Origin of the sequence: Streptococcus orisratti DSM 15617 (genome assembly GCF_000380105.1) — a bacterium.
Lineage (GTDB): Bacteria > Bacillota > Bacilli > Lactobacillales > Streptococcaceae > Streptococcus > Streptococcus orisratti.
Genome location: NZ_KB904460.1, coordinates 43909 through 101579, shown reverse-complemented (window position 1 = coordinate 101579; position 57671 = coordinate 43909). Strand labels below are relative to the sequence as shown.

51 protein-coding genes, 1 pseudogene and 1 riboswitch (1 of these 53 running past the window's edge) are annotated in these 57671 nt (G+C 38.6%); of the genes and pseudogenes, 38 read left to right on the top strand and 14 right to left on the bottom strand.

Annotation, left to right across the window (positions count from 1 at the left end; translation table 11 throughout):
- The 3 genes from A3I7_RS0104470 to A3I7_RS0104460 form a co-directional block, all read left to right on the top strand.
- A protein-coding gene (locus tag A3I7_RS0104470) for an RluA family pseudouridine synthase (protein WP_018375583.1) crosses the window boundary here: on the top strand, positions 1-259 show its 3' end. The gene continues 635 nt to the left of window position 1, outside the view; the window shows 259 of its 894 coding nt (coding positions 636-894); its start codon lies off the left edge, out of view; it ends in the stop codon at positions 257-259.
- Positions 260-269: 10 nt separating this feature from the next.
- The gene (pta, locus tag A3I7_RS0104465; protein WP_018375582.1) at positions 270-1253 is read left to right on the top strand and encodes a phosphate acetyltransferase; all 984 of its coding nucleotides are present in this window, start codon (positions 270-272) and stop codon (positions 1251-1253) included.
- A 64-nt stretch (positions 1254-1317) separates the two neighbouring features.
- The gene (locus tag A3I7_RS0104460; RefSeq protein WP_018375581.1) at positions 1318-2070 is read left to right on the top strand and encodes an SDR family oxidoreductase; all 753 of its coding nucleotides are present in this window, start codon (positions 1318-1320) and stop codon (positions 2068-2070) included.
- A 6-nt stretch (positions 2071-2076) separates the two neighbouring features.
- Here A3I7_RS0104460 and A3I7_RS0104455 read toward each other — a convergent pair whose 3' ends face one another.
- The gene (locus tag A3I7_RS0104455; protein ID WP_018375580.1) at positions 2077-2481 is read right to left on the bottom strand and encodes a hypothetical protein; all 405 of its coding nucleotides are present in this window, start codon (positions 2479-2481) and stop codon (positions 2077-2079) included.
- Positions 2482-2562: 81 nt separating this feature from the next.
- Here A3I7_RS0104455 and A3I7_RS0104450 point away from each other — a divergent pair, with 81 nt between their 5' ends.
- Together A3I7_RS0104450 and A3I7_RS0104445 are read left to right on the top strand one after the other, a co-directional pair.
- The gene (locus tag A3I7_RS0104450; protein WP_018375579.1) at positions 2563-3177 is read left to right on the top strand and encodes a DUF5052 family protein; all 615 of its coding nucleotides are present in this window, start codon (positions 2563-2565) and stop codon (positions 3175-3177) included.
- A 143-nt stretch (positions 3178-3320) separates the two neighbouring features.
- Positions 3321-4586 carry an NRAMP family divalent metal transporter gene (locus tag A3I7_RS0104445; protein WP_018375578.1) on the top strand — a complete coding sequence of 422 codons (1266 nt, stop codon included), beginning with the start codon at positions 3321-3323 and terminating at the stop codon, positions 4584-4586.
- A gap of 53 nt (positions 4587-4639) precedes the next feature.
- Here A3I7_RS0104445 and A3I7_RS0104440 read toward each other — a convergent pair whose 3' ends face one another.
- The 3 genes from A3I7_RS0104440 to A3I7_RS0104430 form a co-directional block, all read right to left on the bottom strand.
- Complete coding sequence (locus tag A3I7_RS0104440) at positions 4640-6082, bottom strand: alpha-amylase (protein WP_018375577.1); 1443 nt, start codon at positions 6080-6082, stop codon at positions 4640-4642.
- Positions 6083-6210: 128 nt separating this feature from the next.
- Entirely contained in the window at positions 6211-6867 is a 657-nt protein-coding gene (locus A3I7_RS0104435; RefSeq protein WP_018375576.1) for an ABC transporter ATP-binding protein, read from the bottom strand.
- Positions 6868-6880: 13 nt separating this feature from the next.
- The gene (locus A3I7_RS0104430) at positions 6881-8398 is read right to left on the bottom strand and encodes an ABC transporter permease (protein WP_018375575.1); all 1518 of its coding nucleotides are present in this window, start codon (positions 8396-8398) and stop codon (positions 6881-6883) included.
- A 365-nt stretch (positions 8399-8763) separates the two neighbouring features.
- On the opposite strand from A3I7_RS0104430, the gene guaC reads away from it, so the two are divergent.
- From guaC to A3I7_RS0104415, 3 genes are all read left to right on the top strand, one after another.
- The gene (gene guaC / locus A3I7_RS0104425; RefSeq protein WP_018375574.1) at positions 8764-9747 is read left to right on the top strand and encodes a GMP reductase; all 984 of its coding nucleotides are present in this window, start codon (positions 8764-8766) and stop codon (positions 9745-9747) included.
- A 33-nt stretch (positions 9748-9780) separates the two neighbouring features.
- Positions 9781-9876: riboswitch (purine riboswitch) on the top strand.
- A gap of 86 nt (positions 9877-9962) precedes the next feature.
- A complete protein-coding gene (locus A3I7_RS0104420) occupies positions 9963-10544 on the top strand; it encodes a xanthine phosphoribosyltransferase (protein ID WP_018375573.1) in 582 nt (193 codons plus the stop codon).
- Complete coding sequence (locus tag A3I7_RS0104415) at positions 10537-11826, top strand: nucleobase:cation symporter-2 family protein (RefSeq protein ID WP_018375572.1); 1290 nt, start codon at positions 10537-10539, stop codon at positions 11824-11826. The genes A3I7_RS0104420 and A3I7_RS0104415 overlap by 8 nt, the downstream gene beginning before the upstream one ends.
- A gap of 41 nt (positions 11827-11867) precedes the next feature.
- On the opposite strand, the gene A3I7_RS0104410 is transcribed toward A3I7_RS0104415, so the two are convergent.
- From A3I7_RS0104410 to A3I7_RS0104395, 4 genes are all read right to left on the bottom strand, one after another.
- Positions 11868-13106 (bottom strand): NAD(P)H-dependent oxidoreductase, encoded by a 1239-nt coding sequence (locus tag A3I7_RS0104410; RefSeq protein WP_018375571.1) that lies wholly within the window; start codon positions 13104-13106, stop codon positions 11868-11870.
- Between the two features lie 15 nt (positions 13107-13121).
- A complete protein-coding gene (locus A3I7_RS0104405) occupies positions 13122-13727 on the bottom strand; it encodes an NADPH-dependent FMN reductase (protein WP_018375570.1) in 606 nt (201 codons plus the stop codon).
- 12 nt (positions 13728-13739) lie between these two features.
- Positions 13740-14678 (bottom strand): FAD:protein FMN transferase, encoded by a 939-nt coding sequence (locus A3I7_RS0104400; RefSeq protein ID WP_026217125.1) that lies wholly within the window; start codon positions 14676-14678, stop codon positions 13740-13742.
- 382 nt (positions 14679-15060) lie between these two features.
- Positions 15061-15246, bottom strand: a complete 186-nt coding sequence (locus A3I7_RS0104395) for a 4-oxalocrotonate tautomerase (protein WP_018375568.1) — start codon at positions 15244-15246, stop codon at positions 15061-15063.
- A gap of 284 nt (positions 15247-15530) precedes the next feature.
- Between A3I7_RS0104395 and A3I7_RS0104390 the strand changes: the two genes are divergently transcribed.
- From A3I7_RS0104390 to nox, 12 genes are all read left to right on the top strand, one after another.
- Positions 15531-16121: a thymidine kinase gene (locus tag A3I7_RS0104390; protein ID WP_018375567.1), complete on the top strand. Its 591-nt coding sequence runs from the start codon at positions 15531-15533 to the stop codon at positions 16119-16121.
- Positions 16122-16141: 20 nt separating this feature from the next.
- Positions 16142-16612 (top strand): GNAT family N-acetyltransferase, encoded by a 471-nt coding sequence (locus A3I7_RS0104385; RefSeq protein ID WP_018375566.1) that lies wholly within the window; start codon positions 16142-16144, stop codon positions 16610-16612.
- Between the two features lie 15 nt (positions 16613-16627).
- Positions 16628-17707 carry a peptide chain release factor 1 gene (gene prfA / locus A3I7_RS0104380; protein ID WP_018375565.1) on the top strand — a complete coding sequence of 360 codons (1080 nt, stop codon included), beginning with the start codon at positions 16628-16630 and terminating at the stop codon, positions 17705-17707.
- Positions 17707-18537 carry a peptide chain release factor N(5)-glutamine methyltransferase gene (prmC, locus tag A3I7_RS0104375; protein ID WP_018375564.1) on the top strand — a complete coding sequence of 277 codons (831 nt, stop codon included), beginning with the start codon at positions 17707-17709 and terminating at the stop codon, positions 18535-18537. The genes prfA and prmC overlap by 1 nt, the downstream gene beginning before the upstream one ends.
- Entirely contained in the window at positions 18530-19123 is a 594-nt protein-coding gene (locus tag A3I7_RS0104370) for an L-threonylcarbamoyladenylate synthase (protein WP_018375563.1), read from the top strand. The genes prmC and A3I7_RS0104370 overlap by 8 nt, the downstream gene beginning before the upstream one ends.
- A gap of 67 nt (positions 19124-19190) precedes the next feature.
- Positions 19191-20441 carry a serine hydroxymethyltransferase gene (gene glyA, locus A3I7_RS0104365; protein ID WP_018375562.1) on the top strand — a complete coding sequence of 417 codons (1251 nt, stop codon included), beginning with the start codon at positions 19191-19193 and terminating at the stop codon, positions 20439-20441.
- Positions 20442-20496: 55 nt separating this feature from the next.
- Positions 20497-21474: a nucleoid-associated protein gene (locus A3I7_RS0104360; RefSeq protein ID WP_018375561.1), complete on the top strand. Its 978-nt coding sequence runs from the start codon at positions 20497-20499 to the stop codon at positions 21472-21474.
- Positions 21474-22076 carry a lysozyme family protein gene (locus A3I7_RS0104355; protein WP_018375560.1) on the top strand — a complete coding sequence of 201 codons (603 nt, stop codon included), beginning with the start codon at positions 21474-21476 and terminating at the stop codon, positions 22074-22076. The genes A3I7_RS0104360 and A3I7_RS0104355 overlap by 1 nt, the downstream gene beginning before the upstream one ends.
- A gap of 30 nt (positions 22077-22106) precedes the next feature.
- On the top strand, positions 22107-23834 hold the full coding sequence (locus A3I7_RS0104350; RefSeq protein ID WP_018375559.1) for an ABC transporter ATP-binding protein: 1728 nt from the start codon (positions 22107-22109) through the stop codon (positions 23832-23834).
- Positions 23834-25567, top strand: coding sequence for an ABC transporter ATP-binding protein (locus A3I7_RS0104345; RefSeq protein WP_018375558.1), 1734 nt, complete (start codon positions 23834-23836; stop codon positions 25565-25567). Before A3I7_RS0104350 ends, A3I7_RS0104345 begins: the two co-directional genes overlap by 1 nt.
- 251 nt (positions 25568-25818) lie before the next feature.
- Positions 25819-27249 carry an NADP-dependent glyceraldehyde-3-phosphate dehydrogenase gene (locus tag A3I7_RS0104340; protein WP_018375557.1) on the top strand — a complete coding sequence of 477 codons (1431 nt, stop codon included), beginning with the start codon at positions 25819-25821 and terminating at the stop codon, positions 27247-27249.
- A 332-nt stretch (positions 27250-27581) separates the two neighbouring features.
- Positions 27582-28952 carry a H2O-forming NADH oxidase gene (gene nox / locus A3I7_RS0104335; protein ID WP_018375556.1) on the top strand — a complete coding sequence of 457 codons (1371 nt, stop codon included), beginning with the start codon at positions 27582-27584 and terminating at the stop codon, positions 28950-28952.
- Positions 28953-29264: 312 nt separating this feature from the next.
- On the opposite strand, the gene A3I7_RS0104330 is transcribed toward nox, so the two are convergent.
- The 4 genes from A3I7_RS0104330 to A3I7_RS0104315 form a co-directional block, all read right to left on the bottom strand.
- Entirely contained in the window at positions 29265-30980 is a 1716-nt protein-coding gene (locus A3I7_RS0104330) for a phospho-sugar mutase (protein ID WP_018375555.1), read from the bottom strand.
- A gap of 135 nt (positions 30981-31115) precedes the next feature.
- On the bottom strand, positions 31116-31685 hold the full coding sequence (locus A3I7_RS0104325) for an ECF transporter S component (RefSeq protein ID WP_018375554.1): 570 nt from the start codon (positions 31683-31685) through the stop codon (positions 31116-31118).
- Between the two features lie 108 nt (positions 31686-31793).
- Positions 31794-32333: a phosphopantothenoylcysteine decarboxylase gene (gene coaC, locus A3I7_RS0104320; RefSeq protein WP_018375553.1), complete on the bottom strand. Its 540-nt coding sequence runs from the start codon at positions 32331-32333 to the stop codon at positions 31794-31796.
- Complete coding sequence (locus A3I7_RS0104315; RefSeq protein WP_018375552.1) at positions 32326-33012, bottom strand: phosphopantothenate--cysteine ligase; 687 nt, start codon at positions 33010-33012, stop codon at positions 32326-32328. The genes coaC and A3I7_RS0104315 overlap by 8 nt, the downstream gene beginning before the upstream one ends.
- Before the next feature lie 263 nt (positions 33013-33275).
- Between A3I7_RS0104315 and A3I7_RS0104310 the strand changes: the two genes are divergently transcribed.
- Positions 33276-34202 (top strand): phosphodiester glycosidase family protein, encoded by a 927-nt coding sequence (locus A3I7_RS0104310; RefSeq protein ID WP_018375551.1) that lies wholly within the window; start codon positions 33276-33278, stop codon positions 34200-34202.
- Entirely contained in the window at positions 34183-34563 is a 381-nt protein-coding gene (locus tag A3I7_RS0104305; protein WP_018375550.1) for a hypothetical protein, read from the top strand. Before A3I7_RS0104310 ends, A3I7_RS0104305 begins: the two co-directional genes overlap by 20 nt.
- Positions 34564-35137: 574 nt before the next feature.
- Here A3I7_RS0104305 and A3I7_RS0104300 read toward each other — a convergent pair.
- A complete protein-coding gene (locus A3I7_RS0104300) occupies positions 35138-35824 on the bottom strand; it encodes a DUF4956 domain-containing protein (RefSeq protein WP_018375549.1) in 687 nt (228 codons plus the stop codon).
- A 12-nt stretch (positions 35825-35836) separates the two neighbouring features.
- Positions 35837-36574, bottom strand: coding sequence for a polyphosphate polymerase domain-containing protein (locus tag A3I7_RS0104295; RefSeq protein ID WP_018375548.1), 738 nt, complete (start codon positions 36572-36574; stop codon positions 35837-35839).
- A 196-nt stretch (positions 36575-36770) separates the two neighbouring features.
- On the opposite strand from A3I7_RS0104295, the gene A3I7_RS0104290 reads away from it, so the two are divergent.
- The 16 genes and pseudogenes from A3I7_RS0104290 to A3I7_RS12460 all read left to right on the top strand — a co-directional run.
- Positions 36771-38009, top strand: a complete 1239-nt coding sequence (locus A3I7_RS0104290; protein ID WP_018375547.1) for a carbohydrate-binding domain-containing protein — start codon at positions 36771-36773, stop codon at positions 38007-38009.
- A 245-nt stretch (positions 38010-38254) separates the two neighbouring features.
- The gene (locus A3I7_RS0104285; RefSeq protein WP_018375546.1) at positions 38255-39265 is read left to right on the top strand and encodes a glycosyltransferase; all 1011 of its coding nucleotides are present in this window, start codon (positions 38255-38257) and stop codon (positions 39263-39265) included.
- 142 nt (positions 39266-39407) lie between these two features.
- Positions 39408-41078, top strand: coding sequence for a formate--tetrahydrofolate ligase (locus tag A3I7_RS0104280; protein WP_018375545.1), 1671 nt, complete (start codon positions 39408-39410; stop codon positions 41076-41078).
- A gap of 152 nt (positions 41079-41230) precedes the next feature.
- Positions 41231-42565 (top strand): annotated as a pseudogene (locus A3I7_RS12465) (IS1182 family transposase); the annotation flags it as partial.
- A 30-nt stretch (positions 42566-42595) separates the two neighbouring features.
- A complete protein-coding gene (locus A3I7_RS14495) occupies positions 42596-42997 on the top strand; it encodes a DUF1905 domain-containing protein (RefSeq protein ID WP_342663981.1) in 402 nt (133 codons plus the stop codon).
- A gap of 169 nt (positions 42998-43166) precedes the next feature.
- Positions 43167-44741: a cardiolipin synthase gene (cls, locus tag A3I7_RS0104270; RefSeq protein ID WP_026217124.1), complete on the top strand. Its 1575-nt coding sequence runs from the start codon at positions 43167-43169 to the stop codon at positions 44739-44741.
- A gap of 710 nt (positions 44742-45451) precedes the next feature.
- Complete coding sequence (ylqF, locus tag A3I7_RS0104265; protein WP_018375542.1) at positions 45452-46303, top strand: ribosome biogenesis GTPase YlqF; 852 nt, start codon at positions 45452-45454, stop codon at positions 46301-46303.
- Positions 46290-47063: a ribonuclease HII gene (locus tag A3I7_RS0104260; RefSeq protein ID WP_018375541.1), complete on the top strand. Its 774-nt coding sequence runs from the start codon at positions 46290-46292 to the stop codon at positions 47061-47063. The genes ylqF and A3I7_RS0104260 overlap by 14 nt, the downstream gene beginning before the upstream one ends.
- A 2-nt stretch (positions 47064-47065) precedes the next feature.
- Positions 47066-48079 (top strand): YdcF family protein, encoded by a 1014-nt coding sequence (locus tag A3I7_RS0104255; RefSeq protein ID WP_018375540.1) that lies wholly within the window; start codon positions 47066-47068, stop codon positions 48077-48079.
- A gap of 16 nt (positions 48080-48095) precedes the next feature.
- Complete coding sequence (locus A3I7_RS0104250) at positions 48096-48644, top strand: sugar O-acetyltransferase (RefSeq protein ID WP_018375539.1); 549 nt, start codon at positions 48096-48098, stop codon at positions 48642-48644.
- Between the two features lie 64 nt (positions 48645-48708).
- Positions 48709-49551 carry a DNA-processing protein DprA gene (gene dprA / locus A3I7_RS0104245; RefSeq protein WP_018375538.1) on the top strand — a complete coding sequence of 281 codons (843 nt, stop codon included), beginning with the start codon at positions 48709-48711 and terminating at the stop codon, positions 49549-49551.
- Positions 49552-49691: 140 nt separating this feature from the next.
- Entirely contained in the window at positions 49692-51821 is a 2130-nt protein-coding gene (gene topA / locus A3I7_RS0104240; protein ID WP_018375537.1) for a type I DNA topoisomerase, read from the top strand.
- Positions 51822-51965: 144 nt separating this feature from the next.
- On the top strand, positions 51966-52640 hold the full coding sequence (locus A3I7_RS0104235; protein ID WP_018375536.1) for a SatD family protein: 675 nt from the start codon (positions 51966-51968) through the stop codon (positions 52638-52640).
- Positions 52637-53350: a DUF3307 domain-containing protein gene (locus tag A3I7_RS0104230; protein ID WP_018375535.1), complete on the top strand. Its 714-nt coding sequence runs from the start codon at positions 52637-52639 to the stop codon at positions 53348-53350. Before A3I7_RS0104235 ends, A3I7_RS0104230 begins: the two co-directional genes overlap by 4 nt.
- A 270-nt stretch (positions 53351-53620) precedes the next feature.
- The gene (trmFO, locus tag A3I7_RS0104225; RefSeq protein WP_018375534.1) at positions 53621-54961 is read left to right on the top strand and encodes a methylenetetrahydrofolate--tRNA-(uracil(54)-C(5))-methyltransferase (FADH(2)-oxidizing) TrmFO; all 1341 of its coding nucleotides are present in this window, start codon (positions 53621-53623) and stop codon (positions 54959-54961) included.
- 494 nt (positions 54962-55455) lie between these two features.
- On the top strand, positions 55456-57671 hold a 2216-nt coding region (locus tag A3I7_RS12460; RefSeq protein WP_018375533.1), incomplete at its 3' end, for a Spy0128 family protein.

The window sequence follows — 57671 nt, the reverse complement described above, 5'->3', positions numbered from 1 at the left end:
TGGCGATGTAGCTTTGGTAGATATTAGATTACACACTGGTCGCACCCATCAAATACGTGTTCATTTTTCACACATTGGCTTTCCCCTCTTGGGTGATGACCTATATGGTGGACGTATGGATCTTGGAATTGAGCGTCAGGCTTTGCATTGCCATTTTCTAAAATTTACAGATCCCTTTACAAAAAAAGAGAATTCGCAAACTATTCACTTGACAGATGATTTTGATAGCGTTATCATAGATTTGCAAAAAAATTTGTAGAGGTGTATAAATGCGTAGTTTATTTGGTGATTTACGTGGAAAAATTGTTGGGAAGAACATTAAAATCGTCTTTCCTGAGGGCATTGACGAGCGCGTTGTTCGTGCTGCAGCTCGTTTAAAATTCGAAGGCTTGGTTGAGCCTATTATCCTAGGCGAACCAGCAGCAGTTCGTAACCTGTTGTCATCTTTCGGTTTTGCAGATCCCGGAATCACAATCATTAACCCAGAAGACTATCCTGAATATGAGGAGATGAAGCAGAAGTTCGTTGAACTTCGTAAGGGTAAAGCTACACTTGAAGATGCTGACAGATTACTTCATGATGTCAATTATTTTGGAGTTATGCTAGTTCAATTAGGATTAGCAGATGGCATGGTTTCAGGTGCTATCCACTCAACAGCCGAGACAGTTCGTCCAGCCTTACAGATTATTAAGACTAAACCAGGCATTTCAAGGACTTCAGGTGTGTTCTTAATGAGTCGGGAAAACACGCATGAACGTTACATTTTTGCAGATTGTGCTATTAACATTGATCCCTCTGCTAAAGAATTAGCGGAGATTGCTGTTAACACTGCAGAGACAGCTCGCATTTTTGAATTCGATCCTAAAGTAGCTATGTTGAGTTTTTCAACAATGGGAAGTGCTAGTGCACCACAGGTGGAAAAAGTTCAAGAAGCTACAAAATTGGCAAAAGAAATGGCTCCAGATTTGGCTTTAGATGGTGAAATGCAATTTGATGCCGCCTTTGACGAAATAACAGCAAAAATTAAGGCGCCATTTAGTCCCGTTTCTGGTCAAGCCAATATCTTTATCTTCCCAGATTTACAATCTGGAAACATTGGTTACAAGATTGCGCAACGTCTGGGAATGTTTGATGCGATTGGACCAGTCTTGCAGGGACTCAACAAGCCAGTAAATGACCTTTCTCGTGGTTGCTCAGCAGACGATGTTTACAAGTTAGCTATTATCACAGCAGCCCAAGCTGTTCAAGAGTAAAAAATCAAACGACAAAAGCCACTGTTGTCTAAACAGGGCTTTTGCTTTATAGGGAGGAATTTAAATGACAAAAATTGCACTTGTTACAGGAGCTTCGGCTGGTTTTGGTGCGGCGATTGCAAGGCGTTTGATTACAGATGGCTATAAAGTCATAGGCGCAGCTCGACGTTTGGAAAAATTAGAGAGCTTGTATATCACCTTCGGAGATAACTTTTACCCCTTGCAGATGGATGTCTCTCTTCCGGAGAATATTGATGTAGCGCTAGCCTCTTTGCCAGTAGAGTGGCAGCAGATAGACCTTCTAGTCAACAATGCTGGTTTGGCACTAGGTTTAGACAAGGCCTATCAAGCGGATTTTTCAGACTGGCTCACCATGATTAACACTAATATTGTGGGGTTAGCGTATTTGACACGTCAGGTGTTACCACAAATGGTAGATAGAAATAGCGGTATGATTATCAATTTAGGATCTACTGCGGGAACTGTTCCCTATCCTGGAGCCAATGTTTATGGAGCTTCAAAAGCTTTTGTTAAACAATTTTCCCTCAATCTGCGGGCCGATTTAGCCGGGACAAAAATTCGTGTCACCAATATCGAGCCTGGACTTTGCGAGGGGACCGAGTTTTCCAATATCCGTTTTAAAGGTGATAACCAAAGAGCCGAGGCTCTTTATCAGGGAGCACATGCTATCAGGCCTGAGGATATTGCAAACACTGTTTCATGGATTGCTAGCCAACCTGAGCATTTGAATGTGAACCGTATCGAAATAATGCCAGTGTCTCAAAGTTTTGGTCCTCAACCTGTTTTTCGTGATTAGTAATCGCTAGAGTTCATCAAAAATCTCACCTTTGATGGAAGCTCCAGATGTGGTATCTGACCAACCAACAATAGCCTGACCCGACTCTTTAAGGTAGGTGCCCAGTAGTGGTCTCATATCCTGAACATAGGCATAAACACCTTGACATTGCTTTTGATCATCGAAAAGTAGTTGAAAAGACTGCATGAAAATCTGGTTAAAAGAGTCATTAGGAATTTGAAAATGAAGGCTACCATCGGGAGAATTCTGCAAATCCTGCCAAATCCAATCGGCCAAGATAGGAGCATCTTGGCTGGGGGAAAAGCTGCCATCAGCTCTGCCATTAGAATAAATCAATTGTCTGTTTTGATCATAAAATACTGCCCGATAAGGCAAATTGTCCAAAAAATTTTCAAGTTGATTGCTTAACATGTTTTAATCATAGTCAATTCTTTAAAAAAATGCAAAAAAAGTGATTTGATGCTATACTTATGAAAAGAAAAGGAGAACTTTATGAATAAGAAGTATCAAATTTTGGTAGTATTAAGTCTTAGTTTGCTTTTTCTGACGGGGTGTCAGAGCATTGGAAATTTTTTTAAAACAACACAAGAACAGTTTCTAGGCCTATCTGGAACGCTTCGTACTTTTGATGAAAATTCCCAAGTCATTGATAAAATTAGTGGAAAATCTATTTCAATTGAAAGTGATGATCGTTTTGATATAACTGATGAAAATGGTGATGTTAGTAAAGAATCCTCAGTACTTGATATTACGGTTGGTGGTAGTCAAGTTATCCATGTAGGGTCAACTCTCATTTTTGCTGAAAATGGCCTAACAGATTATATGGAAAAATATTCAGACAAAGTCGATATTAGTACAGAAAATCGCTCTTTACCTTTTGTCAATCGTTTTTTCAATCAAATAAAAAATGACATTAGCGGTGAGAGTAAGCTAATTTTAGTCCGTTCTCAGACGGGAACTCCCTTAGCAACCTATTTTGGAAAGCGTGTTTCGACATCAGCTCCAGATGGTATTCCCAATACAACCTATTTATTAGTTGATGGTAAGCGATTAATTATCTACCGTGCTGATTTTACTATTTATGACACGGATTTATTGGATAGCTGAGCCTATATTTTTGAAGGTGTTGAAAAACACCTTTTTTATAATGAAAACTTCCAGAAAATCCATTGACAGGCTAGTAAATCCATTGTATAATAAACTTTGCAATTCAGAATTATCTGAAAATTGAAAAAAGAAGAGGTTTTTACATGTCTGAACATTCAGCAACTCAACATAATTCCACATGGCAAACAAAATTGAAAGCTCTAGGACCAGGTATCTTAATGGCTTCTGCAGCTGTCGGCGGCTCACATATTGTTTCCTCGACCCAAGCGGGTGCGCTTTATGGATGGCAATTAGCTATTCTGGTACTTTTAATCAATCTATTCAAATATCCGTTTTTCCGTTTTGGATCACAATATACAGCAGAAAATGGGAAAAACTTGATTGAAGGCTACGCTGAAAAAGGCAAGGCTTACCTCCTTGTTTATTTCGTTTTAAATGTCTTTTCAGCTATTGTTAATACTGCGGGTGTCGGAATCCTTTGTGCTGCCATTGTTGCTAGCGCTTTACCATCCTCAATTGCATTGACGACGGGTCAGCTAACCTCAATTATCATTGTTATTATTTGGGGAATGCTTTTATTAGGAGGGTATCGTTTCCTTGATGGTTTATCAAAATGGATTATGACAGCACTAACTCTGGCAACAGTAGCAGCGGTAGTTATTGCTCTTTTCCAACATCGGGAATATGCTCCGGATTTCGTTGTGACATCTCCTTGGCAAATGGCTGCTTTGCCATTTCTTGTATCCCTTATGGGATGGATGCCTGCACCTATCGAAATTTCGACAATCAATTCACTTTGGTCTGTTGAAAAACGAAAAACCGTTGACTTTAACGAAGAGGATGCTTTGTTTGATTTTAATGTTGGCTACATTGGAACAGCTATCCTCGCCTTCTTTTTCCTTGCTCTGGGTGCTCTCATCCAATATGGTAACGGCGAACCTGTTCAAGGTGCTTCAGCAGCCTATATTGCTCAATTTGTTAGTATGTACGCCTCTGCTCTGGGAGCTTGGGCTAAACCATTGATTACCTTTATCGCTTTCTTGTGTATTTTTGGTACAGTTATCACCGTTATTGATGGTTATTCACGCGCAAATGATGAAGCACTGCGCTTGCTTGTTGGCAAAAAAGGGACTAGTCAAAAATCCCTCGCAACTTGGATGACTTTAACATCAATTCTTGGTTTAGTTATTGTCTATGGTTTTTCTGGACAAGTTGCTATTATGCTTCGATTTGCAATGATTGCCTCCTTTATCACAACGCCATTCTTTGCATACCTTAATTACAGCTTAGTTAATAATAAAGAACATCAGGTCAAAGGTTGGCTTAAGTGGTTGTCCATTGCTGGGTTGATTTATCTGTTTGGTTTCGCCATTTTCTTTATTTATGCATGGTTGTCAGGTAATATTTAAGACATATTTGATAAAACAAGTTCCTCACATAAGGAACTTGTTTTGATTTGAAATTAACTAATTGGCCCCCATACGCTCACTGATTTAGCTGAAACGTGGAAATCAGCCCAACCATCTTCGGCTATAGTAATTCTTTCTGAAGAGTTACCTAAGTAATCAATAAATATAGCACTGGCCCATTTCTCACCAACAAACATTCTCTTTTTAGTGTCATCTTTGTTACTGATGAGCAAGGCAATTGGTGAATGACCTAATCGTGTCCAACCGATGCAATTTGGATCATCAAAGTAATTTTGTTGAGGACCATAAGCAAAATCTCGACGGAGTTCCAAAAGTTTATCAATTATTTTTTGGAAAGAAGATTGAGCAAAGTCTCCCTTTATACCATAATAGTCACCATAAAAAATGCAAGGTAATCCATCTTCGTGTAATAAAATCAGTGCATACGCAGCTGGTTTAAACCACTCTTCAACGGTAGATTCCAAGGCTTGTCCACGTTGTGTATCATGATTATCAACAAAAGTAACTGCAGACTGAGGATGATTTTGAAGCAAGCTGTCATCAAAAATATTTCTCAAATCGTAGTTCTCAACTTGTTTACTTGCATCAAATAAATTTTGGTGTAGTCTGGTATCAATTAAATCAAACTTATAGTCAATACTTTCTAAATAGTTATCATTTGACTCTTTATCGGGGTTCCAAAATTCACCAAAAACATAAAAGTCCTCACCATATTTTATGTTCATATCTCGAATGAAATTACGCATGAAGAAGGAGTCAATATGCTTAACGGCATCTAAACGAAAACCTAGCACTCCTGTAGTTTGAATAAACCAATCAGCCCAATCATAAATATTTTTAATGACTTCTGGGTGTTTAAAATCCAAATCAGCATACATTAGATAGTCATAATTTCCATTTTCACCATCAACTAAATCATTGTTTGCCCACCCTTTGTTGTCACCTTGTATTTGGTAAATACCAGATTTTCCTGTTTTTGCGTCATAGTCAGTCCCCGTAAAATGATACCAGTGCCACTTAAAATCATTATAGGTATTTTGACGTCCATCGAAGGTAAATGAGGTCCAACCTTGAATTTCAAATGGTTCTGAAAGAATCTTTGTGCGGTCGTTAGGGTCAACTTCAACAACAGTGAAGCGTTCTGTATGGTCTGCAGATGCCTTATGATTAAGAATAATATCTGCCATAGGAATAATCCCGTGTGCTTTTAGCGCTGCAATTGCCTCAAGATATTCATTTTTAAAGCCATACTTAGTGCGAATTGTTCCTTTCTGGTCAAATTCTCCTAAATCAAATAGATCATAAACGCCGTATCCTACATCAGCAGAAGAAGTACCTTTAAAAGCTGGTGGCATCCAAATGTGGCTAATCCCTTTATCAGCCAAATGCGGTGCATCATTTGCCAAACGTTGCCAATGTTTTCCATCATTTGGTAGGTACCATTCAAAATATTGCATCAAAGTTTGATTTTTCATAATTATTCTCTTTTCGCCATAGTTTCTTAACTTACATTTTAGCAGAATATCACAAATACGCAACCGTTTGCTCATTGACTTTAATTATCACTAAAACATCCCCTTCGTTAAAAGAGGGGATGTTGAGTTTAGACTTGTGTAAAAACCTTTTTCTTGAGTTCAAAGGTAATATCAGTTTCTTGAGCGACAGCTGCTTCGTGTGTAACGATAATAACAGTTTTATTTTGTTCATGCGCAATCGTCTTGAAAATTTTAACGATGTCTTGTGTGGTTTCTTCATCAAGATTTCCAGTTGGCTCATCAGCGATAATTACATCATGTCCGGTTGCTAATGCTCTGACAATTGCCACGCGTTGCTGCTGACCACCTGAAAGTTGAAGTACAGGTTTATCAATTAACTCGTTACTGATGCCAACGGACTCAAAGAGAGTTTCAATCTGCTTGCGATCTCCTTTTCTACCAGAGATTTCCAAGGCAGTTTGAACATTTTGACGAGCAGTCATGTAAGTTATGAGGTTGTATGACTGAAAGATAGTAGAGACAGAATTTCTGCGATAATTATTTAATCCGGCTTTAGCAATATCAGCATCATCTAGGAAAATTTTTCCCCTTTTTGGTGTATTCAGGCCTGCCAACAAAGATAAAAAGGTTGTTTTTCCACTTCCTGATTGTCCGAGAATGGCATAGACTTTCCCTTTTTCAAAAGTTAAATTCACCTCTTTAAACAAATAATCATCTGGATTGTTTGTGTACCAATAGCCTAAATCTTGTGTTCGTAATGTCATGCTATGTCCTTTCTTAATTTGAAGATAAGATATCTTTTGGTTCCATACGGACAATACCGATACTTGCCAATACAGTTGAAATAAAGGAGATGAGAAGAGCGATACCGCCAAGTTTAATCATATCTTCAGCAGTCATTTTGATATCTAAATTGTTGATGTCTTCTGTGGCTGAAACCATGGCCATCATATTTCCCATTCTGCCACGTCCCGTCATCTTACCAGTGTTAGTAGTGTTTGAGGAATTTGAATTCGATGCTGTATCTTGATCAGTGGCTCCCTTACCAGGTCCTGCAATTTGACTGCTGGTTTGTTCGGTTGATGAAGTCAAGAGTTGATTTCCCAGCGCATTGCCGACTAAATTTCCTGCAAAAGAAGCTATGACAAGAGAAACTAGAGTCACCAAGAAGAGTTCTGTGAAAAACTGACCAACAATTTTGAGGCGATTTTCACCCAAACTCATCAAAACACCGATTTCATAGCGACGTTCACGAATATTTAAGATAATAATAAGTGTTAAAATGACCGCTCCAGCAAGCGCAACTAAAATCACGATATTTTGGGCAATGGATGAGATGTTATTCAGCGGAGAAAGCATTTGTTTGTAGATTTCATTGCTCGAAATAATAGAATAGGTATCAGTGTCAATTTCAGATTCAACATCTTTGACAAAACTATCTAGTTTTTCTGGATTTGAAAGAGTATAAGTTGCAGAATCTAGGACATCACTCTGTCCCTTCATCGTATTAGCGGTTTCTATATTGGTGTAAATATTATTTTGAGGATTTGAGGCATTAGACATCATCTGTGCTGTTGTTGCTGTAGATGAATTTGAATAAATCCCCACAACTGTCAGTTTATAATTTGTATCTGTGTTATTAACTGTAGCTGTGACAGTAAAAGTATCACCGACAGCTAAATCATTGGCCTTGGCTAGATCTTCTGAAATCACTGCTTGATTGCTTTTAGTATCTGCAGTGATCCCAACTCCATCAGTGATTTTAGAAACACTAGTAGTAAAATCGTTAGCATAATTTGTACTATTGACACCAGTGATAGTAAAATCGCCACTAGCCATTTTCATATCTCTACCACCTGGAAGAGTTGCACTGGCATCAGAAGAACTTGAACTATCACTACTGTCAGATGAGGATGAACTCATTGAGATGGCTTCAATGCCATCTCCAGCAGTAGCTGTTGTTGTAGAGAGGTAGAGATAAGAGGCAATGCCATCTTTTTTGGCGATGCTATCTGCAGTCTTTAAATTAACTGATGTAACGGCATTGGTGGAACTTGAACTATCCGAGGACTGATTGTCTGGATTAAAAGCCTTCATCAGACTTTCGCGATTTACAGATAAGGTGACCGTTGCCCCAGCCTTACTTTTGGCTGATTCAATAGCTGAATCAGCTGCATTCTTGATGGTTAGCCCAGCTAAAACAAAAATAAGAATGGCACTGGTTACCAAGATTAGAAGTGCTGTTCGTCCCTTCTTTGCTTTTGTCACAAGCCAAGCTCGCTTCAAAAAATTCATTGTGTAAACTCCTTTGCAAAATGTGATGTCTAGAGTTTACCTAAAATCCCTTAAGCAAAGCTGAAAGAAAACTTTAAAAAAGCTTAAATAATCTTTTTTATACTTAAAACACCCTCAAAACACGAACGTTAGAAATAATGGATAGAAAAATATTTGACAAAAAACGAAAACTTTTTTAAAATAAAGATGGAAAGATAAGGAATTATCTAGCGATGCTTTGTGTTGGGCAAAGTTATAGGAAGGTCATATTTTAGATGAAGTTGCCATGAAGAGCATGCAAGTTCAGTCTGTCTTGACTGGATGGAGAATGTCTATTTGTACGCCTTTCTTTTTGCTCTGCTCTTGTGGCTGAAGAGGATTTTATAATGTTCAACGATATGCCTGTTTTTGATTATGAAGACATTCAGCTAATTCCAAATAAATGTATCATCAATAGTCGCTCAGAGGCTGATACAAGTGTTGTTCTTGGAAAATATCGCTTTAAATTACCAGTTATTCCTGCTAACATGCAGACGATTATCGATGAAGAGATTGCTGAGCAATTAGCGAAAGCAGGATATTTTTATATTATGCATCGTTTTGATGAGGTTTCGCGAAAGCCATTTATCAAAAAAATGCACACTCAGGGTTTGATTGCTTCAATTTCAGTCGGAGTTAAAGATTATGAATATGATTTTGTGGCTAGCCTAAAAGATGATGCACCAGAATTTATTACTATCGACATTGCACATGGTCATGCAGATAGTGTGATTAAGATGATTAAGCACATCAAGAAAGAATTACCAGAAACATTTGTCATCGCTGGGAATGTAGGCACACCTGAGGCAGTTCGTGAGTTGGAAAACGCTGGTGCCGATGCAACAAAAGTCGGTATCGGTCCTGGTAAAGTCTGCATCACCAAGGTTAAAACCGGTTTCGGGACAGGCGGCTGGCAGTTGGCTGCACTTCGTTGGTGTGCTAAAGCTGCTCGTAAACCGATTATTGCAGATGGTGGCATTCGTACACATGGTGATATTGCCAAGTCTATTCGGTTCGGGGCAACAATGGTGATGATTGGATCGCTCTTTGCTGGACATTTGGAAAGTCCCGGAAAATTGGTTGAAGTTGATGGCGAGCAGTTTAAGGAATACTATGGTTCAGCATCTGAGTATCAGAAAGGTGAACACAAGAATGTAGAAGGTAAGAAAATTCTCTTACCAGTCAAGGGTCACTTGCAAGATACCTTAACTGAGATGGAACAAGATTTACAAAGTTCTATTTCATATGCTGGCGGTCGTGATGTGGAGAGCTTGAGACGTGTTGATTATGTTATTGTGAAAAATTCCATTTGGAACGGTGACTCTATTTGATATCATCTTGAAAACAATTTATAAAATGATACAATAGAATTAATTTAATAGGCTTATTTATGCTGTGAATTGGCACAGCGTTTCTACAAGACACCGTAATGTCTAACAATAAGCTTCTTTTCCAAACGAGTAATCATTACCTACTAGGAAGAGAAGTATCGTTATGAGGTGTTTACAATAGTGACACCTTTTTCATTTATCATAAAGGAGAATCCATGAAGTTATTGGAAGACCGTATTTTAAAAGACGGCAATGTATTAGGAGAAAATATCTTGAAAGTTGATAGCTTTCTAACTCACCAAGTTGATTATGAGTTGATGCAAGAAATTGGAAAAGTCTTTGCAGAAGCATACAAAAATGCAGGAATTACCAAAGTTGTTACCATCGAGGCATCTGGTATAGCTCCCGCGATTTATGTTGCTCAAGCATTAGACGTTCCAATGATTTTTGCCAAAAAACACAAAAATATCACCATGACTGAGGGGATTTTAACAGCAGAAGTTTATTCTTTCACTAAGCAAGTAACCAGTACTGTCTCTATCGTAAGTAAATTTTTGTCTGAAAATGACACTGTCCTTGTTGTTGATGATTTTTTGGCAAATGGGCAAGCTGCCAAAGGACTTTTGGAGATTATCAGTCAAGCTGGCGCTAAAGTTGCTGGAATCGGTATTGTTATTGAAAAATCTTTTCAAAATGGTCGCAAATTGTTAGAAGATGCTGGTGTAGCAGTAACATCGCTGGCACGTATCGAAGCATTCGAAGAAGGAAAAGTTAAATTTATGGAGGCAGATGCTTAAAATGACAGAAAAAGAACATTCACATTCACAATCCGCAATCTTAGGATTACAGCACGTTTTATCTATGTACGCTGGCTCAATCCTTGTTCCCATTATGATTGCAGGTTCATTAGGATATAGTTCTAAACAGTTAACCTATTTAATTGCAACAGATATTTTCATGTGTGGAGTAGCAACTTTTCTGCAATTGAAAGTTACTAAACACACAGGAATTGGTTTACCGGTTGTTTTAGGTTGTGCCTTTCAGTCAGTCGCACCACTCTCAATCATTGGAGCCAAACAAGGGTCTGGTGCTATGTTTGGGGCTTTAATTGCTTCAGGGATTTATGTCATTTTAGTTGCTGGTGTTTTCTCCAAAATCGCTCGTTTCTTCCCGCCTATTGTCACCGGCTCTGTCATTACGGTCATTGGACTTAGCTTGGTGTCTGTGGCGATGGGAAATATGGGAAATAATGCAGAAGCACCAACAGCTCAAAGTATGATGTTATCACTTTTGACTATCTTGATTATTCTTCTAATACAGAAATTTACTAAGGGCTTTATCAAATCTATTTCTATCCTCATTGGTCTTGTCGGTGGTACCATTATCGCTGCCTTTATGGGATTGGTAGATCCAAGCCCAGTAGCAGAAGCAGCTTGGGTTCATGTTCCTACACCTTTCTATTTTGGGACTCCGAAATTTGAGCTAACTTCGATTTTGATGATGTGCATCATTGCAACGGTTTCAATGGTAGAATCTACAGGAGTTTATTTGGCCTTGTCTGATTTGACCAATGAACAGTTGGATGAAAAACGCCTTTGCAACGGTTATCGTTCAGAAGGGATTGCCGTTTTACTTGGTGGACTCTTCAACACATTTCCATATACAGGTTTCTCACAAAATGTTGGTCTGGTTCAGATTTCTGGAATTAAAACTCGTCGCCCAATTTACTACGCAGCCGGTATTTTAGTGGTAATTGGCTTGCTTCCCAAATTTGGCGCCCTTGCTCAGATGATTCCAAGTCCAGTTTTGGGTGGAGCTATGCTTGTACTCTTTGGAATGGTTGCCCTACAGGGAATGCAAATGTTGAACCGCGTTGACTTTAAAAACAATGAATACAACTTTATCATTGCTGCAGTGTCCATCTCTGCAGGACTAGGCTTTAACGGTACAAACCTCTTTGCTAGTCTTCCGACGACAGCACAGATGTTCTTAACTAATGGTATTGTCATTGCAACTCTGACATCGGTTATTCTAAACTTGATTTTTAACAGTCGTCGTTCTACTGAAAACGAGAACTAAGAAAAAGCTATGAAAGGTAAAAACTTTCATAGCTTTTTCTATCAATGTGACGATGCACCAGAATCAGCATCTGTCGCAGCAGCTTCTCCGCCACCATGACCGCCGCTACTTGATGCACCAGAGGTTGCATCTGCGTGAGCATGAGTAGAAGGTCCAGCAAAACCACCAACAAGGCGTTGACCGGTTGTTTGCAAGTACCAATCCAACCAAGGTTTGAAGTTGAAGACGATTTCGTTGATACCAGCATAAGAACCATCATCGTAATACATAGCTTGGTAGTTGTGGGTGTTGAGCACGTCTGGGTTGGGATTTGGAATGAGCATGCGCACATACTCTTGGTCGCCATTGCGTAGGGTTCCGATAACCCATTCAACATTCTTCATACGAGCAGGTGGTAATGTATCGTGAACCGTTGATAGGCGGTTACCAGATTGCTCTGGAACGCGTTTGGCAAACATGGTATCAGGATCTTGGTGAGCATTATTGTAGTAGAGAAATTGATTGTTGTCATCAGCATAAGTCAATTCAAATGGCATAGACTTGAGGAACATGTTGATTTGATCAACTGTAAGGATACCATGGTCGAGTTTGACGTAAGTATTACCCGAAACAGCACCAGTGATTTCTGCAACTTTATTTACCCAGTCAGGATCATCAGGGTCAACTTCCGTGACAGTTGTAGCGATTGGATGGTTACAATCTAAATCTTCAGGTTCAATTGGTTTTGGTTTTTTCAAGGTTGAGACAACCCCCACATATTTCACAAAATTATCCAAACATTGTTCAAGGAATTTCACAGTGCCATTGTTGATAATATTTCCAGCTTCATCAAAGGCTTCTTTGGCTTTGCCTAGCAAGAATTCGTTACCTGGAAGCGCGTAGGCATTAACACCGGGAGCTTCAAGGATTTTACGCAAATGCACTTGGGCACGCGATGTCCCTTGGTCGTAGTAGGAAGCGCCCACAATCATGACAGGTTTGCTATCAAAAGGGTGCACATCGTAAGAAAGCCATTCAAGGACGCTCTTCAGGGCAGCTGTAATAGTGTGATTGTGTTCAGGTGTTGCAATGACAACGCCGTCTGCACGTGTGATTTTATTGTAAAGCAAGCGCAATTGGAAACTCTCTTTCCAATTCTTATCTTGATTGAACATTGGCACATCGTCAATTTCCAAAACTTCAAGTTCAAATTTCGTTTTAAACTGTCTGCGAATGTACTGCAATAACATGCGGTTATATGATTGATCAGCATTTGAGCCAACAAGTCCAACAAATTTCATTAGTTTTCCTCCAAATTATGATAAGCTTTCCCAGTCAAAGTTTTCAGCTTCTTTGTGTAGCAATTCTTGCGCATTTGACAATTTTCCGGTGATTTTAACAAAAAGGCGGAAATCATCAAAAATCGCTTCCAATTTTTGAATAGTGTCAAGATCGACCAGATTACCTTGCCTATCAAAGGATTGCAAAGAATGTGACAGCAGAAATTCATCAGGTAAAACATTTGCCTTAATTTCTGGAGCATTTAAGATTTGACGGAGTTGTAATTGTGCACGTGAAGAACCAAGGGTTCCATAAGATGCACCTGTAATCATGACAGGTTTGTTAAGTAGAGGAAAAATACCGTATGAAAGCCAAGCTAAAGCATTCATCAATACAGCAGGAATAGAGTGATCATACTCTGGTGTGCCGATGATAACACCGTCTGCTGCATTAATTTTATCAGCGATTTCTAAAGCTAACTCAGGGATTTTTTTGTCAGCAGGTTTGTTGAATACAGGTAAATCCTTAATTTCAACGAGTTCAATGTCAGCCTTGTCCGCAAAATGCGTTTGCATGTATTGCAAAAGCTGGCGGTTGGTCGATTTTGTTGAATTCGTCCCAACAATAGCGATAAGTTTCATATCGGTTCCTCCTTAGGAATATAATAATTGAAAATCTTGTTTTAAACCATCTGTGACTGCTATGCGGTTATCTTGTGTAATCACGATTCCTTCAATATCTGGTGTTTTCTGGATAGTAGCAAGGGATTCCAAGAGCGGAAGCCCGAATAAACGTGTAGTCCAAATTTCACAATCCACAGATTTGTCCGCGACAATAGTCAGACTAGCCATTTCCGTTTCAATCGGATAGCCTGTCCTGCGATCAAAAATATGATGGTAATCTTTGTCACCAACCTTGAGATGGCGTTCGTAAATCCCGGAGGTCACGACCGATTTATTCTTGACACGTAGAATACCGAGATTGTTCCCTCGTTTTTTTTGAGGATGCTGTATACCAACCAACCACTCGCCACTCTCACGCTTCGGGTTAACCCCGTAGACAAGTACATTTCCACCTAGGTTAATCATAGCAGAGATGATTTGTTTGTTTTTGAGATAAGTCATGATTTTGTCAGCAATATATCCTTTAGCCAGAGCACCAAGATCGATTTTCATCCCCTTTTCTGTCAAAAAAATAGATTGCTGCGCTTCATCTAAGAGAATATTTTGAGGATTAGTCAATGCAACAGTAGCCTGAATAGTCATATCATCTGGTACCCTAGCATCATCAAACCCAATGCGCCAGCTTTGCACCAAAGGACCAATAGCAATGTTGAGATTAGAGGGGTGCTGTAAACTATGGAATTTACCTACACTGATGAGCTCAAATAACTCAGGGTGGACTTTAACAGGAGATATCCCAGCCATTTGATTGACTCGCACAAGTTCAGAATCCTCGTCGTTGGCACTAAAACGATTTTTATAGACTTCCAATAAATAGCAGGCTTCTTTCATCAGTTCTTTTGCATTTTCAGCTTCAATCATCAAGTCAATCCTCGTACCCATCATATCCAGGCTGTGTCTTTCTTGCAAGTGGTTACCTCCATGTATTTCTGTCACCATGATAATACTTTGAATACCTAAAATCAAGTTAAATAAAGAATGTATAAGTACTCCATCCAAAACAGGCTAGTCAGCACCAATGCAGTTAGAATTGAAACTCATCAAGTCAGCAACATTTGAATTTGAGTATAAGTCTTTTTTAAGGAATTTTCTCTATACTATAAACAATCCTAATAAACTTTCTTTTTATAATCTCCTTTCAAAACATCTGAACGTATTCAGATGTTTTTTTGCCTACAATGATATGACAAATATCTCCTATCCAACGGATTAGTAAAATAAATTTTCTTTGAGTTTTACTAAAAAACACACCAAACAGATTTTAACAGACTGTTTGAGATGTTCTGAAGGATTAATTTTTCTTTTTCATTTCGCCATGTGGGTAGTAGGTGCCTTCTGGCATATCATTGATAAAGACATGAATCGCGTCTTTTGGGGCTTTGGCAATGCGCGAAACAACCTCGGTGACTTCGCGGGCTAATTCAATTTTCTGTTCTTCAGTACGGCCTTCAAAAAGGTCTATTTTTACAAATGGCATAAGTTTGACTCCTTTGTTTTGATACACTTATTATATCATAAAATATAACATTCTATCTTGAACTATGAAACGCAAGATGTTATTTTCTTCATCGTTTTCTAAAAGAAAAAAGTCTAATATTTTTTGAAAGCATCTAAATCCTAATTTTGGAAAAGGTTAGAGGATAATTTCTTCAAATTTTTATGCTGTATTTATTTGCGGTAACAAATCTAAAAATACTTACTGAAAAATCACTCAATTTATGATAAAATAGTGAAATACTGATAGAAGGTGGAGATGTTCTTTTGGCTCAATTATATTATAAATATGGCACCATGAACTCTGGCAAGACTATTGAAATTCTCAAAGTCGCTCATAATTATGAAGAACAAGGCAAGCCTGTTGTGATTATGACTTCTGCACTTGACACTCGCGATGGCTATGGAATTGTTTCTAGCCGAATCGGTATGCGTCGAGAGGCAGTTGCTATCACAGATAACATGGATATCTTCAATTTCATCAAAAATTTACCAGAAAAACCATACTGTGTCTTGATTGATGAAAGTCAATTTTTATCGAAAGAAAATGTCTATGATTTAGCGCGTGTCGTTGATGATCTAGATATTCCGGTCATGGCTTTTGGTCTTAAAAATGATTTTCAAAACCACCTCTTTGAAGGGTCGCGAGAACTTTTGCTTCTGGCTGATAAAATTGAAGAGATAAAAACTATCTGCCAATTTTGTTCTAAAAAAGCAACCATGGTACTTCGAACAGAAAATGGAAAACCAGTTTACGAAGGCAATCAGATTCAAATTGGCGGCAACGAGACCTATATCCCAGTCTGCCGCAAGCATTATTTCCAACCTCTGATAGAGGATGTTGAAAAAGCATATTGATAGTCGAAACGGAGGTAGGGGTGACTATTAAATTAAAAGATATTACACTCGAAAATTATTGGGAACTTCTATCGCTTTGCGTTTCCAAAGAACAAGAAAATTTCATTGCCTCAAACGCTGTTAGTCTAGCAGAAGCCTATGTGTATGAGAAGAATGGTGATAGTGTTATGCCATATGCTATCTATGATGGTACTGATTTAATAGGCTTTGTCATGCTGGCTTATGATGAAAATATTGGGATTAGTAAGGGAAATTATCTCCTATTTCGTTTAATGATAGACCAAAATTTTCAGGGGAAAGGCTATTTTCGCTTAATTATGGATGCTGTTTTAAACAACCTAAAATCTACTGGGTTGTCTAATCTCCTTTGGGTTTCTTATGAACCAGAAAATAAGCATGCAAGATGTTGCTATCTCAATTATGGTTTTGTTGAAACTGGTGACTTACATGAGGTAGAGCTAGTCGCAATTTATGACTTAAATAAAAAATGAGATGAAAGGACTTAAATGAATATTTACGATCAATTACAGGCGGTCGAGGATCGCTATGAAGAATTAGGAGAACTCCTTAGCGACCCCGATGTGGTTTCAGATACTAAGCGCTTTATGGAACTTTCGAAAGAAGAGGCTAACACTCGTGATACAGTTACGACTTATCGGGAGTACAAACAAGTCATTCAAAATATTGCCGATGCCGAAGAAATGATAAAAGAAGCTGGCGGTGACACTGATTTAGAAGAAATGGCTAAAGAAGAACTCAAAGAAGCTAAGGTTGCCAAAGAAAACTATGAAGAACAACTGAAAATTCTCCTTTTGCCTAAAGATCCTAATGATGATAAAAATATTATCTTGGAAATTCGTGGAGCTGCTGGAGGCGATGAAGCCGCACTCTTTGCTGGTGATTTGTTGCAAATGTATCAAAAATTTGCAGAAAGTCAGGGCTGGCGCTTCGAAGTTATGGAAGCCTCATATAATGGTGTTGGCGGTATCAAGGAAGTTGTCGCTATGGTTTCTGGTCAATCGGTTTATTCTAAGCTAAAATATGAATCCGGAGCTCATCGAGTCCAACGTGTCCCAGTGACTGAAAGTCAAGGTCGTGTCCACACTTCAACAGCAACCGTCTTAGTTATGCCTGAAGTGGAAGAAGTGGAATATGATATTGATCCCAAGGACTTGCGTATCGATATATACCATGCCTCAGGAGCTGGTGGACAGAATGTCAACAAGGTGGCAACAGCCGTCCGTATTGTCCACTTGCCAACCAATATCAAGGTTGAAATGCAGGAGGAGCGTACCCAGCAAAAAAATCGTGACAAGGCCATGAAAATTATTCGTGCCCGTGTTGCAGATCACTTTGCTCAAATCGCCCAAGATGAACAAGATGCAGAACGTAAATCCACCATCGGAACAGGGGATCGTTCCGAACGAATCCGTACTTACAACTTTCCGCAAAATCGTGTGACAGATCACCGTATCGGACTGACTCTACAAAAACTAGATACTATTTTATCAGGTAAATTGGATGAAGTCGTTGATGCACTTGTCCTTTACGATCAAACAAAGAAACTGGAAGAGTTGAATAAGTAATGAACTATGCACAGCTTTTTAGTGCTTATCAGGAAGAATTAGAGCTAGTGGGAGAAGACGCAGAAAATTTAACCTATGTCTTTCGTGAGATGAAAAATTGGTCTCTTTTGGATTTTATTCTTCATCAGAATCAAGAGATTAGTAAGGAAGACGAAAAACTTGCTATCAAAATCTTTCGAGAACTGAAGGCTCACAGATCTCCCCAGTATATTACCGGAAAAGCTTATTTTCGTGATTTGACTCTAGCGGTTGATGAGCGCGTCCTTATCCCACGACCTGAAACGGAAGAGTTGGTTGACTTGATTTTGTCGGAAAATGGCGAAGCACCTATTTCACTATTGGATATTGGAACGGGAAGTGGAGTAATAGCTATCTCATTAAAGAAGGAAAGACCTAAATGGTGCATCACTGCTAGTGATATTTCACCTCAGGCGATAGATTTGGCTAGAGAAAATGCTGCTTTTCATACTGTTGATATTCAATTTATCCAGTCTGATGTTTTTAGTCAAATTCCAGATACTTTTGATGTCATTGTTTCAAATCCACCCTATATCTCATATCGTGACAAAGACGAAGTAGGGCAGAATGTTCTAGCTTCTGAGCCACATTTGGCACTTTTTGCCAATGAAAATGGTTTTGCTATCTATCGAAAAATTATAGAACAAGCAAGAGAACATCTCACTCCTAAAGGTAAGCTTTATTTTGAAATTGGTTACAAACAGGGGGAGGGATTACTACATTTGCTAACCCAGTATTTCCCAGAAAAGAGATATCGGGTCATAAAGGACAACTTTGGAAAAGATAGAATGGTCGTGATGGATAATGTGTGACTTAGAGAAAATTTTAGAAACTGGTGGTGCAGTCATTTTACCGACAGAGACTGTCTATGGCTTATTTGCCAAGGCTTTGGATGAACAAGCAGTGGAGCATGTTTATGCCCTCAAAAGACGACCACGAGACAAAGCAATGAACCTCAATGTCGGGGATTTCGAGACTATTTTGACCTACTCCAAGGATCAGCCACCGTACCTCAAAAAATTGTATGATCAGTATTTACCTGGACCTTTAACCATCATATTGAAGGCTAATGATTCTGTGCCAGCTTGGATCAATTCTGGCTTATCAACAATTGGTTTTCGATTAACTAACCATCCAAAGACTTTGGAGCTGATTAAGAAAACAGGACCACTTATAGGTCCGTCAGCCAATATTTCTGGACAGGAAAGTGGCAAAGTTTTTTTACAAATTCAGCAGCAATTTTCTGAAATGGTCAGCGGATTTGAAGATGATAACGCTTTGACTGGGCTCGATTCAACCATTTTGGATTTGTCCGGTGAGAAGGCACGTATCTTACGTCAGGGGTCTATTACAAAAGAAGAATTGACTCGTACACTTCCTGAACTTATTTTTGAGTAACTTTTTGCTTTGATTGTAGTGATTTATAAGCTACAGTCCTTGATAATATATTTTATGGAGTTTTGATATGATTTTTGACAAAGAAAATTACCAAGCATTTGACCAAGAACTTTGGGACGCAGTACATGCCGAAGAAGTGCGACAACAGAACAACATTGAATTGATTGCTTCAGAAAATATTGTTTCCAAAGCTGTTATGGCTGCACAGGGAACTTTATTAACCAATAAATATGCTGAAGGTTATCCTGGCAAACGCTACTATGGCGGGACTGACTGTGTTGATATCGTTGAAAATCTCGCTATTGAGCGTGCTAAAGAACTCTTTGGTGCTAAATATGCTAATGTGCAGCCACACTCTGGTTCACAAGCTAATGCAGCTGCTTACATGGCTTTGATTGAACCAGGTGATACCGTTCTTGGAATGGACTTGGCAGCTGGTGGTCATTTGACACACGGAGCTCCCGTGAGTTTCTCTGGTAAAACTTATCATTTTGTGTCTTATCCAGTCAATAAAGAAACAGAAGAACTAGACTATGATGCAATTGCAGAGTTAGCTAGAGAAGTCAAACCAAAACTAATTGTAGCTGGAGCTTCGGCTTACTCACGCATTATTGATTTCCCGCGTTTCCGTCAAATTGCTGATGAAGTGGGTGCTTACCTAATGGTTGATATGGCTCACATTGCAGGTCTTGTTGCTGGAGGACAGCATCCTAGTCCTGTTCCGTATGCGGATATCACCACCACAACAACTCACAAAACGTTGCGTGGACCTCGTGGTGGCTTAATTTTGACAAACGATGAGACCTTGGCGAAGAAGATTAATTCTGCTGTTTTTCCTGGTCTTCAAGGCGGCCCCTTAATGCACGTTATTGCCGCAAAAGCTGTCGCTCTGAAAGAAGCGCTAGATCCTGAGTTCAAAACATATGCCAAACATGTAATTGCTAACACATCAGCCATGGCAGAAGTTTTCAATCAACACCCAGATTTCCGTGTAATTTCAGGTGGCACAGATACGCATGTTTTCCTTGTGGATGTGACTAAAGTTGTCGAAAATGGTAAATTAGCACAAAATATCCTTGAAACAGTTAATATCACACTTAATAAAAATTCTATCCCTTACGAAACATTATCACCATTCAAAACATCTGGTATCCGTATCGGTGGCGCAGCTATTACAAGTCGTGGTATTGGTGTCAAAGAATCCAAGAAAATTGCTGAACTCATGATTAAAACCCTTGAAAACTACCAAGATGAGAGTGTTTTGGCTGAAGTCCGCCAGGAAGTAAAAGCTATTACTGACGCTCATCCCCTTTATTAAGAAATGAGATCAGATTTGGTTACCTAACCAAGTCTGAATCCTTTTATTGAAGAGTATGATTGATTTATATTTAAAACGTATTATTATTCACCAATTTAGTTCTAACGACACTGAATTAATTTTAGCAGATAATCTGCTGACACTAACACCTAGGATTGACGAGTATTTCCGGAAAAAATTAGCTAAAGTTTTTTCAGACGAAGCTAAACGTGGTCAATTTGATTCGGATAATGTCTTTTTATCATATCTGAGTGATGATTTGATGGAGACTTCGGTAAAAATTGCCCAGCTTTGGAAGGAAGAATTTGTCATTGCTGAAGATCCAAAAACCAACGATTTGATTTTTATTCAGTTTGACAAAGATGGTGTGGAATATTTTGCCTTCCTCCGTGTAGTCTTAAAAGAAAATTTTGCCCACTTTTCTGGCGATAGTCAGAGTCCGATCAAGGTCACTCAGAATAATCTACCTTCTGCGGCGCAAACCCCTGATGAAGCTTTGCTTATTAACCGACAAACAGGTCAATACTATTTGATTGAAAAGCGGATTAAGCATAATGGCAGTTTTGCTAATTATTTTTCAGAAAACTTACTTCAGGTTAAACCTGAGCAATCTGTTAAGAAATCCATTAAAATGGTTGAGCAGGCTGCACAAAAAATCGCTGAAAATTTCAATAAAGATGACTTTGCTTTCCAATCCAAAATGAAATCAGCTATCTACAAGAATTTGGAAGAGGAGCAGGAGTTATCACCTGAAAAATTAGCAGACCAACTTTTTGATGATAACCTAACCGCTCGCCTAACTTTTGTTGACCAGCTCAAAGAAAATATTCCGGAGCCTATAAAAGTAGCAGACATTGACCATTCTCGCCAAACTAAAAAGTTGGAAAATCAGAAATTGTCGCTATCAAACGGCATTCAACTGATTGTTCCAAATAGCGTCTATGAAGATGCTGATTCGGTAGAATTCATTCAAAACCAAGATGGAACTTATTCCATTTTGATAAAAAATATAGAGGACATTCAAAATAAATAATGTTTAAAGTTTTGAGACGAATTATTTCTCTTCTTTTGTTAGTTTTTATTGGCTATCAAACTTATGTCATCCATGAAAATGTTCACACTGTACTTCAATATAAAAGCATGGTAGAAGAAGTTTTAGATAATAATGACACCCAAGCTAATGTTGAGTTGGTACTAGCTATGATTTACACAGAAACTAAAGGTGGGGAGGTAGATGTCATGCAGTCTAGCGAAAGCTCTGATGGTGTCGCCAATTCTATCACTGATAGTCAAACAAGTATTAAGCAAGGGGTAACCTTGTTATCCAAGAATCTGGCTTTAGCCAACAAAGCAAAAGTTGATGTTTGGACGGCAGTGCAAGCCTACAATTTTGGGACTGCCTATATTGATTATGTTGCTAAAAATGGCGGGACAAACACCATTGAACTAGCAAAAGCCTATTCTCGTGATGTTGTTGCTCCAAGTTTAGGAAACACGACTGGTGAGACTTATTTTTATCGCCATCCCATTGCTCTTTTGTCTGGTGGAAAGCTCTATCGTAACGGTGGAAATATCTACTACTCACAAGAAGTACATTTTAATTTATTTTTGATTGAAATCATGAGCGCATTTTAAAGCGGTTATGATTTCTTAGAAAAGAGAATAATGAAAGATTTAAGTCGTTATTTTAAAGGGTACCTTAAGGAAACTATCTTAGGTCCCCTTTTCAAATTATTAGAGGCATCCTTTGAATTATTAGTGCCGATTATCATAGCTTTTATTGTTGATAAGACGATTCCAAGACAAGATAAGGGACATTTATACCTGATGCTCTTCCTTTTGGTTGTTTTAGCTTGTGTTGGTGTTGTGGTGGCTATTACGGCACAATATTTTTCAGCAAAATCAGCCGTAGGATATACACGTCAACTGACCAGAGATCTCTTTGCCAAGGTTATGTCACTAAGCAAGGAGGAACGCGATAGCTTGACAACATCAAGCTTGGTAACTCGTTTAACCAGTGATACTTTCCAGATTCAAACAGGTATCAACCAATTCTTGCGTCTCTTTCTTAGAGCACCTATTATTGTTTTTGGGGCAATCATCATGGCTTATCTTATTAGTCCTAAAATTACACTTTGGTTTTTAGTGATGGTAGCTGTCCTTTTTACAATCGTAGCTATTACCTCACGCCTTTTAAATCCACTTTACGGAAAAATCCGACAAACAACTGATAAAGTTGTCAATCTGACTCGCCAGCAACTTGAGGGGGTTAGAGTTATTCGTGCTTTTGGTCAGGTTGAACGTGAAGAAGAAAACTTTTCAGCACTCAATCAAGACTATACTAATTTGCAGCTACAAGCAGGAAGATTATCAACGTTGGTGACACCATTAACTTATTTAGTCGTCAATGTGACCTTGATCATCGTCATCTGGCAAGGAAATTTTCAAGTTCATCACAACCTGCTATCACAAGGAATGCTGATTGCATTGGTTAATTATCTGCTACAAATTTTAACAGAATTGCTCAAGCTGACCATGTTGATTACTTCGCTGAATCAGTCCTTCATCAGTGCTAAACGGATAACCGAGGTTTTTGAGAAACCCTCTGAAAATTTGGAACAAGAGTTTATTGAAGAATTATCTGACAAAAATTTGTCATTAGTCGTTGATGATGTGCAATTTTCTTATCCTAATGCTGGCGAACCAGCTTTGAAGCATTTATCTTTTGAGTTGCAACCTGGACAGTTTTTAGGAATTATTGGAGGAACAGGTGCTGGTAAGTCCACTTTGGTGCAGCTTCTAACTCATCTCTACCAACCACAAGAAGGCAGCTTGGCTATTTTTCGAAATAAAAAAACACCAAAATCGTTACGGGATTGGCGTTCGTGGGTTCATGTAGTACCGCAAAAAGCAGAGCTTTTCCAAGGAACAATTCGCTCCAATCTAACTCTTGGGGTTTCTCGTAATGTTTCAGACGAGGAACTTTGGAAAGCCTTGTCTATCGCGCAAGCTAGTGATTTTGTGAGCGAAAAAGAAGGTCAGTTGGATGCAGGAGTAGAAGCTTTTGGACGAAATTTCTCTGGCGGTCAGCGTCAACGTCTAACCATTGCTCGTGCCCTCGTAGAGCCTGCCCCTTTCTTGATTTTGGATGACTCAACCTCTGCTCTGGATTATCTAACAGAGGCTAAACTCCTCCAAGCCATTCATGACAAATTAGAAGGTGTCACTCTAATTTTAATTTCACAACGTACCAATAGTTTGAAAGCTGCGGACAAGATTTTACTTCTAAACAAGGGAGAGCAGTTAGGGTTTGCGTCGCATGAGGAACTTTTAGCAAGCAATTCTCTTTATCAAGCTATTCATTATTCCCAACATGAGAAAGGAGGCAGCTGATGAAAGCACGTCAACAATCAGATACTAGCAAACGTCTGATCAAAGACCTCCTATCACAAAAGAAAATCGTATTCCTATCCAGTCTAGGAACCATTGCACAAGTTAGCCTTACCGTTTACCTTCCTGTTTTAATCGGTAAGGCGGTTGACGTTGTCCTGAAACCACAAGCACTCAGCCTTATTTTGCCAATTCTTGGACGAATGGCTTTGGTTATCGGGCTCAATACGTTGGTTCAATGGTTTAATCCTCTACTCTATAACCGCCTTGTCTTTGGACTGATTTCAGACTTGCGTCAAAAAGTTATGCTGAAGCTTAACCAACTTCCTATTTCTTATTTAGATAAGAAAAGTATTGGTGATTTGGTCAGTCGGGTTACAACTGATACTGAGCAGCTCAGCAACGGTCTACTTATGGTTTTCAATCAATTTTTTGTTGGATTATTAACCATCCTATTCACTGTTATCACAATGGCAGAGATTGATTGGTTCATGTTGATTCTTGTGTTGGTTCTAACACCGCTTTCCCTTTTAGTTGCCCGTTTTATCGCTAACAAAAGCTATCATCTCTATCAAAATCAGACCCGATCACGTGGGCAGCAGACGCAATACATTGAAGAAATGATTCGTCAAGAAAGCCTGTTGCAAAATTTCAACGCCCAATCACAAACTATTAAACAGTTTGAAACTATCAATAATACTTACGCTGACTACTCACAAGGGGCGATTTTCTACTCCTCAACGGTCAACCCATCAACACGCTTCATCAACAGTCTGATTTATGCACTTCTGGCTGGAGTTGGAGCTCTGCGCATTATGTCAGGTGCTTTCACAGTTGGTCAACTCACAACCTTCCTCAACTACGTTAACCAATATACCAAACCTTTTAATGACATTTCCTCAGTATTGTCGGAAATGCAGAGCGCCATTGCTTGTGCAGAACGTCTTTATATGATTTTGGATGAAGAGGTTGTTGTTTTACAGCCTAAAGCAGAGCTAGATGAAGACAAAATTCTGGGGAAAGTCACTTTTGAACATGTGGCATTTAGCTACGATAAGTCCCTACCACTGATTACAGACCTATCCCTAACCATTCCAGCAGCTTCTAAAATCGCCATCGTTGGGCCAACGGGTGCTGGTAAGTCAACTCTCATCAATCTCCTTATGCGTTTCTACGAAGTGGATAAGGGACAAATTTTGCTGGATGGTGTCCCGACAACTAATTATTCTGTTGAAGAGCTACGGCAACAAATCGGTATGGTTCTGCAAGAAACTTGGCTCAAAACAGGAACCATTCATGAAAACATTGCTTATGGCAATCCTGATGCAAGTAGAGAAGAAGTTATTGCTGCTGCCAAGGCTGCAAATGCTGATTTCTTTATTCGTCAGTTGCTCAATGGCTATGATACCTTCTTAGCTGATGCAGGTAGTTCTCTGTCGCAAGGCCAGCGTCAGCTATTGACCATCGCACGTATCTTTGTTAAAGTCCCTAAAATCCTGATTTTGGACGAAGCAACTTCCTCTATTGATACACGGACAGAAGCGCTTATTCAAGAGGCCTTTGAAAAATTGATGAAAGGCAGGACTAGTTTTATCATCGCCCATCGCCTCTCAACCATTCGTACTGCTGATTTGATTTTGGTCATGGATAAGGGAAATATCGTTGAACACGGTACCCACGACCAACTCATGGCGCATAAAGGGATGTACTATAAGATGTTGATGGCACAAAATTGATATTGTTAATTTGATATAGAGTCTGAATTTAACACGAAAGAAGAAGTACAAGTAAATTGCATTTTATTCGGTTAAAATTAGCATTTACATGCTTTAATAAAATGAAATGAACAACTTTTTTATAATAAAGCATATTTAATAATTCAGTTCACAAAATATGTCATAATTTTCTGACTTTTTTCGTGTCAAATTATTGAAATAATTTTTAAATAGGATATAATAGAATTATCACTGTAAAAGGAGAATTAAAATTGACTAAACAATACAAAAATCTTGTCAATGGTGAGTGGAAGCTTTCAGCTGATGAAATTAAAATCTACGCACCTGCTACTGGTGAAGAATTAGGTTCTGTCCCAGCAATGAGTCCTGAAGAAGTTGATTATGTTTATGCTTCTGCAAAGGCTGCTCAGCCAGCTTGGCGTGCCCTATCTTACGCCGAACGTGCAGCTATTCTTCATAAAGCTGCTGATATTTTGGTGCGTGACGCTGAGAAGATTGGTGCAGTACTCTCTAAAGAAATTGCTAAAGGTTATAAGTCAGCCGTTAGTGAAGTTGTTCGTACAGCTGAAATCATCAATTATGCTGCTGAAGAAGGACTTCGCATGGAAGGTGAGGTTCTTGAAGGCGGAAGTTTTGAAGCTGCTAGCAAGAAAAAAATTGCGATTGTTCGTCGCGAACCAGTAGGTCTTGTACTTGCTATTTCACCATTCAACTATCCTATCAACCTCGCCGGTTCTAAAATTGCCCCTGCTCTCATCAGCGGTAATGTTGTAGCTCTTAAACCACCAACGCAAGGTTCAATTTCAGGCTTGCTTTTGGCAGAAGTCTTCGCTGAAGCCGGTGTTCCTGCTGGTGTGTTCAATACTATTACTGGACGTGGTTCTGTAATCGGGGACTACATTGTTGAACACAAAGCTGTGAACTACATCAATTTCACAGGTTCGACTCCAATTGGAGAAAATATCGGTCGTTTGGCTGGTATGCGTCCAATTATGCTAGAACTTGGTGGTAAAGATTCAGCAATTGTCCTGGAAGATGCTGACCTTGATTTGGCAGCCAAAAATATCGTTGCTGGCGCATTTGGTTACTCGGGCCAACGTTGTACAGCTGTTAAACGTGTCCTCGTCATGAATACTGTCGCTGACGAATTGGTAGCAAAAGTAACTGAGTTAACTAAAGCATTGACTGTTGGTATGCCAGAAGATGATGCAGATATCACTCCGTTGATTGATACTAAAGCTGCTGATTTTGTTGAAGGTCTTATCAAAGATGCGCTTGACAAAGGCGCTAAAGCAACAACTGATGTAAAACGCGAAGGAAATACAATCTATCCTGCAGTCTTTGATAATGTGACAACTGATATGGATTTGGCTTGGGAAGAACCATTCGGTCCAGTTTTACCATTTATTCGTGTCAACTCTGTTGAGGAAGCTATTGACTTGTCAAATCAATCTGAATATGGTTTGCAGGCTGCTGTCTTTACAAATAACTTCCCATTGGCCTTCAAGATTGCTGAACAGCTTGAAGTAGGTACTGTTCATATCAATAATAAAACACAACGTGGTACAGATAACTTCCCATTCTTAGGTGCTAAGAAATCTGGTGCTGGTACACAAGGTGTGAAATATTCTATTGAAGCTATGACTACTGTTAAGTCAACAGTCTTTGACATTGCCAAATAAGATGAATTTAGAGATGGACATATAGTACCATCTCTTTTTTGAGGCGTCATACTTCATAATTCTCTTGATATGGCTGCCTGATTTATACTCTTCGGAAATATATCTAAACATTCCTCGTTGACTTAATTTGAGGAATTCCAGTTCTATCTTCATTGGTGTCACCTACTGATTTTAGCTAAGTATGAAAAGAAGTCAAGAAATAGCGTAAGATTTACCTGAAAGGATATATGTATTTTTTTGTGAAGTGATGAGCATATTTCTTGTAAGCGTTTTAGAGCTATGGTATATTAGTAAGGTAAAACAAATATAATTCTGAAAAGAGGATTTTACTTATGTCTAAAATCGTTGTTATTGGTGCAAACCATGCTGGTACAGCCTGTATCAAAACTATGTTGACTAACTATGGAGATGCTAATGAAATTGTTGTTTTTGATCAAAATTCTAACATTTCATTTTTAGGTTGCGGTATGGCCCTTTGGATTGGTGAACAAATTTCTAGTGGAGACGGTCTTTTCTATTCAAATAAAGAAGAACTGGAAAAATTAGGCGCAAAGGTTTATATGAATTCACCTGTTTCAACAATTGATTACGAAACAAAGACGGTGACGGCACTTGTTGATGGTAAAGAACATGTTGAGACTTATGATAAATTGATTTTTGCAACAGGTTCACAACCAGTTTTGCCGCCAATTAAAGGGGCAGCTATCAAAGAAGGCTCACTTGAATTTGAAGCAACCTTAAAAAATCTTCAATTTGTTAAACTTTACCAAAATGCTGCTGATGTTATCGAAAAATTAAAAGATGAAGATATCAAACGTGTCGCAGTTGTTGGTGCGGGTTATATTGGCGTTGAACTAGCAGAAGCATTCCAACGCAAGGGCAAAGAAGTTGTCCTTATTGACGTAGCGGATACTTGTCTAGCTGGTTACTATGACCGTGACTTGACAGATAAGATGTCTAAAAATTTGGAAGACCATGGCATCAAGCTAGCCTTTGGTGAAACTGTTAAAGAAGTTGCTGGCACAGATAAGGTTGAAAAAATTATCACTGATAAGAATGAATACGACGTTGATATGGTCATTCTTGCTGTCGGCTTCCGACCTAATACAGCATTTGCAGGTGAAGGTATTGAACGTTTCCGCAATGGTGCTTTCTTAGTTAACAAACATCAAGAAACCTCTATCCCTGGTGTTTATGCTATTGGTGATTGTGCTACAATTTATGATAATGCAACCAGAGACACAAATTACATCGCCCTAGCGTCCAATGCGGTACGTACGGGTATCGTTGCAGCACATAATGCATGTGGAACAGAACTTGAGGGGATTGGTGTCCAAGGTTCAAATGGTATTTCTATTTATGGTTTAAATATGGTTTCAACTGGTTTGACACTGGAAAAAGCTAGGCGTCTGGGATTTGATGCTGTCGTTACGGAATATACAGATAATCAAAAACCAGAATTTATGGAACACAGTAATTTCCCTGTAACCATCAAGATTGTCTATGATAAGGACTCACGTCGTATCTTGGGCGCTCAACTAGCTTCTACTGAGGATATTTCAATGGGGATCCACATGTTCTCTCTTGCCATTCAAGAAGGGGTTACAATTGAAAAACTAGCTCTGACAGATATTTTCTTCTTGCCACATTTCAATAAACCATATAACTATATCACTATGGCAGCGCTTGGTGCAAAGGATTAATACTCTTTGAGAATCAAACCATCACATTGTTGAGTCACTTCTCTGTATAGCAGCAGGTCTCTGGTCTGATTTTGATAATGACATTCTAAAAACGGCTTTTAAAGCCGTTTTTTAGTTGTGATAAGATTATTTTGGCTCATTGTCAACTGTAGTGGGGTGACAGTGGGCCTAAAAATAGCCCCCAAAAGTTAGACAGAAAAAGTAACTTCTTGGGGGCAACATATGTCTGCGTGACGTTTTTTACCACTGTGAAAATTACAGAGATGGAGAGACGAACTCAACCTCTAGATAATAGCTAGCTAGGACAACATATTATTTTACAAAGGCATTGATTTCTGCCTCGATATTTGCAATCTTGGTTTCTGCATCAGTAAGATCTGTACCAACTGTTGCAATGTAGAATTTAATTTTTGGTTCTGTTCCTGAAGGACGTACAGCAAACCAAGAATCATCCGCAAGAGTGTATTTAAGGACATTGCTTGGAGGAGTTGTTAATTTTTCAACACCAGCAGCAGTAGTTGCCGTTTGTGCCTGGAAGTCTTCTGTTTTAACGATATCAGTATTGTTAAATTGTTTTGGTGCATTGTCACGGAATTTATCCATAATCTTCTTAATTTCAGCGGCACCATCAACACCTGACAGAGTAACAGAAATGGTCTTTTCAGCAAAATAGCCGTATTCCTTGTAAATTTCATCAATACCATCTGCCAATGTCAAACCACGTGAACGGTAATAAGCTGCAATTTCAGCCACAATCAAAACGGCCTGAATAGCATCTTTGTCACGTACAAATGGTTTGATAAGGTAGCCGAAGCTTTCTTCAAAACCAAACATGTAAGTATGATTATGTTTTTCTTCGAATTCTTGAATCTTTTCAGCGATGAATTTAAATCCTGTCAAGACATTAAACATGGTTGCACCATAGCTTTCGGCAATCTTCGTTACCAACTCAGTTGACACAATTGATTTAGCAAGTGCGGCATTGTCAGGAAGTGTTCCTGCAGTTTTATGTGCTTCCAAGATATATTTAGCAATGATTGCACCAATTTGGTTACCGGATAGATTCTTATATGAGCCGTCTGGTTGACGAATCTCAACACCGAGGCGGTCAGCATCTGGGTCAGTTGCTACAAGTACATCAGCGTCTACTTGGCGACCAATCTCTTCTGCAAGTGCAAAGGCAGCTTGGCTTTCTGGATTTGGTGATTTGACAGTTGAGAAATCAGGATCAGGATTTGCTTGCGCTTCAACAACTTGAACAGACTCAAATCCTGCTTGAGCCAAAGCACGGCGTGCAAGCATTTCACCTGTACCATGAAGAGGTGTATAAACAATCTTCATGTCTTTACCATATTCGTCAATTAATTTTTGGTTAATGTTAACATCTTTAACTTCTTTAAGGTATTCAACATCAACAGCTTCACCAATGACTGTAATGAGACCAGAAGCCTTAGCTTCTTCAAGGTCAGCTAATTCAACAGCAAATGGGTTATCGATGGCACGAATAAAGTCTGTCAAGGCATCAGCATCAGCAGGTGGCATTTGTCCCCCATCTTCGCCATAAACTTTATAACCGTTAAATGGAGCAGGGTTGTGACTTGCAGTTACCATGATACCAGCAAATGCTCCCAAATGACGTACTGCGAATGATAGTTCTGGAGTTGGGCGAAGAGATTCAAAAACATAAGATTTGATACCATGTTTAGCCAAAACTTGAGCAGATTCAAAGGCAAATTCAGGAGAGAAGTGACGTGAATCGTATGCAATAGCAACACCACGAGCTTTAGTCGCTTCATCTTTTGTTTCGATCAACTTAGCCAAGCCTTCAGTCGCTTGACGAACAACATAGATATTAATGCGGTTTGTACCTGCACCGATATAACCACGCATACCCGCAGTACCAAATTCAAGATTGGTATAAAAGGCATCTTCTTTTGTTTTTTCGTCCATGGCTACCAGCTCTTCGCGAAGATAGTCTGGAAGTTCGGCGAAATTAAGCCATTTTTGATAATTTTCAGTGTAAGTCATAAAATGCAACTCCTCCTAAAAAGAAACCTCAACAGTAAGTTTGCCTTGCTGAGATGTTCGAATTATGATTTTCTAATCGCTTTCATTATACCATTATGTAAGAAAAAAATCACGCTTTTCCGTGATTTTCATAAATTATTTTTTAATTTTCAGTAAACTTGGAACTAACACTAGTGTGATGATTGCCGAAATAATCATTTCAATAAGGGCATTAGCACCAAAAACAACAGCTAGAAGAGCTTTTATATCGCCATTGTAAACACTTGAAAAGAGAATGAAAATACCACCAAGTACAAAGAGGGTGTTTGTCATTGACCCAACAGCGCCAGCCAGAGTCAAACCTACTTTATTGCGCAGCCATTTATAGATGAAATACGGTGTGACTCCAATAAGAATACGAGGCACCATGGCGATAATCAGCGAAGCTATTGTCCCATTTTCAACAAAAGGTGAAAAGAGATAGCTGGTTGGAAGTAGAACAACGGTGTTAGTCACTACACTGATAATTCCCATAAGCCCACCGAGAATTGCTCCGATACGCGGGCCATAGATAATGGAAGCAACTATGACAGGAATATGGATCAATGTTGGTTTAATAGGCACTGGCCAAAGATTAAAAATCATGCTAGTCAAGAAATGGATGACCAACATGACAGCAAAAAAGATGGCAATAGTTGCCACGTTAGATGATTTTTTAGATTTCATAGTTTTCTCCTATTTCTTTTGTTAACCTTTTAGATTAACTGGTTTATATTATATGACTTTATAGGTGTCTTGACAAGTGCTTTTCATATAGAAAATAACTATGACTAGTTATAAAATAGCTTGTACCGCCTTTAAAATAGTTGTTAAATCAGCTAATGCACCTCGTCCAACATCGCCACATGCTAACCGACTAGAGCGAGGAACAATTTCCTGATAACCTACCTCATGTAATTGTTTTAAATTGTTTTGCGTTATAGGATTATCATACATTTTCGTATTCATTGCAGGTGCTATAAGCTTAGGTGTCTTTGTTGGAAGAGCAAGAGCAGTCGCAGTAACCATATTGTCAGCAAAACCATACGCTAGATGAGCTATCGTGTTAGCAGAAGCAGGGGCAAGCAAAAATAAATCTGCCTGTTTTGCTAGTTCTATATGATTGATAATTTGTGGCTTATCTTCTGTCATGACATCTAAGTAAACGGGATTTTTTGATAAGACTTGCAGTGTCAGTGGTGTGATAAACTTTGTGGCTGCCTCAGTCATTAGAACATGAACATCATATCCCAATTTGGTTAGTTGATTGGTTAAGTCTGCTGCTTTATAGGCCGATATTGAGCCTGATACAGCTAATAATATTGTCTTAGTCATCTGTTGTTACCTTTTTGTAGAGTAGTTTTGCAATAGCTTCCTTAGTCCAAACTTCCTCAACACTTTCTTCAGACAACAGAAAAGCATGGTGTTGATTAGGAGTAATTTCTGTCAAATCATTTGCCAGAATATAACTGGCTTTATTTTTTTGTAGGCTTTCGCGGGCAACATTAAGTAATTCTTCTTTTGTCACTCCGACTAAAAGTTTGAAGCCAATTAATTGAATCAGGGGATTCCAATCTTTTACAAGACTGATAAGTTTAGGCGTTTTTTTAAGGAACAGCACTTGATAGTCAGATTTTGAAGAAATCTTATTTTCAGTATTTTTTTTGGTTAGTAGCTGAGCGATGTTGTCAGATTTCTCTACTTCGCAAAGATCTGTCATGTAAACAGGCGTATAATCAGAGACAGCCATGCTATGAATGAGTACCTGATGTGTTTTGACAAGTGGTTTTAAAGTATCCATGAGAGTAGCAACGTTATCCACAATATATACTTTCAAATTTGGATTTTCCGCTGGTTTAACAGCAGATTTTGTAGTCACCAGACTTACCTCATGTCCATTATTTAAAAAAAGTTCAGCAATATATTTTCCTAAAGTGCCAGTTGAATGGTTGGTGATTCCGCGAACAGCATCAATTTTTTCTGTTGTGCCACCTGAAGTAATCAAAATTTTCATAGTTGTATTTTACAAAAAAACGCTTCCGAAAGCAACTATTTGGAGATTTTCAAACTTATCCTTAAACATGAAAGTAAAGAGAATATCATTTTGTGTCAGAGCGTGTAACATAGAACCGAAGCACATCAAATCAGGGTAACAATATCTGATTTCCTATAAAATCGAATAGAGGAAGTTTAAGGTTTCTTTGAGGGATTTTTTAGGAAAAGTTCAGTTGAGTTAGGTAGAATAGTTGCAACTTAAATCGAAAGGATTGACATATTATGAGATTTCTAAAGCGGCATGGTTACGCTATCCTATTTTCTACAATCTTGTTAGGGGCGAATACCTATTCGCTACTTAAGGTCTTTGTACTCCCTTCAGCCATTTCAACAGTAACAGCTACCACATCCTCGTCAACTAATTCAGTAAGTAGTACGGCCTCTAGTTCAACTGGTCAAGTGACGCAGAGTGATACTTCTTATCAGGACGACAATATTTCCGTGACAATTACAACGGGACAAACCAGTGATACGACCTATTATGTGGCTGATATTACGCTTTCTAGTGCAGACTATTTGAAAACAGCTTTAGCCCAAAATACCTTTGGAACCAACATTACTGAGACCACCTCAAATATTGCATCAGAAAATAATGCCATTTTTGCAATCAATGGCGATTACTATGGTGCCAATGAGACTGGGTATGTCATCAAAAACGGTGTCATTTATAGGAGTACATCGCGTCAAAGCGATTACGATGATTTAGCTATCTATTCGGATGGGCATTTTGAAACCTTCAATGAAAGTGATACCACTACGCAAGAATTACTTGATTCTGGTGTTGTTAATACCTTCGCTTTCAGTCCTACTCTAGTAGAGAATGGAAAAATTGCAGTTTCTGAATCAGAAGAAGTCGGTCAGGCCATGACTGATAATCCACGTACAGCTATTGGTATAATTGAAACTGACGATGGCAGTCTTCACTACATTGTGATTGTTTCAGATGGGCGGACAAGTGAGTCTTCGGGTCTGACACTTTATGAAATGGCAGAACTGATGACTTCATATGGTGTGACAACGGCATACAACCTCGACGGTGGTGGCTCATCTACCATGTATTTTAACGGTCAGGTGGTTAATAAACCAACGACAAATGGTAATAGGATTTCAGAAAGGGCGGTGAGTGATATTGTTTACATCGGTTACTAAAAAAACATTTGGAAAAGCTAGTCTGATTTACTTTGGTTTGACTATATTCTTAATCATTTTTACGATTGTTTATGAAAAATTCAGCTTTGGAGAATCATCACTCTACATGAGAGGGATGTTTATAGCACCGTTAGTTGCTGCTGTTATTTCTTTTTTATCAGGTTTCAATCTTAGTTGGATTAAAACACGGGCGTCTCTCTTACTTTTTAATTCAGCCATCGCTGTGATAGTTAGCGCTTGTTTAATTAAAGGAATTGTGGAAGTCTCAGGACGAACAACAACTGTTGATATGCCTTATTGGTATGTGGCAGTAGGATTTCTCGCTGTAAGCCTTCTAACGGGTTTTGCAAAAACAAAATAAACTACAAGATTTGGACAGGTTCACATTAGAACCTGTTTTTTTTACTCACTACTGACTGCGATTCTTTTTCTTGAGAAGGAGATAACCACTGTTAAGCAACAATTTCTACTACATTAAAAATCAAATTCAAATCTAGCTGACACGACGTTCACTATATTTCCAATCTTCAACAATCTTTTACCAAACTATCGAGTCTAGTCTGATTTTAATGGAGATATGAAGTATTTTTCGACTCCTAATTTGAGAAGCGCTAACTTAAAGCTGACTTATGATCTTAATAAGGTTGTTTTTTGCCGTTCCCAAAGTAATTACGCTAGGAGATTAAAAATTTTAGCGCAACATAAAATTATAAAAGACGAAAGAGTGCCTATTTAGCACAAATGTTTACATAAATTGATTTATGTAAAATAAATAAGCTTAGACAAAAATGTCTAGCTTATTCTTATTCTTATTGTGTTTGTGTTGTTTTAGCTGTGAGACGAGCAGTAGTCCATATTTGATAGTCTGTTATAATGTCAAGTTCTCCAATATTAACGAATCAGTTTCTGACTAGCAAGTTTTCATTTTTACCCTCTTATAGGTTTTTCTTCTTTTTGCCCTTTCGAGTTAATACAATATCGGGATTATCAAGATGTGAGGAACAATTTTGTATAAATTGGAAATCTGTTATAGAAGGTTTTAAGTCAATTTCATAAACGAATTTTAAGCGTCCTCCTGACGACTGACTGTTGATAGATACTAGCTCACAAGTTGTACAAGACTTTGAAAGCAAGTCTTCAATTTGAGTTTCAATCAATTGATTATTATTAACGGTTAGTGTTAGGTGACGTCTAGTTTGACTTTCTGAAATTATTTTTAGGTTTTCTAAAGTGAACCAGACTAGGAGAAGAAGGAGAGTTGTCGTGATGGCTAAGAACAAATATCCCATTCCCGAGGCAATTCCTATAATCATAGATAGGAAAATTGCCAGCAATTCTCGAGAGCCACTTGTGGCTGAACGGAAACGTATCAAAGTGAATGCTCCAGCCACAGCAACTCCAGTCCCAAGGTTTCCATTGACAAGGAAGATGATAAGCGCTATTAGACTGGGTAAAATAGTGAGTGTAATCACGAATTCTCTGGTATAGAAGGTACGATATTTGTAAACCCAGGCTAAGCAAGCTCCGAGAAGAAGACTGCAAAGTAAGGCTATCAATAGCATTCCTGCATCCACAGTTGTTGTCGAATTGGTAAAAACACTATTAAATAAGGTTGAGGTCATCTTACCACTTCCTTAAACCGAGAGGATGCCTTGTGATTTGCGATAGGCATTGCTATACTTCGAAAATTTTTCAGCCGTAATGGCGTGCTTGTCTAAAATTTCTTTCAACCAATGAGGTTGGTGTCCTGGTGCTTTGATTTCCATAATGACATGGTTATTATCCAATAAAGGGTAACCCGCTTTCCCATCAAAGAGACTGACATTTCTATCTCTATAGGTTAGATTTTGGTCAATTGTCAAACGGATATTACTTGCTGAATGTCCTTTTATGGTATGCTTTTCCTTAAAGGAAAGACGATCGTAGCAAATTAACATGCGCGGTTTCAAATTAGAGTATCGTTGCCGCAACTCTTGAATTTCTTCAATAAGTGCATGGTCGGTGATACGAGAATCTACAGCTCCATCCGTGATGAGTTGATTAATAGCATCGGGTTCAGATACCAGACGAAACTTATGGCCTACTCCGTTTCTATCTTTTTTCTTAATTTCTAAAAAAACCTGGCTATCTAACTGCGGATTGGGATTATAAGTGCGCATACGAACTTTTTCACGCATATTTTTCTTAGCGATAGCATCTTTTATCATATCAAAATTTTCATTATCAAAGTAGATTGTCATAATAGAAGATGTTGGGTAATCATCTTCAACCATATATTCTTTAAGGTCAGAGATGATAGCGTCTCGTTCATCTTTGGTTAAAATATACTTAGTTTCAATGCGTTTAAATTTAGTTTCTAATTGTTTTGCCATAGAGGCCTCCTTAGGTATAATTGCACATCTCAATCATCTGATTGTTAAGTGATGAACCAAGTATAGGAAAGTTTTCTTGATGGATTCTTAAAAAGAGTTTTAATTTTTATGGTTTAAGGTTTCTACAAGAAAACTTTCAGGAATCTTTCAGACATGGTCCGTATGATAAGAGTAGATAAAAGAACGGAGGAATCGTATGACAATTAAGAAAAAGTCAACACTCAACTACTTACTACTATGTGCAACATCGCTTACTCTGCTTGCGGCATGTTCAACAACGACAAATTCTGGAACAACATCAACAAAAACATCAACCAGTGCTTCGGCAACGACGACATCAACAAAACAGACATCGAGTAGTTCTGATCATTTTACCAGTGCTGATTATGAGACATCCTATGATGAAAGCACAGCTTCAAAAATTACATTAAATGGTTCATCGGCTAAGGTATCTGGTGACGGAGTAGCAGTTAGCGGTTCTACAGTTACCATTTCTAAAGCTGGAACTTATGTTATTTCAGGTGAATCAGATGGTGTACAAATACAAATTGCAGCAGGCTCTGAAGATGATGTACATATTGTTTTGAATGGTGTAACAATGAGTTCAACCAGCGCAGTAATTTCTGCTACTCAGGCAGGTCGTGTCTATGTAACCTTGGCTGATGGTAGCACCAATACTTTGTCTGACTCCTCTTCAAATACAGATGAAGATGCCGATGCTGCTCTCTTTTCTAAGGTTGATTTAACTATCAATGGGTCTGGTACACTTAATGTTAATGGAAAGACGAATAATGGAATCAAGGCAAATGATACTCTTCATATCACTGGCGGTACTTATAACATTACTTCGGTGGGAGATGCCTTCAATGTAAATGATGAATTAAATATCGCTAATGCGACAATGACAATTGATGCTAAAGAGGATGCTGTCAAAGTGGATAATGATGAGGATACAAGCGTTGGAAATATGTATCTTGCTGATAATACAATGACAATCACAGCGGGAGATGATGCCATTCACGCTTCAGGAAATCTAGTGATCGATAGTGGCACCTATACCATCAAGGAATCTACTGAAGGAATTGAAGGGAAATCAGTAACCATTAACGATGGAAAGATTGACTTATATGCCACTGATGATGGTATCAATGCTGCCAATGCCTCAGCTTCATCAGATGAAATCTTTGTCACAATCAATGGTGGTGACATCACTATTGAAATGGCTTCTGGAGATACAGATGCGGTTGATTCAAATGGTAATCTGACAGTAACAGGAGGCAATATAAACATTACTGCCCAATTTGCATTTGACTTTGACGGTACAGTGTCTTATACAGGTGGAACTGTAACAGTTAATGGCGAAAATCAAACTGAAATTGTTGCTGACGGCCCTGGTGGGGGCGGCGGAGGCCAAAGAGGATTTGGTCCAAGATAGGGCGAACTCATATCTATTGTAATTGAGCTCAAACCTTTATGGATGCGGTTCGCTTCATTTTCAACTTTAAACAGTTTGATTATTATCTACATTGAGAATAAGGTGAAGTCATAAGAAAAGTTTCATTTAGGATGCTACCTGATGAAAATCAAGTGCGATGAAAATCTAAAGTTATTAATACGCTGATGGCCTAAGTTTATATCGTTTTGGTTTTTGAAGAGTATCACATGAAAGGAGGTTGGTCTATGTATATTATTATTCCAGCCTATGAACCCGATCAGCGACTTGTGAAAGTCGTAGCAGACATTAAGAATCAACTTCCTCAAGCTCACATCATTCTAATAAATGATGGAAGTAGCCCTTTATATCAAAATTTTTATGACGATAGCCAAAGGTTAGGGGCAACAGTTCTAAAACATTCGGAAAATCGTGGAAAAGGAGCGGCTTTAAAAACAGTATTTAGCTATATTGCAAAAGTTAATAAAAGCCAAGATGTCATGATTACTGTTGACAGTGATGGTCAGCATCTTATTAAAGACATTATTAGTGTTGCTAAGACTATCAAGCAAAATCCAAATTATATTGTGCTTGGGGCGCGTGCTTTTGTTGGAAAGGTTCCTGCTCGCAGCCGTTTTGGAAATCGTATGACTGCTCTGCTATTTTCCATAGTGACAGGACAAAAAGTTTCGGATACACAGACAGGACTTCGCGGTTTATCCACTGACCTCATTCCTTGGTTGCTAAAACTGAGAGGAGAGCGGTTTGAATATGAATTTAATATGCTTTTAGAGGCAAAACAAAGTGGGCACTTCATTCGTGAAGTTCCTATAGAAACGGTTTATCTTGAAAATAATAAAAGTTCTCATTTCAGGCCTATTCGAGATTCGATTCGCATTTACAGCCCTTTCTTAAAATTTTCAGGGACGGCAATGTTATCAGCGATTATTGATGCTCTTGCTTTGTTTATCTTAGTTGCCTTGACGCATAATCTTTTGCTTTCTGTTATTTTGGCGCGTGTTATTAGTTCAAGTACACAATGTTTACTTAACGCTAAAGTTGTTTTCAATCGAACTAGTCCGCTTTTTAAATCAGCGGTTCGCTATTTTATGCTGGTATTGGTCATCATGACTTGCAACTATTTCATGATTAAAGCTATGGTTGGTATAGGAATTGGTTTGGTCATTGCAAAACTTTTGACAGAGACTATCTTATTCTTAGTTAGTTACCGTGTACAGAATTCACTTGTTTTCACCTAAAAAAACTAAATGAGAAACAAAAAACGAACAATATTGATTAAAAAGTTAAAAAACATGCGTTATTTTAAAAGATATGCTATAATGAAATCATCACTTTAATCAGGCTTAGAAAGCCGAGTATCTTTATAACGTAGGAGAGCCCATGAAATCTGATATCGAAATTGCACAAAGTATCGAACTCAAACCAATTACCGAAATTGTCGAAAAAGTCGGTATTACATTTGATGATATTGAACTTTATGGAAAATACAAAGCCAAATTGTCTTTCGATAAAATCAAATCTGTTCAAGAAAACAAACCAGGTAAATTGATTCTTGTGACAGCGATTAACCCAACACCTGCTGGTGAAGGAAAGTCAACTATGTCAATCGGACTGGCTGATGCTTTAAATAAAATCGGCAAAAAAACAATGATTGCTCTTCGGGAACCATCTCTTGGTCCTGTTATGGGAATTAAAGGTGGAGCGGCAGGAGGTGGTTACGCCCAAGTTCTTCCAATGGAAGATATTAACCTTCACTTTACGGGTGATATGCACGCCATTACAACTGCAAACAATGCTCTTTCAGCAATTATCGATAACCACCTTCATCAAGGAAACGAACTTGGTATTGACCAACGTCGTATTATTTGGAAACGTGTTGTTGACCTCAATGACCGCGCCCTTCGTCATGTCACAATTGGTCTTGGTAGCCCAGTTAACGGTATTCCACGTGAAGATGGCTTTGACATTACAGTAGCTTCAGAAATCATGGCAATCTTGTGTTTAGCAACCGATATCAACGATTTGAAAGAACGTTTGGCAAATATTGTGGTTGCTTATCGCTATGACCGTACACCAGTTTATGTTCGTGATTTGAAAGTAGAGGGTGCTCTGACACTAATTCTTAAAGATGCTATTAAACCTAATTTGGTACAAACGATTTATGGTACACCCGCTCTAGTCCACGGTGGCCCATTTGCTAATATTGCACACGGTTGTAACTCAGTTCTTGCAACAGCAACAGCACTTCGCTTAGCTGATTATACAATTACAGAAGCTGGATTTGGTGCTGACCTTGGTGCTGAAAAATTCCTTGATATCAAAACACCAAATCTTCCAACAACACCAGACGCTGTTGTTATTGTTGCCACAATTCGCGCCCTTAAAATGCATGGCGGCGTAGCTAAAACAGACCTTGGCGAAGAAAATGTTGAAGCGGTTCGTGCTGGATTTGCTAATCTTAAACGTCACGTTGAAAATATTCGTAAATTTGGTATTCCAGCAGTTGTCGCTATCAACGAGTTTGTTGCAGATACGGAAGCTGAAATTGCTGTACTCAAAGAACTTTGTGCTGAAATTGACGTTCCTGTAGAACTCGCTAGCGTTTGGGCAAATGGTGCTGATGGCGGTATTGATCTTGCCAATGCTGTTGTTAATGCTGTTGAAAATGGCGGTGCAGATTACAAGCGCCTCTACTCAGATGACGATACCCTAGAAGAAAAAATCCAAAAGATTGTCACTGAAATTTACGGTGGAAAATCGGTTGTTTTTGGACCAAAAGCTAAAACACAACTCAAACAATTCGCTCAGTTTGGCTGGGATAAATTACCCGTTTGTATGGCTAAAACACAATACAGCTTTTCTGATAACCAAGCACTTCTTGGAGCACCAGAAGACTTTGATATCACAATCCGTGAATTCGTACCAAAAACTGGCGCAGGCTTCATCGTTGCCTTAACAGGTGATGTCATGACTATGCCTGGTTTACCTAAAAAACCAGCTGCGCTTAACATGGACGTTGCTGAGGACGGAACAGCAATTGGACTCTTCTAAAATATTTTTTGGAATTGATAAGTTTAAAGCCGACTTTGGTCGGCTTCAGAATGAAGACAAAGTCGTTAGAATTGTATTTCTAACGGCTTTTTCATGCGTAAAGTAATATAATAGAGATAAGAATCCAGTTAATAAGTAGAGGGAGAATCGCTATGTTACACAAAGAAAATCCAGACTACAATCGCGGTCAATTTGGTTTCTACAATCTAGATGACCTTGTTCCTCAAGATCATCTCCTTCGTCAAATAGAGGAAGCTATTGACTTCTCCTTTATCTATGACTTAGTCGCAGATAGCTATAGCGATGAAACAGGGCGTCCTAGTCTTGACCCTGTTCTGCTCATTAAAATTCCAATCCTTCAGTGTCTCTTCGGCATTCGTTCCATGCGCCAAACCATTAAGGAAATTGAAGTGAACACTGCCTACCGTTGGTTTCTTGGTCTTCGACTGGATGATAAGGTGCCTCATTTCACGACCTACGGAAAGAATTATGTCCGTCGTTTCCAAGATAAGCAGGTCATTGAAGGCATTTTCACCCATATCTTAGGTCTATGTGTCAATGCAGGTTTCATAGATCCAACAGAAATTTTCATTGATGGTACTCATATCAAGGCTGCAGCGAATAACCGTAAATTCATCAATCGTGAAATTGAAAAGCAAGCCAAGTTTATGAGTGATCAGCTAGAGATTGAAATCAATAGAGACAGAGTGAAGCACGCAAAAAAGCCGCTAGGGCTCGCAAAAGAACCGGAGCCCGTCGCTAAGAAAATTTCTACAACCGACCCAGAAAGTGGTTGGTTTCATAAAGGGGACCATAAGGAAGTATTCGCTTATACAGCTCAGGTTGCGTGTGACAAGCATGGTTGGGCTCTAGCTTATAGCGTGGAGGCTGGCAATGTCCATGACAGTCAGGCTTTTCCTGTACTCTTCACTAAACTTCAACCCTTTCAGCCTAGCTTTCTCATTGCCGATTCTGGTTATAAGACCCCAAGTATCGCTCGCTTCCTCCTAGAACAAGAGATTACTCCAGTCTTTCCGTACACACGACCGAAAGGGAAGAAGGGAAAACTACGCTCGAAGGATTTTGTTTACGATGAATACTATGACTGTTATATCTGTCCTGAGAATCAGGTCTTAAACTATCGTACTACAACCAGGGAAGGTTATCGGGAATATAAGAGTGATCCAGCTATCTGTGCTACATGTCCACTCTTATCCATTTGTACAGAAAGCAAGAACAAGCAGAAAGTGGTAACTCGACACATTTGGAAAGAGGCTTTAGAAACCTGTGAAGAGATTCGACATCGAAAGGGCATGAAGGAACTCTACCAGAAGCACAAAGAAACTATTGAACGCCTCTTTGGGACAGCTAAAGAGTACCACAATCTTCGTTATACAAGAGAGAAAGGCAAGTCCAAAATGGAAGATAAGGTTGGACTGACTTTGGCGTGTTTAAATCTCAAGAAATTGGTAAAAATAAGGGCAGGCAAGCCTTTTTATTTTGGACAGATAACCACTATGCTGGCAAAAAGACCGACTATCAGACCAATAAACAGAAAAAGACAAACATCAATCGAGATGTTTGTCTTCATTCTGAAGCCGACTTTGGTCGGCTTTTTATGGTACTATAATTTTATGAATAATAAGAGTCATCGCTACACTTCAAAAATTTATCCATCAAACCACGGTGGAACTTACACCATCTTTCCTTTTGATATTCGAGAAGAATTTGGTAAAGGTAGAGTAAAGGTATATGTCACTTTTGATGGGTATCCCTACGAGGGCTCCATAGTTAATATGGGTGTTAAAGATGATAATGATAAGGTTTGTTATATTGTTGGAATTCGAAAGGATATTCAACAAGCGATTGGAAAAGGGATAGGGTCATCTGTCAATATCGTATTGAAAGAAAGAGAATGACAGTTATACTTTTCTAAACATCTAATCTTTTGTCAAGTTTCTTTTAGTCAGTTGACCTTGGACGTTTTCTATTGAGTATCAACTTTTTACATGATTAAATTACTTTAGGATTTTTCATCCATCTGTTAAATGTGATATAATAACAAAAAGTAGTTTAGGAGGTGTTTTTATCAGTCATAAAATCAAAGTTTTAAAGCTTTTAGATAAAAGTCGTCAAGGTTTTTTGCGTGGTATTTTCAGTAGAACGACAATCATTGCTTTGTTCATCATACTACAAATTCTTTTTCTTATGGCTTCATTTGCTTGGCTGGATCAATATCAACTTTGGTGCGAAGGAATTGAACGACTTCTAGCCGTGGCTGTGGTGTTGTATTTGGTTAATAGTGAAATGGACGCTCTATCTCGCGTGACTTGGTTAATCTTGGTGATGGTTGTGCCCTTATTAGGATCATTATTTCTTATTTATACCAAATTAGATTGGGGTTACCAAGGGTTAAAGCAACGCTTTAATCATTTAGTTGATGAAAGTGAACCATATCTAAAAGATGACGAACAAATCTTGGAAGTACTGAAAGATGATACATCCACAACTTACCATCTTGTTCAATATCTGCAATATAGCCGAGGTAATTTTCCTGTATATAACAATACCAAAGTGACTTACTTTCCGTCTGGAGAGGATTTTTTCGAGGAATTGAAAAAACAATTGAGAAAAGCTCAAAAATACATTTTTCTAGAGTTTTTTATTGTTGCAGAAGGTCGTATGTGGGGAGAAGTTCTCAGCATTTTAGAAGAGAAGGTCAGAGAAGGAGTGGAGGTACGTGTCCTATATGATGGGATGAATGAACTCTCTACACTTTCAACAGATTACACGAAGCGGCTTGAAAAAATCGGTATCCGCGCTAAAGCATTCTCACCTATTTCTCCTTTCATATCAACTTATTATAACTATCGGGATCACCGCAAGATTATTGTAATTGATGGCCAAGTTTCCTTTACAGGAGGCGTTAATCTTGCTGATGAGTATATTAATGAAATTGATCGTTTTGGACATTGGAAAGATACAGCTTTGATGCTAGAAGGCCCTGCTACTGATAGCTTCCTCATCTTGTTTTTACAAATGTGGTCAATCACCGACAAGGAAATGGTTGTGGAGCCTTACCTTACTTCCCATGATACCTCCTTCATCGAAAGCAAAGGTTATGTTATTCCCTATGGAGACTCTCCTCTTGATACAGACAAGATTGGCGAAAATGTCTATATTGACATTCTCAATCATGCCAAGGAATACGTTTACATCATGTCTCCTTACTTAATTCTGGACAGCGAAATGGAACACGCTATTCGTTTTGCTGCCGAACGTGGTGTAGATGTCCGTCTAATCATGCCAGGAATCCCAGACAAGGCAATACCATACGCCCTAGCTAAAACTTACTTGTCTCCTTTGATGAAATCTGGGGTTAGTATTTATTTTTACACACCCGGTTTTATCCATGCCAAAGTTTTTGTCAGCGATCATGCCAAGGCTGTCGTTGGAACAATTAACCTTGATTATCGCAGCCTATACCACCATTTTGAATGTGCAACCTACCTTTACAAAGTAGATGCGATTGATGACATCTACAAAGATTACATTGACACATTAGCTAAATGTCAAAAAGTAACTCCTGAAATTTTAGCAAAGACACCATTTGTTCAGAAAGTTCTTGGCCATGTGGTAAAAACCATTGCACCGCTCTTGTAAAATAGCTGAGTTTTTGTTATAATTTTCGTATGCGATGAGCCGAATTTGGTCGTAAGACTATATTTGCGCAGGGGAGGTCATAAACGCAGGAGCGGACCTTGATGATTTGTGTGAACCTTTTCATCTCATGGAAACGTGCCCCCTCAATCCCTTATCTTTGGATAAGGGATTTTTTGTCGGTTTCTATCGAGTAATAAGGGTAACGATGAAGTTTGAAGACTATTTACTGGCAGCACACCGTTCTCAAATACATCAAAGTCACTTCCAATGGATTCAGTGGGTTATTTGAAGTAGGAAATAAGAACGTGAGATTTCTTCAGTCGCCAAAATTAGAAAAGATAGACTAAAGGACAACTGAAAGTAAACGGCAAGTCTAACAGTAAAATAAGACAAATCGAATATCCGTTAGAAGGATTTGAAGAACTTGTGAACTGAAAACAAAGGACGGTAAAAAGAAGAAAAAGATGATATAATAGTATCTAACCAAGTTAAACTTTTGACTTAAATTATCATACATAGTCAGATACATTACAATTAACATTATCCTAGACAAACGAAGGATAATAGTAAGTAATTTGATATTATTAACCTTAGCGAAAAAATAGAAAAAGCAACAAGTTAGTAATCTAAGTTTGGTGCCTATGTGGTGCCTAAATGAAAAATTGAAAACCAAGGGTCTCAGATCCTTGCGAGGAAAGGATTTTAATGACATGGCAATTATTCAGTGGTATCCAGGCCATATGTCCAAGGCGCGCCGACAGGTGCAGGAAAACATCAAGCACGTTGATTTCGTGACCATTTTGGTTGATGCCCGCCTGCCCTTATCCAGCCAAAACCCCATGTTAACCAAGATTGTTGGTGATAAGCCTAAGCTTATGATTTTAAACAAGGCAGACCTTGCTGATAGCATTCGTACGACACAATGGCGTAGCTTTTTTGAGAATCAAGGGATAAAAACATTGGCAATTAACTCAAAAGAACAATCTGCGGTAAAAAAAGTGACTGATGCAGCAAAGGAACTCATGGCAGATAAAATTGCTAAACTTCGTGAACGCGGTATCCAAAAAGAAACTCTGCGAACAATGATTATTGGTATTCCAAATGCTGGTAAATCTACCCTGATGAACCGTCTAGCAGGAAAGAAAATTGCTGTTGTCGGTAACAAACCAGGCGTTACCAAAGGTCAACAATGGCTCAAATCTAACAAGGATTTGGAAATTTTAGATACTCCAGGGATACTTTGGCCCAAATTTGAAGATGAAGTTGTAGGACTAAAACTTGCGCTTACTGGTGCTATTAAAGACCAACTCTTACCGATGGATGAGGTAACCATTTTTGGCATAAACTATTTCAAGCAGCATTATGCCGATCGTCTGCTCGAACGTTATAAAGGGATTAATCTTGACGAAGAAGCACCTGAAATCATCATGACTATGACTCAGAAACTTGGTTTTCGTGACGACTACGATCGTTTTTATAATCTTTTTGTCAAAGATGTACGTGATGGTAAACTTGGGCGCTACACGCTTGATATTGTCGGAGAAACAGATGGCAACGATTAAGGAAATCAAGAACCAGCTAGAAGACCTCACAACGCTTTCTGATCCAGCTTGGGCTGGCTTTGAAGCAGATAGCCGTGCAGGGGTTCAAACGGCTATCAGACAGCGTAAAAAAGCCATTCAGGCTGATTGGGACGAAGATTTGCGTTTGGAAAATATGCTACGCTACGAAAAAGATTTGTATTCACAAGGCTTCAATCAGATTGCTGGTATTGATGAAGTTGGTAGAGGCCCACTAGCAGGACCAGTGGTAGCGGCCTGCGTTATTTTGCCAAAATATTGTAAAATCAAAGGTCTTAATGATTCCAAAAAAATCCCTAAGTCTAAACATGAAGCCATTTATGAACAGGTTATGAAAGAGGCTCTGGCGGTAGGTGTTGGAGTGCAATCAAACGATGTCATCGATTGTGTTAATATCTATGAAGCGACCAAATTAGCCATGATAGAAGCAGTCGGAAAGTTAAAGAAAAAACCAGATTATTTGTTGATCGATGCCATGAAGTTAGACTTAGCTATTCCTCAGCAATCTATCATCAAGGGAGATGCCAATTCTCTATCTATCGCGGCAGCTTCTATCGTTGCCAAGGTTACACGTGACCGTATGATGACAGCTTATGATAAGCAATACCCAGGCTATGCTTTTGCTCAGAATGCAGGTTATGGGACAAAAGACCACCTCTCCGGACTTCATAATCTCGGTGTAACTCCAATTCATCGCAGAACCTTCGAGCCAATAAAATCTATCCTAGGAGGAAATGACTAATCATGTGGCTGTTTTTTCTACTTTTCTTGCTGTCACTGGGATTTTTTGTTCTTGCTTATTTTAAAGAACGACGCTCTATTTTTATAGCGCTTTTGGTTGTTAATCTGTTTATTTGGTTAGGGATATGGATTCTTTCTGCTCGTATATTAGAAACGAATGACATTTTGCGCTTGCTAGGAATCGCTATTTTCGCAACCTTTTTACTTTGTCTTATGCTTGGCCCTTTTTTCTTTTTATGCGCTCTTTATTATAATGGTTTTAAACTTCTAAAAAGTGAAGGGGTTCGTTTTCAAAACTTTTTGTCCCTTGGTTTGGCTCTTGCTATCACCTTTTATAGCTTTATTTTTCCTTTTATCACGAAGTATTTATCCTCCATCCCCGTTCTCAACTATTTCTTTTTCTATCTAGGGATTTTAGTAGCTTATCTTGTGGGACTTAGTATACTTTATACTAGTTCTAGTTTTGTTAATTTAATCAACATTTTACCACCCAAACTAGATTATGTTGTTGTTCTGGGGGCTGGCTTAATTGGTGAACAGGTTACACCACTTCTAGCGTCACGTATTGATAGAGGCATTGCTATTTATCATAAAAATCCAGGAAGTAAACTGATTATGTCAGGAGGTCAGGGGCCAGATGAAGTCATCTCCGAGGCTCAAGCAATGACTAGCTATGCTCTCGTAAAAGGAGTAGCAGCAGACGATATTATTCTTGAGAATAAATCGACTAATACAAAAGAAAATATAAAATTTTCCCGCAATCTCATGACAAACGGAAGTCAATTCGCTCTTGTTACCAATTACTATCATGTTTTTCGCGCCTTACTTATAGCACGACAACTGGGAATTAAATGTATTGGTTACGGTGCTAAAACAAAATTTTATTTTAGTTTAAATGCTTTCATTCGTGAGTTCGTTGGTTATCTTGTCTATACTAAAAAATGGCATATGACTATACTTGGTGTACTAACTTTTGTGTTTATCATCGGGACAATCCTGACACATCTTATTCAATGACAATATGGAGGTAAAAATGACAACAGAACGTGAAAAAATGCTGGCAGGCCAGCTTTATGATCCCAGTGATGTCGAGTTGAAAACTGCTCGCATAATAGCACGTGAGAAAATGGAAGATTTTAACAAGGAAGCAGACCGCGATAAGCGAAAGGAAATCATAAAAAACTGGTTTGGTACAACCGGTGCTAATCTTCTAATCGAACCACGTTTGGCATGTGACTACGGAACCAATATTCATGTGGGAGAAAATTTCTATGCCAATTTTAATTGTACTTTTCTTGATGTTTGTGAGATTCGTATTGGTGACAATGCAATGCTAGGACCGAATTGTCAACTATTGACCCCACTTCACCCGCTTGACGCTATAGAGCGTATCTCTGGTCTGGAATATGGCGCTCCAATCACTATTGGTAATAATGTTTGGCTTGGTGGCGGTGCAACTATTTTACCTGGAGTAACACTAGGCGATAATGTTGTTGTCGGAGCAGGAGCAGTAGTGACTAAATCTTTTGGAGACAATGTTGTCATAGCAGGGAATCCAGCTAAAATTATTAAAACACTTTAAAATCTCATTCAAGCTCTGCTATTTTTGCAGAGCTTTTTCGAATAATCAAAGTGGAGGAACAAGCATGAATAATTTTGAACTGTATAAATTGAAAAAAGCTGGATTGACTAATCTTAATATTATCAACATTTTGGATTATCAGGCACGTGTTGGTAAATCCTTATCACTACGCGACATGGCTGTTGTGTCAAAGTGTAAAAACCCAATTCTTTTCATGGAGTCTTACAAGCACCTAGACAGTAAAACTCTGCGAGAAGAGTTTAATAGATATCCTAGTATTTCAATACTAGACCAAGAATATCCCCTAGAACTTAAAGAAATTTATAATCCGCCAGTTCTGCTATTTTACCAAGGAAATCTGGAACTGCTGACCAAGCCCAAATTAGCAGTCGTTGGCTCTAGAAATTGCTCTGATATAGGAACGAAGTCGGTTCAGAAGGTCATCAAAGAGCTGGGCAATCAGTTTGTGATTGTATCTGGTCTAGCGCGTGGTATTGATACCAGTGCCCATGTTGCTAGTTTAAAAAATGGCGGAGCGACTATTGCCGTTATTGGAACAGGACTCGATGTTTACTATCCCAAAGAAAATGCAAAATTGCAGGATTATATCGCGAAAAATCACTTACTATTGACAGAATACGCTTGCAGTGAGCAGCCGTTGAAATTCCATTTCCCTGAACGCAATCGTATCATTGCCGGACTTGCCCAAGGTATTATCGTTGCTGAGGCTAAAATGCGTTCAGGGAGTCTTATCACCTGCGAGCGTGCCCTTGAAGAAGGAAGAGATATTTTTGCCATTCCAGGAAATATTTTAGATGGAAGGTCTGATGGTTGTCACCATCTTATTCAAGAGGGCGCAAAGTGCGTCACGACAGGATTTGATATTGTTTCTGAATATCAATTATGATTAGCTTTCTCCTATAGGAGAAAGTTTTTTGTTGACAGTTTGCTAAAAGCGGGGTATTATGTTAGAAGTTTTACTACATAAGAGAAGGAATGGAGCCAAGCTCCCGTTGAGGTAGCGAATGGTTCTTGGTATCGATTTTCATGGTAACAGCGACAGCTAGCAAAACCAAAACTAAAACAAGTACAAAAAAGGCAAAGAAAAAAGCGCCACAAAAGAACTTGGTCATTGTGGAATCACCTGCCAAGGCTAAAACGATTGAAAAATATCTTGGTCGCAACTACAAAGTTGTAGCCTCAGTTGGACACATTCGTGACTTGAAAAAGTCAACCATGTCGATTGATTTTGAAAATAATTATGAACCGCAGTACATTAACATTCGCGGTAAAGGGCCTTTGATTAATTCCCTCAAAAAAGAAGCTAAAAATGCCAAAAAAGTGTATTTAGCTAGTGACCCGGACCGTGAAGGAGAAGCTATCTCTTGGCATTTAGCCCACATTCTAGGGCTTGATGAACATGATAAAAATCGTGTTGTCTTCAATGAAATCACCAAGGATGCAGTCAAAAACGCCTTTGTTGAACCCCGTGCGATTGATATGGATTTGGTAGATGCTCAACAGGCACGCCGCGTGCTTGATCGTATTGTGGGATACTCCATTTCGCCAATTCTTTGGAAGAAGGTAAAAAAGGGGCTTTCTGCGGGGCGTGTGCAGTCTGTTGCCCTCAAGTTGATTATTGACCGTGAAAATGAAATTAAAGCTTTCAAACCAGAAGAATACTGGACAATCGACGGTTCTTTCAAAAAAGGAACTAAAAAATTTCAAGCAGCCTTTTATGGTATGAATGGTAAGAAGATGAAGCTTGAAACCAATGAAGATGTCCAAAAAGTGTTGACACAAATCACTTCTGATGATTTTCTCGTTTCAAAAGTTGAAAAGAAGGAGCGTCGCAGAAATGCTCCTTTGCCTTACACAACCTCATCTCTCCAACAAGATGCCGCCAATAAAATAAACTTCCGCACCCGTAAAACCATGATGGTCGCGCAGCAATTGTATGAGGGAATTAGCCTCGGACCAAACGGCACACAAGGTCTGATAACCTATATGCGTACAGATTCAACCCGTATCAGCCCTGTGGCGCAAAATGATGCTGCCCAGTTTATCAGTCAACGTTTTGGTGAAAAGTATTCTAAGCACGGCAGTCGTATTAAAAACGCTTCTGGCGCTCAAGATGCCCATGAAGCTATTCGTCCGTCAAATGTTAATCAGACACCAGAGGCTATTGCTAAGTATCTTGATAAAGACCAAATCAAGCTATATACCTTAATTTGGAATCGTTTCGTAGCCAGTCAGATGACTGCTGCTGTCTTTGACACCATGAAGGTTAATTTGGAGCAAAATAGTGTTGTTTTCGTTGCCAATGGTAGTCAAGTCAAATTTGATGGCTATCTGGCTGTCTATAATGATTCTGACAAAAATAAGATGCTTCCTGATATGGCTGAAGGCGACACTGTTAAGAAACTTAATACTCAACCAGAACAGCATTTTACGCAGCCACCTGCACGCTATTCTGAGGCCACTCTTATTAAGACCTTGGAAGAAAACGGCGTTGGTCGTCCGTCAACCTATGCCCCAACGCTTGATGTCATTCAACGCCGTTATTATGTTAAATTAGCCGCTAAGCGATTTGAACCGACAGAGCTTGGTGAAATTGTTAATAGCCTAATTGTTGAGTTTTTCCCTGATATTGTTAATGTTAAGTTCACTGCCGAAATGGAGGACAAACTTGACCAAGTTGAAGTTGGGAAAGAGCAGTGGCAAAAGGTCATTGATGAATTTTATAAGCCTTTCCAAAACGAATTGGAGAAGGCTGAAACTGAGATTGAAAAAATCCAGATTAAAGACGAGCCAGCTGGCTTTGACTGTGATGTTTGTGGTCATCCTATGGTTATTAAACTCGGTCGCTATGGGAAATTCTATGCTTGTAGCAACTTCCCTGATTGCCACAATACCAAAGCCATTACCAAAGAAATTGGCGTGACCTGCCCGATTTGTGGAAAAGGTCAAGTTATTGAACGTAAAACAAAACGTAATCGTATTTTTTATGGCTGTGACCGCTATCCTGAATGTGAATTTACGTCGTGGGATCTACCAGTTGGTCGTTCTTGTCCTAAATCTGGTGATTTTCTCGTTGAGAAGAAAATTCGTGGCGGAGGAAAACAAGTCATTTGTAGTAGCGAAAAGTGTGACTACAAGGAAGAAGTGGTTAAATAATCACAAAAGGTGATTTCCTAAAATAGTTAGAGTGATTTCCCATATAAAGTCTATAAAGTCCGTTATAATGGAAAAAATTAAAAATTGCCGTTATAATGGACTTTATTTGTTTTGTCTGTTATAATAGACTTCGAGGTGACTTTTATGATGTATTTTGCTTTAATTGGAGATTTAATAAATTCCAAGTCGTTACCGAATCGTTCAGAAGTGCAAGATATTTTAAAATCTTGTCTAGCACGCCTAAATCAAGATTATGAAACAGTGTTGGCTTCGAAGCTTTCTGTCACTTTAGGAGATGAATTTCAGGGACTTTTAAAAATGGAAGCTCCTATATTTCTCATTATTGACCAAATTGAGACAGCATTGCTACCGTATAACATCCGTTTTGGTCTTGGAGTGGGAGAAATAAAGACAAGTATCAATCCGGAACAAAGTTTAGGTGCTGATGGCCCGGCATATTGGTATGCCAGAGAAGCGATTAACCATATTCATCAGAAAAATGATTACGGCAATACCCAGATAGCAGTGAGGTGCAAAGAGCCATTAACTACTGAGGTCGTTAATAGTCTTATATCAGCTGGGGAAGCTATTAAAGTCAATTGGCGAGCTAGCCAAAGAATTACACTTGACGAGCTTTTAGAGTTAGGAATTTACGACGAACGTTTTGATCAGCAGCTTCTAAGCGATAAATTAAAACTAAGTTCTAGTGCCCTATCAAAACGTTTGAAGAGCAGTAGTCTCAAGGTGTACTTGCGAACTCGTAAGACAGCTTTGACGGTTCTCAGAGAAAGCAGTCGAATGAAGGAGGAAGAGCAATGACTGGACTTTCACATATTTTGAGCGATAATCCTATACTGACTAGTTTGCTAATTTGTCATTTCCTCTCTGACTTCCAGCTACAAAGTCAACGAGTTGCTGATAGAAAGAGTTCTAACCTTATTTATCTATCTTTTCATCTAGTGGGGGTTGCTGTTCCGCTACTCATCATGATAGCGCTTCAACCTAAAATTTGGTGGCTTGCTCTGCTTATCTGGATAAGTCACGCGTGTATAGATTATTTCAAACCACGATTAACAAGGCTTCTGAAACTTACTCAAAGTGCCAGTTTCTCGCTGGACCAGATGCTGCATCTGGTTATCATTATTCTTCTAGGCTTATCCGCTCAAAATTACGTTTTACCCGAATGGTTATCACCAACTAGTTTAAATCTTATTTTGTTCTTGGTTTTAATTACTAAACCAACCAATATTGCGTTTAAATTGTATTTTACAAAATACCAACCCAAAGATATTGGTAAAATCGATACTATTCCTGGTGCAGGGGCGACTATTGGTTTGTTAGAACGAATTATCATTGCGTTTTGTCTGTTCTTCAATCAATTTGCTTCAATCGGCTTGGTTTTCACTGCCAAGTCTATTGCACGGTATGATAAAATATCTAAAGATCCGGCATTTGCGGAGTATTATTTGATTGGCTCACTTTTTAGTATCTTAAGTGTTTTGTTAGCGGCATGGATTTGTTTATTTTAGATAGAATGATAAATTTAATAGAATAGTATTATGATACTAACTACGAAGCAAACCCTCTCTCCGAAGCTTGACTTGAATGTTCAATATTATTCTATTTGAAGAAATTTAGTGAAGAATTCTTCAAATCATGGTTATTAACTTAAAAAACTTACTTATAGGTATATGTTTTAAGAATATGAAATATATTACTTGGTATTTTAATACTAAGCAATTAAAACTAAAATTTTAGAAAGATTTGTGGGAATTTTTTCCAAAAGAGGTATTAGTGTCATGTCTCAATCTTACATTAATGTTATCGGTGCAGGTTTAGCTGGTTCCGAGGCGGCTTACCAAATTGCAAAACGTGGCGTTCCAGTCAAGTTATACGAAATGCGTGGCGTCAAATCAACACCACAACATAAAACTAGTCATTTTGCTGAGTTGGTTTGTTCCAATTCGTTTCGTGGTGATAGTTTAACAAATGCTGTCGGTCTGCTCAAAGAAGAAATGCGTCGCTTGGATTCTCTAATCATGCGTGCAGGGGAAGCACACCGTGTACCAGCAGGCGGTGCTATGGCAGTTGATCGTGAAGGTTACGCTCAGGCAGTGACAGCTGAAATCGAAAATCATCCGTTGATTGAAGTGATTCGTGATGAAATTATTGAGATTCCAGATGATGCCATCACAGTTATCGCAACTGGTCCTCTGACTTCAGATGCTCTAGCTGCAAAAATTCACGAATTCAATGGTGGTGATGGATTTTATTTCTATGACGCGGCAGCACCAATTATAGAAAAAAGCACTATAAACATGTACAAAGTTTATCTTAAATCGCGCTATGACAAGGGAGAAGCAGCTTATCTGAATTGTCCTATGACCAAAGAGGAGTTTATGGCATTTCATCGCGCTTTGACTACTGCAGAAGAAGCGCCTCTCAGTGCTTTTGAGAAAGAAAAATATTTCGAAGGCTGTATGCCGATTGAAGTCATGGCCAAGCGAGGCATTAAAACAATGCTTTACGGGCCTATGAAACCAGTTGGTCTAGAATATCCAGAGGATTACAAAGGACCACGCGATGGTGAGTTTAAAACGCCATATGCTGTCGTCCAACTGCGGCAAGATAATGCAGCAGGCAGTCTTTTCAATATCGTTGGTTTTCAAACCCATCTCAAGTGGGGAGAACAAAAACGTGTGTTCCGTATGATTCCGGGACTGGAAAATGCGGAATTTGTCCGTTATGGCGTCATGCACCGAAACTCTTACATGGATTCACCTAATCTCTTAACTCAAAGCTTTGCAAGCCGGAAAAATCCTAATCTCTTTTTTGCTGGTCAAATGACAGGAGTGGAAGGCTACATTGAGTCCGCAGCTTCAGGTTTGGTGGCAGGGATTAATGCTGTTCGTCGTTTCAAAGGACAAGAGCCAGTCATCTTTCCAGAAACGACTGCCATTGGTGCTTTACCGCACTATATCACTCATGCCGAAAGTAAACATTTTCAACCCATGAATGTTAATTTTGGGATTATCAAAGAATTGGATGGTCCACGAATTCGTGATAAAAAGGAACGCTACGAAAGAATTGCCGAGCGAGCTTTGCGGGATTTAGAAAGTTTATCAGATGTTTTAAAATGAAAAAAAGACCAAACTAAAATGTTCTTGGAATAAGGTGGCAGTAAAAGTCTTCAAGTTATAGTTTAGCAGATAATCAATAGAGCTCAAAGTATTGTCATTAAAATTACGCTAACAAATTATAAGAACATTAAAAATTGGTTTTAAAAAAACGCTTACAATCGTGATTTTCTTAACAAAAGAATGAAATCCCTAGCAATAATTTCAAAAATAAGATATAATATACGCGGGGATAACCAATATTCCATTTTTTGAACGGGGTGTTACAGCTAAATTTCTGACTAATTTATTAAGCTAATTTTACTCAATCACCAAAACACATTTTTTGACAGTTACATTTTGATGACGCATTGATTAGATAGCATCGCAACGGTGCTTAATCTAGATACAAGTTAAAAAGGTGAAAATTAGCTTTTGAAAGGGGTGTTGCTTATTACAGACCGTATATGTATCATTTCACTTTTAGCTTAATGATTAGAAAGGAAAAGAAGAAAATTATGAAATTGAAAAAGTTGTGGCTCTATCTTTTGACGCCACTCTTAGTGCTGTTTGGTTCAGCAGTATTTGCTAACACAGCACAAGCCAAAGAATTGACCAATGTTATTACAAGCGTCAATTTGTGGGATCTTGATAATGGGCAAGTAAAAGCACCAAATGCTGATGGTTCTTATACATTAACAACCAATACCAGCTATGCAAATTATAAATACGTGCTTGATTTTGACTTGTCTAAGTATGACGGTAATCTTTCAGACGGTGATACTTTTACGTTTACGATTCCAGCTCCTATTACTGTGAAGGCGGAAGAATTTGATCTTAAAGATAAGGAAACTGACGTAGCGGTGGGCAATGCCAAAGTCGTTTCGAATGGTGATGGGCAAGGCGGAAAAGTTACTGTTACTTTGAAAAACTTAAAAGACTACCTCGAGAAAAAAGGTGGAACACAAATTCAAGGTGTGGCAGGTACTTTATATGTAGGTTTTAGTGTCAAAGAAGTGGTATCTGAAAAAACAATCACATACCCGACTACTGAAACAAAAGACACCGTAACTCAGGTTATAAAGGTAAAACAACCTGATGTTCCAGACTACGGCTATGAAATTGGAGTAACTAATTTTGCTAAAGTTAGTGGTATCATAACTAAAGGAAATTGGACTTCTGCATTGCTGGGTAAAAGTGGTGAATATTATCACCCATTCGTTGTTCGTGTAAATGACAGACAAGAAAGTTATAATGTTATTGATATTCACGACTACATCTCAGCTGATTATGCCCCAGCACAATTTGTTCCTGAGTCATTAAAAATAGAATCTGGTTACTATGATAATAAGTATACATTCCAAGATGTTAAAGAAATGACTCAAGGTTCTGATTACACAATTGAATGGAATGAATCTTATACTGATTTCAAAATTAAAATTACCAATGCCTCAGTCAGACTAGCGTCAAATGGTAAACCAGCATCTTACCGAATCACTTACAAAACCACAGCTCCTGCTGACGGGACAAAAATTTCCAACTCGGTAGAAGTAGCGGGTGATGATGTTCCTTTGACTTATCGTACGGATAGAACTGCCAATATTGTAAAAGTATGGCGTAATTCACAAGTTACTTCTGGTGGTAGTATCCAACTGAAGACAGGTTACCGCATTACACTTTACAAAGTTGATAGCAAGACTCAAAACCGTCTTGCAGGTGCCAAATTCAAAATCACCCCTCCAGCAGGTGCTACAGCACAAGAAGAAATTGTAGAAACTAATGAAGAGGGGGTTGCCCAATCTTCTGTCTACTCTGAAGCTGATGTAAAACTTGGTGAATTTACTGTTACAGAAGTGGAAGCTCCTGTCGGTTATGAGTTGGATCCAACTCCGTTTAAAGTAACAGTTGGTAAAGACGGTGTGCTTAAGACGGTTACGAATACAAAATTTACAACCAAGGCACAAATTGTAGCTACTAAGAAATTAACAGGACGCACCCTTAAAGCAGGTGAGTTTGAATTTACTTTATCTAAAGATGGTAAAGACATTCAAACTGTTAAAAATGATGCAGACGGTAATATTACTTTTGATAAGTTAACCTTTGATACAGCAGGTACTTATAACTACACCATTACTGAAAAGAATGCGGGTACAGCTGATGAAAAAGGCGTTACTTACGATAGTCAACCTGTCGAAGTGACTGTTGAAGTGACAGCGGATGCAACTGGCAAACTGACTTCAACTGTATCTTATGCAAATAACGACAATACATTCGAAAATATCTACAAACCAACTCCAACCAATGCAGGATTTGCAGTGACTAAGAAGTTAACTGGTCGTGAGTTGAAGGCGGGTGAATTCGAATTTGTATTGAAAGGCGAAGACGGATCTGAACTTCAAAAAGTTAATAATACTGCTGACGGTGCAGTCATTTTCGAACCAATCACTTATGATACAGCAGGGGTTTACAAGTATACAATTGAAGAAACCAATGCAGGTCAAACAATCGACAATGTAGTTTACGATGATCTTAAAGTTGATGTGACAGTAACAGTTACAGACGATGGTGAAGGAAATCTAGATTCTAAAATTGCTTACTCAGATGATAAAGAGTTTAACAATGAGTATGTAGAGCCAACTACAACAACTACAACTACAACAACTACAACTGAAGAAACGACTACGACTACAACAACTACTTCAGAAGAGCCAACTACAACGACTACTTCAGAAGA

Coding starts and splice junctions, on each gene's coding strand:
- pta (WP_018375582.1), top strand. CDS start 270: ATGCGTAGTTTATTTGGTGATTTACGTGGAAAAATTGTTGGGAAGAAC.
- A3I7_RS0104460 (WP_018375581.1), top strand. CDS start 1,318: ATGACAAAAATTGCACTTGTTACAGGAGCTTCGGCTGGTTTTGGTGCG.
- A3I7_RS0104455 (WP_018375580.1), bottom strand. CDS start 2,481: ATGTTAAGCAATCAACTTGAAAATTTTTTGGACAATTTGCCTTATCGG.
- A3I7_RS0104450 (WP_018375579.1), top strand. CDS start 2,563: ATGAATAAGAAGTATCAAATTTTGGTAGTATTAAGTCTTAGTTTGCTT.
- A3I7_RS0104445 (WP_018375578.1), top strand. CDS start 3,321: ATGTCTGAACATTCAGCAACTCAACATAATTCCACATGGCAAACAAAA.
- A3I7_RS0104440 (WP_018375577.1), bottom strand. CDS start 6,082: ATGAAAAATCAAACTTTGATGCAATATTTTGAATGGTACCTACCAAAT.
- A3I7_RS0104435 (WP_018375576.1), bottom strand. CDS start 6,867: ATGACATTACGAACACAAGATTTAGGCTATTGGTACACAAACAATCCA.
- A3I7_RS0104430 (WP_018375575.1), bottom strand. CDS start 8,398: ATGAATTTTTTGAAGCGAGCTTGGCTTGTGACAAAAGCAAAGAAGGGA.
- guaC (WP_018375574.1), top strand. CDS start 8,764: ATGTTCAACGATATGCCTGTTTTTGATTATGAAGACATTCAGCTAATT.
- A3I7_RS0104420 (WP_018375573.1), top strand. CDS start 9,963: ATGAAGTTATTGGAAGACCGTATTTTAAAAGACGGCAATGTATTAGGA.
- A3I7_RS0104415 (WP_018375572.1), top strand. CDS start 10,537: ATGCTTAAAATGACAGAAAAAGAACATTCACATTCACAATCCGCAATC.
- A3I7_RS0104410 (WP_018375571.1), bottom strand. CDS start 13,106: ATGAAATTTGTTGGACTTGTTGGCTCAAATGCTGATCAATCATATAAC.
- A3I7_RS0104405 (WP_018375570.1), bottom strand. CDS start 13,727: ATGAAACTTATCGCTATTGTTGGGACGAATTCAACAAAATCGACCAAC.
- A3I7_RS0104395 (WP_018375568.1), bottom strand. CDS start 15,246: ATGCCATTTGTAAAAATAGACCTTTTTGAAGGCCGTACTGAAGAACAG.
- prfA (WP_018375565.1), top strand. CDS start 16,628: ATGAATATTTACGATCAATTACAGGCGGTCGAGGATCGCTATGAAGAA.
- prmC (WP_018375564.1), top strand. CDS start 17,707: ATGAACTATGCACAGCTTTTTAGTGCTTATCAGGAAGAATTAGAGCTA.
- A3I7_RS0104370 (WP_018375563.1), top strand. CDS start 18,530: ATGTGTGACTTAGAGAAAATTTTAGAAACTGGTGGTGCAGTCATTTTA.
- glyA (WP_018375562.1), top strand. CDS start 19,191: ATGATTTTTGACAAAGAAAATTACCAAGCATTTGACCAAGAACTTTGG.
- A3I7_RS0104360 (WP_018375561.1), top strand. CDS start 20,497: ATGATTGATTTATATTTAAAACGTATTATTATTCACCAATTTAGTTCT.
- A3I7_RS0104355 (WP_018375560.1), top strand. CDS start 21,474: ATGTTTAAAGTTTTGAGACGAATTATTTCTCTTCTTTTGTTAGTTTTT.
- A3I7_RS0104350 (WP_018375559.1), top strand. CDS start 22,107: ATGAAAGATTTAAGTCGTTATTTTAAAGGGTACCTTAAGGAAACTATC.
- A3I7_RS0104345 (WP_018375558.1), top strand. CDS start 23,834: ATGAAAGCACGTCAACAATCAGATACTAGCAAACGTCTGATCAAAGAC.
- nox (WP_018375556.1), top strand. CDS start 27,582: ATGTCTAAAATCGTTGTTATTGGTGCAAACCATGCTGGTACAGCCTGT.
- A3I7_RS0104330 (WP_018375555.1), bottom strand. CDS start 30,980: ATGACTTACACTGAAAATTATCAAAAATGGCTTAATTTCGCCGAACTT.
- A3I7_RS0104325 (WP_018375554.1), bottom strand. CDS start 31,685: ATGAAATCTAAAAAATCATCTAACGTGGCAACTATTGCCATCTTTTTT.
- coaC (WP_018375553.1), bottom strand. CDS start 32,333: ATGACTAAGACAATATTATTAGCTGTATCAGGCTCAATATCGGCCTAT.
- A3I7_RS0104315 (WP_018375552.1), bottom strand. CDS start 33,012: ATGAAAATTTTGATTACTTCAGGTGGCACAACAGAAAAAATTGATGCT.
- A3I7_RS0104310 (WP_018375551.1), top strand. CDS start 33,276: ATGAGATTTCTAAAGCGGCATGGTTACGCTATCCTATTTTCTACAATC.
- A3I7_RS0104300 (WP_018375549.1), bottom strand. CDS start 35,824: ATGACCTCAACCTTATTTAATAGTGTTTTTACCAATTCGACAACAACT.
- A3I7_RS0104295 (WP_018375548.1), bottom strand. CDS start 36,574: ATGGCAAAACAATTAGAAACTAAATTTAAACGCATTGAAACTAAGTAT.
- A3I7_RS0104290 (WP_018375547.1), top strand. CDS start 36,771: ATGACAATTAAGAAAAAGTCAACACTCAACTACTTACTACTATGTGCA.
- A3I7_RS0104285 (WP_018375546.1), top strand. CDS start 38,255: ATGTATATTATTATTCCAGCCTATGAACCCGATCAGCGACTTGTGAAA.
- A3I7_RS0104280 (WP_018375545.1), top strand. CDS start 39,408: ATGAAATCTGATATCGAAATTGCACAAAGTATCGAACTCAAACCAATT.
- A3I7_RS14495 (WP_342663981.1), top strand. CDS start 42,596: ATGCTGGCAAAAAGACCGACTATCAGACCAATAAACAGAAAAAGACAA.
- ylqF (WP_018375542.1), top strand. CDS start 45,452: ATGGCAATTATTCAGTGGTATCCAGGCCATATGTCCAAGGCGCGCCGA.
- A3I7_RS0104260 (WP_018375541.1), top strand. CDS start 46,290: ATGGCAACGATTAAGGAAATCAAGAACCAGCTAGAAGACCTCACAACG.
- A3I7_RS0104255 (WP_018375540.1), top strand. CDS start 47,066: ATGTGGCTGTTTTTTCTACTTTTCTTGCTGTCACTGGGATTTTTTGTT.
- A3I7_RS0104250 (WP_018375539.1), top strand. CDS start 48,096: ATGACAACAGAACGTGAAAAAATGCTGGCAGGCCAGCTTTATGATCCC.
- dprA (WP_018375538.1), top strand. CDS start 48,709: ATGAATAATTTTGAACTGTATAAATTGAAAAAAGCTGGATTGACTAAT.
- topA (WP_018375537.1), top strand. CDS start 49,692: ATGGTAACAGCGACAGCTAGCAAAACCAAAACTAAAACAAGTACAAAA.
- A3I7_RS0104235 (WP_018375536.1), top strand. CDS start 51,966: ATGATGTATTTTGCTTTAATTGGAGATTTAATAAATTCCAAGTCGTTA.
- A3I7_RS0104230 (WP_018375535.1), top strand. CDS start 52,637: ATGACTGGACTTTCACATATTTTGAGCGATAATCCTATACTGACTAGT.
- trmFO (WP_018375534.1), top strand. CDS start 53,621: ATGTCTCAATCTTACATTAATGTTATCGGTGCAGGTTTAGCTGGTTCC.